Genomic DNA, 56,840 nt, shown 5'->3' with positions numbered 1-56,840 from the left:
GACGGTGACCGTCTTAAAGCGTGCTAATTCATAGGGCTGCACGGGCAACGGTTGCAATGCCGGCGCGTCTAGGTCGGCGAATGCGCTCGCACGACATCCGGGCAGTTTCTGGAACGGGCGCTCGTTCAGGTTCTTGAGCAACGGCCGAATGGCGTCGTCGACCGACTGGACCGAGGCGAATCGGTGATGACGCAGGCGCGCCATGATCCAACGCTCGACGACTTGGACCGCGACTTCTACCTTCGGTTTGTCCTGTGGGCGATACACGCGTGCAGGTAGAAACGAGGTGCCGTAATGCCGCGCGAAGTCCAGCACGGTGTCGCCAGCGCGAGGTTCATAGCGGTCGGGATCGGCGATCATTGCACGCGGGTTATCCGGCACGATCAGTTGCGGCACGCCGCCATAGAAGGTCAGTGCGCGCGCAATGCCACCCAGCCAGTCCTCCATCGTCTCGGCCGGCGTCGCGCAGGCGAACGTGTAGCTCGATGCGCCCATGGCGGCCACGAACACGTGAGCGCGTCGTCCGGTGGTCAGCGGCAAGGTGGGGCCGGCGAAGTCGACGAACAGCTTCTCGCCGGCGCGGTGGATCTGGCGCATCGAGCGCTTTAATCGCTTCGTGAACGCCTTGTAGTGCTCGCAGAACTGCGTGTACCTGTAGGTTTGCCGGTTGGCGAACTCGGCCTGGTATTCCTCCCACAGCAGCGTCAGCGTCACACCTTTGCGGCGCAGTTCCTGATGGATGCGCCCGTAATCGGGCTGGGCATAGGCCGCTGGCCCCGTGGGCTTGCCGAGCAGCCGCCGCTCGAGCTCGCCTTCGTCCATGTCGCAGGCACTTGCCCAGTCCAGCCCGGCGGCGCCCGCCAGTCCGACGTACTTCGTGACCACGCCTTTGGAAATGCCCAGCGACGCGGCGATCCGATCGTGCGAGAAGCCACCGTCGAATTTAAGTCGTAAAACGTCCTTGATCATGCGCATGTTCATCCGGTGCGCGGGCATGTTCTCTCCGGCCAAAGCCGGCGAGCATAGCCCGCGTGATTGATGTCATGCGCAACGCCAATCCTGCCCTCCGGTCCGCTCGGTCACGTTCCCGAAATGACCGGTCACGTTGCCGAAATCGTCGGTCACAATCCCGAAACGGCCGGTCACGTTCGTCCGAAATACGCAGTCATTGAAGCGACGGTCAGTCGAAAGCCTGCCGGATGAAGATGTGCCGCTTGGCGTAGTCAACGGAGAAATGGGCGTGCTCGCCAGGCATAAAGCCGAGGTGGCCGAGCAGCGCGTCGGTGACCTGCATCCAAGGGATGAACGGCTTGTTCGACCCGCTTGGCAGTTCCGCCGAGCCTTGCAGCGGCACTTGGAAAGTAATCGGCTCTTCGACTGCTGCCGAACGTGTTTTATGATTGGCCTTAGCCATGAACAACTCCTTGCTCGAGTTGGTTGTGGTCAGCGGGCGGAATGGGTTGCCGCCCATGCGGCCCGCGCTCTTACTGCATACCTTCCTTCCCTCTCCTATCGACTCGCGCCGGTGCGTGTGACCGGCAGACACGGAGACCTGAATCAGATCGGAGGCCGGCAAGATTCCCACCATATTTACCAAGACGCTGCGGTTAATGGTCTACCGAACTACAGCGACAACGATGCCACGGCGATCAGCCTACAGGGCCGGAATGCCGACGGTACTAGCCACGGAACGCGCCATTACCGTGCGAATCGGACTCAGGACAACGCGTCTCTTGCCGGCACATTAGGTATTGAAACGGTAGTAGCCTACAACTCATTGAAGGCCGCAGGACTCAGTTCCAAGGCAGCCAAGTGCGCGGTCCTGCGCGCGAGAGTCTATTTTTCTAGCATCAGCGCAAATGCCGGTTCTGGTACAACCACTCCATCGAAACGAATGAGGCTGAGATGAATACATCACTGAATGATCCTGTGTACAAGGTGATCTCCGAATTCCTTGACGCGCTGAACTCGATGGACGGAAGGACACTGGAGTCGAGGTTCGGGGTCACAGAGCCGATTCTCGACGAGATATGCGAGTCCCTCGATGACTACTTCGGACGGAAGCCCGACATCAGGCTCGCGCCCATCGAGGTGGCCTTTTCCGGCCAGAGAGGGGAGAAGCCATACGTTGATCTATTCGAGATGGACGACGGTCAATCGTGGGGGGCGGAATGCGTACTTTGGGTGAACGGGAAGGCCGAGGAGCCGATTTTGCACGTCGAATTGAGGGGAGCGAGCGATAAGCTGAATCTGCAATATAAGTACATTGGTTCGTAAAGAGTTACGCTCAAACGTCCAAATCGCGGAGAGCACCTCAGACATGAAGCTGATAACAATTCTAACCCTGGCTTTCTTGCTGGGTGGTGTGACTGCATTGGCCATGGCCCAGGAGAAGACGTCTGCTCCAGTTCAGATGAGCGTCTATACGCTAGATGAAGCTATCGCAAAAGGTGTGGTCAGCACGCGGATGAGTTTATTTAGTGTCACGGATCAGAAGCACGTTTTTGAAACGATTGCCGACCTCGATCCGGGCATGATCTATTCGGCCTATGTCGGCGTGTGGGGCACTATTCGCCAGCAGGACCTCAATTCAGCCGGGAAAATTGCCAGCAAACTCCATCAACTCGTGCCGCATACCATTTTGGGCGGCGGTGTCAACGAATCGATCTCTCTGTCCATTCCGCCTCAAACGCTAAATTGCGGTGGAGGGCTTGGCACAAAGAAGTTTACCCCCGCAGCCATGATCGATCCCAAACAGCGAGCCCTTGGCGACACCGCATGGCTTGATCTGGCTAACCCAACGGCACGGGATTACTACCTCTGCGTTGGGACGGAACTGATTGACAGAGGTTACACCTTGATCGGCTTCCCCGAACACGAAAACGTGATTGCCCATGCTTCGTCGAAACCCGAAGCGATTAAAAACTTCGTGTCGTTGCTACAGGCATTACGCAAGTATGGGGCAGAGAATGGCAGGACCATCTACTTTTCCGGTGATCCCGCGACGGACGCCACGGTGAAGGAGATCGACTTCTACTATGTTCCCGCGCGTTTCTACCACCTGACATTCGCTCAGAAATATCAAAACAAAATTTTACGTCCGGGGGTGGGCGTGGGTTACTCATATAGTTTGTCTCCGGCACGCGTTCGGGACGTGCTGGCGACCGCTCCCAAGCATGCCCGTGTCTTCTTCTACGTCGACAATTGGGACGCAAAGCAGGACGACCTGCGACGCTTCATGGAGCTCGACGGCAACAACCGGCGCTATCTGTTGACCGCCAGCGCGCAGACCGCGCACCAAAACGGCGCTTATTTCATACCTCCCATGCTTCACTGTGTTGATTGCATTCCCGCTGGGGTGATAGGCGACAAATGCGAAATACGAGCAGACGGAAAGACAGAATACGACGCCGTGGTGTGTGGGGACGTTCCAACGATCAAGAAGATGATGGCGGAACAGAGATAGGTCAATTTGATACCGGGCCGTGAGGGTCTGTGGAGCGGCCCCACGTATATGAGCATATCGAACATGTACAAAATATTATACAATGCAGAGTGAAAAGGAAATCCGCTGGGTCGGCTCGTCGTACGAAGACATCCTTGCCTTCCCGCCTGCCACTCGCCGAGAGGCGGGCTTCCAACTCGGGCGGATTCAGGTCGGGCTCGCCCCTGAAGACTGGAAGTCGTTTGACGAGGTGGGCTCGGGGGTGCGGGAGATCCGCGCCATCGTCCGGGAAAGGAAGGACCAGGCATGAACAAGGTTGACACACGTGTGCGCCACGTGACGAAGTCAGGCGCGAATCTCTTTGCCGAGCTAGGCTTCTCCGCCGACGAAGCCCGGCAATATCACGCCGAGTCCCAAGCACTGATCAACCAAACGTTGGCACTCAAAGAGCAGCTTATGGGCGAACTCGCTTCATGGATCGAAGCGCATCACCTAAAGCAAGTCCAAGCCGCCGAAATATTGCACGTTTCGCGGCCTCGTGTATCAGACGTGGTGAACAAGAAGACCAGTAAATTCACGATCGACACGCTGGTACACATGCTTGGGCGCGTAGGCAAACCTGTCAAAGTAGTCGTTGGTTGAGCAACCGCAACGAACAGCAGTGCTCGGCGAGCCGTCGACGCCAACGCCGATGCGATCGAAGGCTAGCAACTTGGCCCGAGAACGCAGCCGGTTTTCCAAAGCTGAAGGTGCATAGCCACAGGGGTCGCATAATGACGATCTTCGTGACCACGCCGCCGACAATAACAATAACGGTGAACAGTAGATCATGAGCCAACGTTCCGCGCCGCTCTGTCCAGAACTCGAAGCAATCCTGCGGACAGAGTTACGTCTCGGAAATATCGTGACAGACGGGCCGACGCGCGCCGACTGGCCTGCTAAGAATTCCGTCTTTGTCGCCCTGCGCGATGACCTACATCTTGCGCAGCTAACGCTTGCCCCTTCAGTCCAACATTCGGTGTGCCGTGATCCGCATTACGGTTGGCACGACGAATGCGTTTGCGAGCTGCATAAGCATATGTTGGTAGCTGGCGTGACCAAGCTATCGAGCAATTGACCGATCCTCCGCAGATGTCAGCGGCAGCACGCCGGCCCTTAGACAGGTTGGCACTATGACGAGCATCATGCGACCATCGCAGCCGGGGCTGCTTGTCACCCAGGACAAGATCGACTTCCCCCGCGGCATCGACACCCACGAATACCATTGGCTTCAAAGATTGAATTTTCAAGAATGAACGGCGACAAGTTGACTTCCGAAGAAGTAGTGACCATTCGACGAATCCTCCAGGATCCGAGCGCATTTTCCGGATGGCTCTATCTGCCTGCCTTGCCGTGGACGCTCGAAACCGAAGGCGCATTTGCGCCTTATACAAAGGATGACGACGAGGACAGCATCCCCGAGGCGGCAAAGCGCAACGATTGGACGGTAACGCTAGACAGCGACGCCATCGAAGACATTGTTGAAAACGCCAGTGATCAGGTGAGTGAGCCGACGATCGATCAGTTGTTCGAAGCGTTCGCTTTTTACTATGAGAACGATGCGTTCATCTTGCTCTGACTTGTAGGTCGAAAGGACTTCCTCTGCCGAGCCCCTCGTAAGCTACCCACCATGGACTTAGGCCTTACCGCGAAGGTCGTCGCTAGACTAGCCAACGCTTGTCAGTTGCCGCATCGGAGAGCGCTCGAGTTGCAGATCCACATGCATGTATGTCGTATCGCGAGATGCCTTGTGCCAATGCTTTGCGTGGGCGTGCTCGCGCGTCCTGCCTCGGGCCCAATGTCTGCGTTGCGCGGCGCCCGCCCTGCTTGAATGCGCCCTCGGAGAATCGGCGGTCGCCGTAGCCGGCGCCGTGACGCTGGGCGCCGATGCAAGCGCGCCTTGGCCCGTCGCAGCCGACGTAGAGCGGTTCAAGCTCGATTCACTCGGGTTATCCGCCGCTATCGCACCGTCGATCGATTTGGACGACCCGTCCTCGGATAAGGATGAGGTCGACGGCCAATCATAGCGATGCAGCAACGTGAGGCCACCGAAAAGCACAACGCAAGATGCGAGGATCAACCCCACTTTGCCCTTCCGGCCCCATTGTCGCCAACCTTCGTACGCAGACGCGGTTGACTGACGATACGGCTCGCTCTCAGGCAGGTCGGCTGGAGCGTCCGGCGAACCGGCTGGTGCGTCGAGATCGCCGTCGAAATCGGTCGCCTCAAATGACCGCATAGGCGGCTCGAAGCGCGCCGCCGGTACAGGATCGTGAGCGGAGGTAAAGGGAAGACCGTCAACCGACTCTAGCCGCGTCCCGCAGTGCGGGCAAAACGCAGCGCGCTGCAAAATTTGCCCATCGCAATGAGCGCAGACCATTGAAAGCTTCGAGTCGAGAGCGGCTTGATCGCCCATAGCCGTGCTCCTTAACGCACGGACGAAGCCGACGTTGCACCCCGCTTCGAATGAGCGCTCATAGAGGGGAGCGCGTTGAGCCGCTCAATTGCATAAAAGAACTCGATCATGACATCAGCCAAGCGCATCGAACGAGTGACCCACTATGGTTGAGCGGCCTCTATGCGTCAAGGGTTTGAGGCGGCGGTCCATTCAGCCAAATCGGCCACATGTTCGGCCTTTTTGGCCTAGGGAATGGTCAATCGTCGCAACCGACAAACAACGGTGGAAAAACATGAACAAGTTCGAGAAATACACAGGCGCCTGCTTTCCGAAATTACTCACGAGCTAAGTCGCACGAGCGCGCAAGGCGCCGATCCAATCCACCTCGGCCAACCTCGCGTACGCACGCTCGATTAAAGCCAAATCCTCAGGACGTGCGCTTGCGTGCATGCCCATTAGCGCCGGGACGGGTAGATCGATGGCGGCGCACTTCGGATAGTCGCGCGCCCGCAGCCCAGAAGGGATCGTCGTGAAAAACGCGGCGGTCGGCACGTCGAAGCCCGCACCCACATGCAACGCACTCGAATCCGAAGTCACGAGAAGCGTGGCATTGCGCACCCAAGCCAGAAAGGAAGCCGTGCTGCCGGAGCAACGCGAAACGTTGATGTAGCGTTCGTGCGCAATCGGAAAAAATCCCACCACCGGTAGCCCGAATTCCGCCCACAGCCGATTCACGATGTCAGGAAGGTACCTCGAAGGAATGCTTCTTACCGGCGTGCTAGCCGTTGGTGCGAGCAAGACATAAGGACGGTTCTTCCAGTCCTGCGCAAGCTCGGGCAGCGCCAATCGCGGGAGCCATGCGTTGCGCTTTTCTTGAGAAGGGATATCCGCGGGATCGAGGCCAAGCGCCCACAAGAAAAAATCGATCATCGGCATGGTCGAAAAATTCGGCCAAAACAGATGATTGCCGATATCGACTTTGGGCTCGTCGGACGGTAACGCGTCGAGCGACACGGGGAGTTCGACTACCTTGCCGAACAACGGCGCCGCGAGATGATAAAGCGCCTTGACGAATAGCGGCGTCCGGCTCGGCCGATAGATGGCGAACAATATGTCTGGATACCGGTGCTTGATCGCGGCCAGCGCAGTGAGACCGACAATCGAATCACCGAGCGTCACGCCCATCCCGTTGATGATATGCACGCGGGTGGCGCCGTCGTAGCGGACCGTTCCAACCGATGCATTGGCGTTTCGTATTCCTCCGAACGTAGACAGCGCACGATATCCGCCGATCGCCGTATCCGACTCCTCCAGATCGTACGATGCGGTGATCTGCCCTTCCGCCGACAGCAAAGACCCTGTATGCGTTAGAGAAGAGACGTCGTCCAATAGCGTCATGACACTACGTCCTGAAATACGCATCGATCAACGCATCGCGCAGTCCCGTTTTACGGACCGGCTTATGCAGGTGCTTCGTGAATAATGGCACGTCGGCGATAACCAACTGTTCACCGAAGTACGCGCTGATCGCGACGATCGGCACGTCGCGGTTAGGTCCATCTCCGGATCGTACCTTGCCCGCCATCTATACGCCATCTTCGCCGGGCATTTGCGCATCGAGCAAAACTGGGTCGTATCGAGACTCGCGCAGGGCCTCTAGCGCGAATCATGGCGCGTTGCATAATACCCCACGAATTTGGCGCTTATCGCCGTGCGCGTTGTCTCGCGAACGCGACACGGGATGGCTCGACGTTCGGATCCGGCGAGCTAGCTTGCACGCCGCCCGTCCGCTCGGGCTCCGTATAATTGCGGCATTACAAATTCACGAACGAGGGAAGCTAAATGAAAAACGTGATTCGCGTCGGCGATCCGACGAGCCACGGCGGCAAAGTGATCAGCGGCGCATCGAATTTCGAAGTCGACGGCATTCCGGTCGCCTGTGTCGGCGACAAATGCACGTGCCCCGAAAACGGCCATGACAATTGCACGATCGTCGAAGGCGACTCGCAATTCGTCGTGGACGGGCGCGCAGTCGCGTTCGACGGCCACAAGACGAGTTGCGGCGCGGTGCTGCAATCGACGGTACAAGGATTCGGCGCAAGCTGACCACCGCCTGCGCCTTTGCGCAACAGCCTTGCTACGAGACCGTTTGCACCGCGTCATCGAGCATGCGCCACAACGAGGCGGCCGTGAAATCGTCGATGACGTCATTGGCGCCGGCATCAAGCAGCGTCTGAGCCGGCAACGCCGTACGCATCCCGAACGTATAGATTTTCGCGGCGCTGGCGGCGCGAATCCCCGAAAGGGAATCTTCGAATGCAACGGCGCGCTGAGCGTCGCCGCCGAGTCGTTCGAGCCCAGTCAAATACGGCAAGGGATGAGGTTTGCCGTGCGCCAACTCGTCGGCGATGACGAGTGCATCGATACGATCGGCCAACCCCAGCCCGCCCAGCATCAGTTCCGCGTTCGCACGCGGCGCATTCGTCACGACGGCGATACCGACGCCCCGCGTGCGTGCCCAGTCGAAGAGTTCCAGCGTACCCGCCGTCGGTTCCAACCGACTCACAGATGCCCGAAACAGCGCCTCCTTGCGATCGGCCAACTGCTGGTGTCGGCTCTGCGGCACGTCGGGAAAGAACTCGCGCATGATGACGTCGTTCGTCGCGCCCATGATGCGCGACTGATACGTTTCGAGCGTGATGCTGCGCCCGAGCTCGCCGAGCAAAACCTGAAAGGCGCCGAAATGCAAATCGTCCGTGTTCACAAGCGTGCCGTCCAAATCGAACAGCAATGAAAAGTTGCGCGACATGCGATGTCCTTGTAATGAAGCGAGCGCCTAGTCCATCAACCGATGCAATTTGGCGTACTGCAAAAGCATGATCGTTTTGCCGTCCATGATCTCGCCGCGGTCCACTCGCGCGAGTGCCTCATCGAGCGTCATCTCGAGCACTTCGATTTCCTCGCCGTCCGATTCGACACCGCCGCCTTCGCCAACTTTATCTTTGCCGAAATACTCTCCGACAAAAAAGTACAGCCGCTCGGTAACCGAACCGGGGCTCATGAACGCCTCGAAGACCTTGCGCACGTTCTCGATGCGGTAGCCGGTTTCTTCTTCCGTTTCTTTGCGGATGCACGTTTCGGCATCGTCGCGATCGAGCAGCCCGGCGCACGTTTCGATGAGCATGCCGTCGTGTTCGTTCACGAATGCGGGAAGGCGGAATTGACGCGTCAAGACGACCGTCTTTTTTTCGGTGTTGTATAGCAGGATCGTCGCGCCGTTGCCGCGGTCATAGACTTCGCGCGTCAAGGTTTGCCATTTACCGTCTCTGCGCAAAAAATCGAAAGTATGTTTGCGCAGGATGTACCAGTTATCGGAAAGCAATTCAGTCGACGTGATACGCACGCGGCCGTCTTCACGCTCGCTCGTGGCCAAAGCTTCACTCCTTTATTGATGAAACATGCCATGCACCGGGCAAAACCGTGGTGATGGTATCAGGGAAGGACGGACGGCAGGATCGATTCCCGCCGTCCGCCAATTTACGCGATGGCGACGATTAATGCGGATAGCGGCCAAGCCCCGCGTCGGCCGACGGCGACGAGTACCGTTCCTTCTCCGCCATGGCGGCGGAGTCGCGTTCGCTGTCGATCGCACTGTCGGTCGCACCATCGGCCTCGCAAATGGCTTCGACGATCCGATAAGTGGCCAGCAGGCTGCGAAAGTCCGCCTCGAAGCGCGTGCGCGTACGGCAGGCCTCGAAGAATCGATGCAGCTCGCTCTCGTAGCCGCCGCGATCAGGGCCGAAATCGAGCGGGCTTTGCGCAGTACTTTCCGAATATGAACCGGGTTGAGCACCATGCACGGTGACGTTGCCGCGATCGTCGAGTTCGGCCATCGTCGATGTCGAACCGAATAGTTTCATTTGGAATTCGAAATGCGGAAGCGTCGTTCCCAAAAGCAAGCTTGCGATCGCACCCGACGAAAACGTGCATTCGGCTTCGACGATCAGCGCTTCTCCCGTGCGTTGCACGCGCGATTGAACATCGACGAGTTCGCCACCGCCGAATGTCACCGCCAGATCGATCGTTTGAAGCGCTTGCCCCAGCAGGAACGAACGCAATGCACGATCGCGCTCCGAAGATGCGCTATGCGGCTGATGCACATAGTGCGTCAATTGAATGCTCGATGTATCGCCGAACGCTTCGCTCATCGCCAGTTCAAGCAACTGCCGCACAGGTCGCGAAAACCGCAGGTTCATGCCGACGCCGGTTCTGACGCCGCACTGACGCGCCATGTCCACGAGCGAACGTAGCTCTCCCAATGTCGAGCAAGGCGGTCGCTCCACGAAGACGCCGATGCCGCGCTGCATCGCACGCATTGATATTTCGCGCTGCGCGTAGGGCTCACACGCGATGACCATCGCGTCCACGCTCATGCTGTCGAGCATCGACGAAACGCTATCGGTCGTTGCAATGTTGGGAATGAAGCGATGAATTTCGCATACGCGGGCCGCTTCGCTGTCGCATGCACCGACGATGTCGATGTCCGGTGTTTGCAGCAAGGCGGGAAGCAGGTTTTGCTGCATCTGCGCGCCGATGCCGACCAGGCCAACTTTGAGCACGCCCATCGTAGTCTCCGGAATGATTCGCGCGAGCGGACCGCGCTAGGTCCATCGAAGAGACTATCGGAATACGAATGGGTTGGAATCTACTAGATCTAGTAGTTATTCCGTCGTGCAAAATGAGAGTTTCGCGGCTACCGCGACTAGGCGACAGCGGCCGGAGGGACTAGTGCGCCCGCTCGTTGCAGCGCCGCGCGAGCGGCAACGAGCGATAGGCGAGCGGCGCGCGCATCGAACGCCAAGCGAATCATCGCCGGTAGCTGACCGGGCGAACGAGCCAGTTCGCGCAAAATCGGCGCGAGCGCCGTCGTTCCATCCTCGCGCAAGCCCGCCGTTGCCGCCGGCGGCAACGTGCGCCAGGCAGGATCGACGATCGCGCGGCATACGACGAACGGCAACCCGTTCGCGTCGGCTTGCTTGGCTGCGATATGCGACTCCATATCGACGGCAAGTGCTCCCGTCGACCTGTGCAATGCCGCTTTCTCCTGCTCGGATACGACGGGCGCCGCCACCGCGGCCATCGGGCCGGATTCGACGCGTGCCGTTCGGATCGAAGTATGCAGAGCGGTGGCGATACGATCGCGCCAAGCCGCATCGGTCGGCCGACGGCCTGCCGGCCCGTCGATCGCGTCGGCAACGACGAGCGCGCCGGGCAACATGCCAGGCGCCAAGCCGCCTGCCGTGCCGAAACTCATCACACCGGATGCACCGCGGGCCAAGGCCTGGGCCAACGCGCGTTCGAGCAAGTCGGCCCGGGCCGCATAAACCACTTCGACGCCAGGCCCCTGGGCGATGCGCGCTTCGAACGCCATCCCCGTGACGATGATGAGCGGCAATGCCGCGCCCGCCGTCATTACATGCCGACCGCGACGCGCACGCGAGCATCGCGCTTCAAATTGCGGTAACGCGCGAGCGCCCACAGCGGGAAGAACTTACGGTAGCCGTGATAGCGCAGGTAGAACACACGAGGGAAACCCGTGGCCGTGAAACGCGTTTCGTCCCACAAGCCATGCTCGCGCTGCGTAGCGACGAGGTACGCCACGCCACGCGCGACCGCCGGATGATCGACGGCGCCCGCAGCCATCAAACCCAGCAGCGCCCAGGCCGTCTGCGACGCCGTGCTCATCGCTTTCTCGTACCCGCGATAGTCGAGCTTGTAGCTTGCGCCGTCTTCGCCCCAGCCGCCATCCTCGTTCTGGATCGAGATCAGCCACTGCGCCGCGCGTTTGATACGTGCATCGTCATGAGCGATACCGGCCGCGTTCAGCGCGCACAGCGCCGTCCATGTCCCGTAGACGTAGTTCATGCCCCAGCGGCCATACCAGCTACCGTCGTCTTCCTGTTCGGCAAGCAGGTAATCGTATGCACGCCGAGCCGGTTCGCTGTTGCCGGGCAATTCGCCCAGTTGCGCCAGCATCGACAAGCAACGGCCGGAAACGTCGGCCGTCGGCGGATCGAGCAATGCGCCGTGATCCGAGAACGGGATGTTGTTCAGGTAGTACTGCGTGTTCTCCGGCTCGAACGCACCCCATCCGCCGTCGCTGCTTTGCATGCCGACGACCCATTCGCGTGCTCGCGCGATCGCCTCGCCATAAACGTTCGTGCCCGTCAGCGCAGCCGCGCGATCCATCGCCAACGCGACGACGGCCGTGTCGTCGACGTCGGGGTAATGCGGGTTCGCGTATTGGAACGCCCAGCCGCCTGGCCGCACGTCGGGACGACGCGAGATCCAATCGCCTCGCAAGTCGAGCACTTGCAACGGCCGCAGCCATTCCAAGCCGCGCACCGCCGCCTCTTGGGCCTTCGGCGCTTCGGTTTCGAGCAGCGCATGCGCGACGAGCGACGTGTCCCAAACCGGCGACAAGCACGGCTGGCAATAGGCTTCGTCGTCGGAAATCGCGAGCAGCTTTTCAACCGATGCCCGGGCGATCGCGCGGTTCGGGTAGTCGGGCCCGTAGCCGAGCGTGTCGTACATCATCACGGCGTTCGCCATCGCCGGGAAAATCGCCCCGAGACCGTCTTCGCCGTTCAGGCGCTCGTCGACAAACGCAACCGCGGCGCGGATCGCACGCTCGCGCGTCTTCTTCGGAAATAGGCCATCGACCGCACGCAGCACCGTATCGACGACGCGGAAAAAACCGAACCAGCCACGGCTCTGGTGTCCCGCGCGCGGCGGCAAGCCCGTGCGAGCCGGGTCACCAAGAAAGAGTTCGTCGATCCGCACGCCGCGCGGATTTTTCGCGAGGGGCCGGCGCGCATTGAGCACCAGCAACGGCACGATAACCGTGCGCGCCCAGTACGACACCTTCGAAAGATGAAACGGAAACCATTGCGGCAGCAGCGTGATTTCCACCGGCATCATCGGCACCGCATTCCAAGGCACCACGCCGAACAGTGCCAGCATGATCCGCGTGAAAACGTTGACGGCTTCCGCGCCGCCCGCACCGAGAATCGCCGTCCGCGCCCGTTGCATATGCTCGGCGTCTTCGCGCTCGCCCGCCATCTTCAATGCGAAGTACGCTTTCACGCTCGCGCTCACGTCCATCGCGCCGTCGGTAAACAGCGGCCAGCCGCCGTCGCTCAACTGAATCCGGCGCAGGTAGCGCACGATCTTGCGCTCGAGCTCGAGATTGGGCGTCTCGCCGAGGTAATGAACGAGCAGAATGTATTCGGCCGGAATCGTGGCATCCGCTTCCAGCTCGTACACCCAATGCCCGTCCGGACGCTGATCGGCGAGGATGGCGTCGGTCGCGCGCTCGATCGCGGCTTCGAGCGCGACCCGCGTTTGGGCAGCGTCGGCGTTGCTCGAGGCCGCCATGATGGCGGAAGGGGCGGTAACGTCGTTCATCGGCATCTCAATGGTGTTCGAGACGAAGCACGGCTTCGTCGTTCATCTTATAGGTCTGGTCTCGCCGGCTCGCAGTTGCGCGGCCGGCCGGCTAGCTAGCTAGCACAGTACGCGGCTTAGAAAAACGCGTAGCGGGCGACGATTCCAAGCAGCCGCAGGCGGGGCTTCGCGACGGGCGAACGCGGCAAATCGAAGCCGCGTTCGAGCGTGCGCTCGAGCAAGCAACGGTAAACGCCCGACATGATGCGCGGCGCCCGCACGGCTTTGCGCGGGGCGCTATCCATGATCGCGTCGGCTTGCGCGAAATGTTCGAGCGCTCTTTGCGCCAGCGTCGCACATACGCGCGGCAGCGAAGGATCGTCGGCGATCTCGATCGGGTTCGATACGGCAATGCCTTCGCGCGCCAGCAACTCGCGCGGCAAATAACAGCGGTTGATCGCGGCGTCTTCGTCGATGTCGCGCAAGATGTTCGTCAGTTGCAGCGCGCGGCCAAGGTGGTGAGACAGCTTGTGCCCTGCGTCCTCACTCATCCCGAATACTCTCACCGATAGGCGGCCGGCGGCGCTCGCGACGCGATCGCAGTAGAGATCGAGCGTGGCTTCGTCGGGCGCGCAAATGTCGGCGGCGGCATCCATGGCCATACCGTCGATCATCGCGTGGAAATCTTCGCGGCGCAGCCCGAACGCGCGAATCTGGCGCGCGAGCGGGATCAGCGCGCGACGCGGCTCGCCGTCGTAGCAGGCATCGATATCGGCGCGCCAACGCTCGAGCCCGGCGCTGCGCTCGGCGCGCGGCGCATCGCTGTCGGCGATATCGTCGACGGCGCGGCAAAACGCGTAGATCTGAAACATCGCCTCGCGCTGCGCGGCCGGCAAGATGCGCATGGCGAGATAGAACGAGCTGCTCGACGTGACGGCTGCGGCGTCGGGTGCTGCTTCGTCCGCGACGAGATTGGATACGGCCAAGGCGAACTCCGCTGTGGCGCCCTCGCGGGGCGAATGAGAATCGATGCTATTTGCGGCGCGCCGCTCGGGCGCGCTCGGGGCACGGGCCGCTTCTAAGCGGCGCGGCACACCGGCAAGGGAGCCGGAAACGGGCAAAAGTATACCAACGTTTCATTCGGTGCCACAGCGGCGCGCGCCGATGCGGGCGCACCGGCACCCCCGTCGGCGTCGATGAATGCGCTTTCAGGCTAGCGCGACGGACCGGTTGCGACCTTGTCGTTTCGCACTGTAAAGCGCGGCATCCGCTTCGTTGATAAGCACTTCGTAGCTCGGCAACCCTGGGCGCGCCGTCGCGCCGCCCACGCTCGCCGTCACGGGCACGCGCACGCCTTCGGCTTCGACGGGCGTGTCGCCGATCGTCATACGAATTTTTTCCGCGACGATCATCGCGTCGGCGAGCGGCGTGCAAGGCAAGAGCAGCGCGAATTCCTCGCCGCCGAACCGCCCGAACGTATCTTGGACTCGCACGGCGTCCGCCACGCGCTGCGCCATCACACGCAGCACGGTATCGCCCACGGCATGGCCGAAGCGGTCGTTGATGTCCTTGAAATGATCGAGGTCGAACAGCAGCACCGACAGCTCGCCGCCGTAACGCTGCCAGCGCAGGAATTCGTCGCGCAGCCGGTCTTCGAAGAAGCGCCGGTTCGCAATGCCCGTCAGGCCGTCGAGATTCGCGTATTCCTGAAGCTTTTCGACGGCTTCCTCGCGCTCGCGCTGCATCACGCTGACGTGGGTCACATCGGAAATGGTCACGCATACGGCCACCACTTCGCGGCCACGCGTTAGCGGCATAAAGGTGCAGTCTTGCTGCATGAAGTCGACGCCGCCCGTAATCGGCCGGTCATGATCGAACTTGAAAAGGTACGGGCGCTGCTCCCATGAGCTGAATGCGAAGCTGCCGAGTTGGAAGACGCTTTCGACCTTGCGCGTGAGCCAGACGCGCGGCAATTCGGGAAAGCTGTCGAAAATCGATTTGCCGACGACGGTTTCCGCCAATCGTCCGCTATGGTCCTGCATAAACCGGTTCCACATCAGGACGTTCATGTCTCGGTCGAGCACGAAAATCCCGAACCCGACGCGTTCGAGCACTAAATCGCTGAGAGATTGCTCCATCTCTTCGTTCATAGGCTGGACAACAACCCGTCAAGGGCTTCGTTCATCCGAAGAATCGAGTCTTCGGCCATCAACATGACGAGGTGCGCTCGGAACGTTTGGTCCTCCAGCGCGAAATTTACCTCGAGCAATAAGGCCACCTTCCAAGCGAGTACGTCGGTTTGGAAGACATCGTCGAGCGAAATCTGTTCGCCGAGCATGCCTGGCGGCGAAAAAATCGGCGTGCGATCGAGTTGATTGAGAATGCACGACACGCACGCGCCCGTCAGCACGTTCGCGACGTCGAACATCAACTCCGTTTGGCTCACGGTGTCGTAAGCCGAGTGCATGTAAGGATCGTTCACGAGCGCGCACAGATGGCCCACGCCGCTACTACGGCAAATAACGAGCGCCTCGCCTTTGATGTCGGAGCGAAACCCCTGCCGCACCGCGGTGACGCTTTCGTCGATGCCGGTCATTTCGCGCAGCGTCTGCGCCGCATCCTCGGCGCCGACCACGCGCACGCGCGGCACCGACAGTTCGATGAACGTATCGAGCAAGCGAGCCAAGCGCGTGGCCGCTTGCCCCATCGCCAAGTTGGCGATTTCCTGTAAGGCGTCGCGCTGCTCTTCGGTGAACACGTTCTCACGCATACAACCCGTACTCCTTCAGGATGGGCAATATTGCCTCTGGGGTCACGGGCTTGGCGACGAAGGCCACGGCACCGAGCGCGCGAACGCGCTCCTGCGCCAAAGGCTGCACGTCGGCGGACACGACGATCACGAAGGTGTTCAAGTCCTCGTGCTTCAAGGCTTCGAGCACCTGATAACCGGTCATGTCCGGCATCGTCAGGTCGAGAAACATCACCGAGGCCTTCCCCTCGCGGTAAAGTGCGAGGGCCTCGCGTCCGTTCGATGCGTATGCGATGTCGACGTCCCACTCGGCCGGCAAGGCTTTCGTCAGAACCTTACGAGCAAGCAGGGAATCATCGGCGATCACAATCGGCAAAGGCATGGCAAGAGCGTGACGAAAAACGAAAGCGGTCTATATCGCGTTAACGGCGGCTCGGGACGTTTTCTTTAACGGGAGCGGAGCGTGTCGACGGGCGGTGGCGAGCGCGAGCGGTAAAAGCCCACGCGAGCGCTCGCTACAGCGAGCGCATCATGTCGCATGAGAATGAAGCGAAATTCTCGGAGCAAACCAGCGGAAAATCAACTCTCCAATTTCACAAACGATCGTGCAAGCCCGTTCATTTCTTCGGTATGAAGAAAAAAAATTGACGACTTAACGACAATATGCGCAGATTTTTCTTTTGTGTACGTTTGCGCTTCGGATTTCGTCGCTGTTTTAGGGCGAACGTTCGGACGCGTCAAGAGGCGCATCTTCGAACGAAAAGGCCGGTCCCGGACCAACTCGCTTATGATGACTGCACGGCGGACTCGCCGATTGGACAACTACGGATATGACTCGACGGCTGGATGACTCCACGACGAATGCCTTGCCCGAGCAATGGCAAGACGATTCGGCGGCGCTGGGGATGCCAGAGCCCGATTTCGCGGTCCGGCGCCTCACGTTGATTGCGCTACTGGCCGCCGCGATCATCCTGCCTGCCGTGTACGCCGCGGTCGTCGTTTACTCGAACTTCCGGGCCCACGTGGCGTCAGCCACCGATGCCACCGTCCGAACGGTGAGGATTGCCGAGGAACATGCGCTCAAGGTGTTCGACTTGAACGAGACGCTCGATGCGCGTGTCGACGATCTCGTGCGCGGGCTCGATAACGACGCCATTCGCGGGCGCGAAGCCGAGATCCACAACAAACTGCAAAGTATCGGCGGCGGATATCCGCAAGTCGCCTCCGTATCGATCTTCGGCCCCGAAGGTCTCCTATTGGCTAACAGCCGATATTATCCGGCGCCGCATGCCTCGATCGCCGCTCGCGACGACTTCGTCGGCATCCGCGGCGGACACATCCTCGAGCATGTTTCGAAGGTCATGATCTGGCACGCGGGCAGCGGCGAAGCGGTCTTCAACACGGGCATCGCACGTCGCGGGGCCAACGGGGCGTTCGCCGGACTCGTTTCCGTGGCACTTCGACGCTCGTACTTCCAATCGTTCTATCGCGACTTGCTGGGCAATGAGCAAGGTGCGATGACGGTGATGCTGACGCGTACCGACGGGGCCGTGCTGGCATCGTATCCGCCGCGCTCCGAGCAGGCCGTGGTTTCGCCGCGGTTCGCCGCCGAATTGGCGGCCGGCGGCCGCTCGGGCGTACTTCGGCTCCCGAGCCCCGCCGGTGCGCAAGCGGCGCACCAAGGGCAGATCGTCGCTTATCGCCAAGTCGGCAGCTACCCCGTGTACGTATCGTGCGCGTATAGCGAGTCGGCGATCTGGTCCGCCTGGTATCGCCGCGCCCTGCTGTTCGCCGCCTCCGTGCTCACGCCGTCGATCGTCCTTTGGTTCGTGCTCGCCTTTTCGCTCAAACGGCTAGCCGCGGAAAAGCAGGCCTGGGAACGGTGGCAAGCCGAGGCTTCGATGCGACGTTCGATCGAATCGGCTTACCGCCAGTCGCGCAAGATGGAGGCACTGGGCAATCTTGTCGGCACGGTCGCACACGACTTCAACAATTTGCTCACGATCATCGCGACGAACGTTCAAATCGCCCGCCGGCGCGGCGTCTCGAGTATCGATCGCGAACTCGGAGCCATCGAGCGTGCGTTGAAAAGCGGTCAATCGCTGACGCGCCAACTGCTCGGCGTCGCGCGTAAGCAGCCGTTGCGAAGCGAAACGATCGATCTGTCGCGATGGATGTCGGCCAGCCGGGAGCTGTTGCGCACGTCGCTCGGCGCCAACGCCGCCCTTGTCATCGATATCGGCCGCGAGGTTTGGCCGATCGAGGTCGATAGCGCGGAGCTCGAACTCGCGCTCATCAACGTCGCGGTCAACGCGCGCGATGCGATGCCCAACGGCGGGCGCTTCACGGTACGCGCGACGAACGTTCGGCTCGAGCCCGAAGGCGGTTTCGCGCTAACCGGGGAATTCGTTCAGATCTCCTTGGAAGATACGGGAGCGGGAATGCCGGCCGACGTGCTCGCCCATGCGTTCGAGCCGCTGTTCACGACCAAACCCAAAGGAATGGGCACCGGTTTGGGGCTGCCCCAGGTTTTTGCGTTTTGCGACCGCTCCGGCGGACTCGCAACCATCGACAGCGCACCGGGCAGCGGCACCACGGTACGCCTTTATTTGCCGCGCGCCCACGACCTGCCCGCGGCGGTCGCGCCGCACCAGCAGCAGCCGGCGGAAGCTTCGCCCTCGGGCGGCCTCCACGTACTGCTAGTGGAGGACAACGACGAAGTCGCGGCCGGAACTGAAGCGCTATTGCGCATGATGGGGCATCGCGTGACCTGCGCATTCAATGCCGATGCTGCGTTGAAGTTGATCGAGGAAGCGCTGGCGCAGCCGACCGATCCGTTCGACGTTCTGATTTCGGACATTCACATGCCGGGCACCGCCAACGGCATCGATCTGGCCGAAGCTGCCCAAGCGCTCGCCGACCCGCTTCCCGTGATCTTGATTACGGGCTATGCGCAGGAACTCGAGCGGGCACGGAATGTCAACGTGCGCGTGCTGTCAAAACCTTTCGATATCGGCTTGTTGGAATCCATGCTTCAGACGATTCGGCGCGAGCGCGAAGACCGCACTCACGCGCACGGCAAGGCGACTTGAGCGGCGCGGCGCGAGTTTTGCGTCCCGTATCGCAACAGGCATCGAGGAGGTCATCATGCAGCATACGGTCATTGCGTTTTTCGATACCTACCCGCAGGCCGAAGCGGCCCGGGACGCGCTCTTCGCGGCGGGGCTCGCGCCGGCGGATGTGACCCTTAAAGCGAAATGCGAGCCGACTTACGCCACCGATGCCACGCCGGCCTACGAGCAGACCACGGCAGCAAACGAGGGGTTGCTGGCCAGCATCGAGCGCTTTTTTGAATCGTTGTTCGAAAGCGAGCCTCGCGAACGGGAACGAGCGCACTACGCCGAAGCGGTTCGCCGCGGGGCTGTGATGGTCTGCGTCGACGCGGCAACGGACGCGCTGGCGCAACTCACGCGGACTACGCTCGAAGCCATGGGCCCGCTCGATGTGGAAGAGCGTGCATCGACGTGGAGCCCGCCCGCCGACGAGGCGACTCGATCGCATTCGCCCCTCGAGGAGCTGGGGCTCAGATCCAGCGTCCCTACACCCCCTGCCGCGCACCGCACCGTTTATACGTACGCGCGGGACAGCGCGACCCCACCTGCGACCTCGGAGGCAGCGGCGGAACGTGCCGCAACGGAGGCGGCTGCCACGGCCGTCGCAGCGGGTTCCGCTCCCGGAATGGGCGCCGTCTTTACGGCGGGACATGTCGCGGCAACTCCGGCTCCAGCGCCGGAAACCGTGCCGCCGCCGCGCCCGAGTATCGTCCCCGACGAATTTCTCCAAGATGAAGAAAGCTATCGCGGCGACGGTCCGGATTCGACGGCGAAGTGAGCGATTACTTCTCGGCGTGATGCCGCTGCACCCACGCTTCGAAGCGTTGCACGAAAGTCGTTAGGAACTTGCGCGTATCTTCATTCGCGATTGCGCCGGAGCCGTCGAAAAACGAATCGGTGTGCTTCAAGAAGATCTCGGGCTGACCGAGCGTGGGCACATCGAGATAAGCGAGAACGTTGCGCAAGTGTTGTTGAGCGAGCGCCGTTCCGCCGGCTCCGATCGAAATCCCGCAGACCGCGGCCGGCTTATCCTTCCACGAGTTCGTCCCCCAGGGCCGCGAAGCCCAATCGAGCGCGTTCTTCAGCACGCCCGGCATCGAGCGGTTGTATTCGGGCGTCACGAAGAGCAGGCCGTCCGCGGCTTCGATCTTCGCTTTCAATTGCTTGGCCACATCGGGGAAGTTCGAGTCGTAGTCTTGGCTATAGAGCGGCAACGTGCCGATGTCGAGAAACGAAAACTCGAACTGATCGCTCGCGAGTTTGGTCAGGGCATGGGCCAGTTGCTTATTGAATGATTCGCGGCGCAAGCTGCCGACGACGACTTCGATTTTGTATGCCATGGTTCTTGCTCCTGTGAGTGAGAACGACGCTCCGAAACGCATATCTTGGGCTCGGCCCTCCATCATAGCGGTCGGTGCTTGCCCTTGCCGGCTCGTTTTTCCGTCATCCCACTAAACCCCCTGTGGGCCGTGGGTTCCCGCCACACTTTCCACAAAGTTTTCCACAGAAACTGTGGATAACTCGTCAATATCCCCGCCCGTTACGAATCGACACATGTGTGTCGATTTTATGACCTCATCCTGTTGGCGCTTTTGACCGGATGCAGGCCGGCACTCGCCCCTACAGCCTTCACCGCTGCTCTTGACGGCGCGCTTATCACCTCGGTTTTCGCCAGGAACATAAAGACGCGCCACGGCATGCATCGCCAACGCCGTTGAAAACGACGGCAAGAGCAATGGCCGCGCCTGCGCAGACGAAGCGACGAAGAGCATGGACAAAGGTGCGTTTAAGGCCGAGGCGAAGGGCATCTGTTCGCAACACGGCGGCTCGCCCGCGCCCGGTCCGTAGCCAAGCGCGCTTTCGACAGGAGACAGCCGCGCAATGGGTGCGGCTGCCGGCCGACAGGCGGCGCGAACGTGAGCGGCCTGAATGACATCGACAGCATTGACCGACGCGGGATTGGGACTGCAAGGATCCCATGCGCGACGTGAGACCTTCGAAGTACGCTGCCAAGCGATCGAGGATGTCGAGGCGGACGCGGTAACCGCGCAGATGAAAGGGGCCGCCGTGCAAGAGCCGTTTGCCCAACCGGGAGCCGACGCCGGTTCGTTGCTGACACAACGACTCGGTCATCGACTCGTTCCGGCTATCGAGAAGCGTTCATAAAGACCGTCTCCCCTTTGCTGTGTCGGCTCGACGCAATCGCAGTCGCACTACAACCGTTATTTTTGCTCGCGGTCGGCTTCTATCTAATCCCGAGTGCTTCTCGTTTGCTGGATTGACGAAATTGCGCAGTTCGAACAATACGCTTTATTTGTTTTCCAACGAATTATTACGATCCGGTTTGCCCCAATCATTGCAGCCGTCATGGGTGCGGGCGGTGAATCGATTTTCCCGATGTCGTTGCTGCTGAGCTGGCAAGGACGGCTCTCGGTCGCGAGCTTGTTCGTCGTCAATCTTGTCGCGGTAGAGTCATATCCGCGCCTAGAAGCAGTGATGATTAAGGACCACGTACCGTAACCGTAGGCGGTGTTGCTCGCCTGTCTGTTCCTCTACGGCGTTGGACGTTGGTCTCTTCGAGCGCTTGTCCAACGAACGCCGATGAACACCGCGCAACAGAAACACGCTTGATGAGAGGCGAGGTGCGCGTTGCGTCTATTCTTAGGCGACCGGGAGTGCTCCGTATTGGTGTCGTCTGCTTCGACCGAAGCCCACGACACCGAAAGCCAACGCTAAACGAGCTTCGTCGAGCGCAATGCACGCGCTCTTCCCGTGAAGTGTTTCTGGCCGAAGCCGGCTCGTTCGCTCACGCGAACAACACTTCGACATTTTCAGGAGGACGCGCGATGACCGCACGGCCATTGCGAACGACGATCGGTCGCTGCAACAGAATCGGATGCGAGGCCAAGGCTTCGTAGAGCTGTTCGTCACCGACAGCCGAATCGGCTAAGCCAAGATCTTTATACGGTGCTTCATTGTCGCGGATCATGTCGCGCACGGAGCCGCCAAGCATCTGGTGAAGTGCCTTCAAGTCCTCCACGGATAGCGGCTCTTTGAGATATTCCACAATCTTCACTTCTTCGCCAGACTGTGTGAGTCGGCTATCGACGAGCTCACATGCGCCGCGCGATTTCGAACAACGGGGGTTGTGGTAGATAGTGATCATAGTCGTAACGCCTTTACGAGAAGAACGCTATTTTAGGCCCGAGGCAAAGCGGAGTGGCGTCCACGCACAGGATATGTCCCGAGGGCTGCCGTGATGGCTTAGCGTTATCGGCATTGGCGGTGGATCGCCTCCTTAAACGACGGAGGTTAGTCTGGCGACCGGACATTTGAATCTGGCTTTGACACACGTCCGGGGGCATGTTTATGCGCATAAAGAGGATGGACGCAGCGCCGATGCAAAGCGTCGCGGCAGCCGTCGTATGACGGCGGTCCGTTGCATCTATCCTCTCAGTTCGACTTTTGCCCGCTGTGAACGGCGTGCGCTGCTGCCGCACGCATCGCAGACGTGAACCGATTGGCAGCACGCCCGCAAGAGGATCGATATGCGAGGGGCAAACAATCGAGCAGCGGCTCGCCTCCCTCTGGAAGCGCCTCAACGGAAAGAATCGTAGCCACGATAGGCGATCGCGTTCTGCCAGCTCCTACGGGATTCGTTCTTTGTCAGCAGCATCCTTCGCAGCGGCTCGCTTGGTCGCGGATCGATCGTGCTGGCACCGATCGGTTTCACACACCGCCGTCATGTCGGTAGCTAGCAACTCAAGCCTCACTTGATGATCAGCGCCGTCGCCCCAAAGGATCATTCGATCCGACAAGCCAATCGCCCCCTCTCTATGCGCTCACCTCCGCGCACCCTTCGCGACCCCTCTTTATGCGCATAAAGCCCTGGCCGAATGGCTAATTCGTGGTGTCATCGCGACGAAATTATTGAAAATAAAAATATACAAGGTAAAATTCTGCGATCTGTTAAGGAGCGAAAAATTGGCAGCAGAAATCGTCGCGGTAACTCAACAGAAGGGCGGGGTAGGTAAAAGCACGATCGCCATGCATCTCGGCGCGGCTTTTCATGAAAAAGGCAAGCGCGTCCTGGTCGTCGACGCCGATGGTCAAAATACGCTGGTGCATTGGGCCAGCGCGTCCGCCGATGGCGATACGGGCATTCCTTTCCCGGTTGTGAACCTCTCGGAAGCGGGTGGGCAAATCCATCGCGAGATCAAGAAGTTCATCGGCGACTACGATGTCATCGTCGTCGACTGCCCGCCCTCCATCACCGAAAAGGTGTCGGGCGTCGTGCTTCTGGCCGCTTCGATCGCTGTCATTCCCACTTCGTCATCCCCGGCGGACTACTGGTCGAGTGTCGGCTTGGTAAAGCTCGTCCAGCAAGCACAGGTGATGAACGAAGACCTCCGTGCCGTCTTTTTGCTGAATAAGACCGAAGAGAAGCGAATGCTCACGCGCGAATTGAAGCGCGCGCTGGAAGACCTCGGCTTCCCGCTACTTAAGACCCAAATTCCCACGCGCGAAGCCTACAAGCAGGCGATGGCGCTTGGGCAGACCGTATTGCAAATGAATGACCGCGGCGCGAAGCTGGCCGCCGCGGAGATCCGCGCTTGCGCGGAGGAACTCGCGTCCATGCTCCCCTGACTTTATGCGCATAAAGGACCCAGAATGAAACCCTCCCAATTCGCCAAAGGCTTCCAAGCGCGCCCCGACACAACGAGCAGCGAGAAGCGCACAGCCCTCGACCGACTTAATGCGATCGATGACCTCGTAAAGAACGACGGTGCACCTTCGACGAAGACCACGACGAAGCGAGCCGAAGCGCCGCTTCGCGCAGTGCCTACCGCCGCAGAGCCCATCAATACGAATGAATCGGTCGAATATCGCGCTTGGCGCGCAACGAACGGCTATCAGCCCGGCCAGGTTATCGAACTCGAACTGAAGGCGATTAAACCGAGCCCGTTCAACCCTCGCCATTTTTATCTGAAAACATCGATTGCCGAATTGGCGGTCAATCTGGCGAAGCAAGGGCAGCAGCAGGCGATTCACGTCATTCCCGACTATGCCAACGCTGGAATGTACTTCGTCAGCGACGGTGGTCGACGCGTCCGCGCTCTAAAAGAGGCGAACAAGGAAACCGTCAAAGCCGTCGTCGTCGATCTCCCGATCGGCATTGAGAGCTACAAGCTCGGCTACGATCTCAACGTTCAGCGCGATTCACAAACGGTTTTCGACAACGCCGTTGTCTGGCGCAGATTCTTGGACGAGCAACACTTCCAGAGCCAAAAGGAGCTCGCGGAGCACCTTGGACTCGACGAATCGACGGTCGCCGTCGCGCTCTCGCTCGCGAAGCTGCCCGAGACGGTGATGCAGGAGATGGTCGCGCGTCCGGATCGGTTCGGCTCCAACATGGCTTACCAGGTGGGCCGCTATTATTCGGCGCGTGGCGTCGACTCGACGTTGCGCTTGATCAATCGCATCGTGTCGGACGACCTCAGCACGCGCCAAGTCGCCGATATCGTAAAAGGCAGAGCGAATCCCGAGGAAAACGTCAAACCGGCCACGCGCCAGCGCTACGCCCAACGGATGGAAATCAAACTCGATGGTATGGCGGTCGGCGATCTGAAATCGTACGGCGACGACCGGCTCGAGCTTCGGTTGCGAGGGCTCTCCCGTGACAAGCGGGATGAGATCCTGCGGCAAATCGAACAGATGCTGCAATCGAGTTAAGCCTGACGCAACGCATCCGCCGCGCGATAGCGCGGCGGCGTAGCGGCAAAGCGGCTCTCCGCCAAAAACAAAGAGCGCGATGCGCGAATAACCAAGTGGGTTGAGTCCAGCAGAACGAACGAGCCCGCCGCACGGTGCTCGACCGCCCCGGAAACAAAAGGCACGCTATTAGAAATCGATTGCTCGGCGATCGCCTTGCAAGCGCTCGGGCCTGACTTACGCCGCCCGCGAGTGGCTCAAAGTAAAGGCCAACAAATCGCCGTCGGTCGGATCGCCCCAAGTCTTGCGCGCGAGCCAATCGAAAAACGCCGTTTCACCGAGCTTCGAACCCAAGCCACGGCGACGCCAATCCTCACGCAGGTGGGACCCCAGTTGCGGAAGCATGTCCTCTTCGAACGATTGCCGCGCCACTTCCTGTTCCGACTCACCTTGCTCTTCGTAGAGCACGCGCGCCTCTTTACGGCGGTAAGCCGCATATTCGTCCAGCAGCCGCGCTTTCAACTCATCGGCTGGAACCGCAGCCGAAATCGCCTTGCCGGCGCTGCCGGCAGGCTGATCGATGAGGTCGACCGGCGGTGCATAGCCCTTCTTCAGCGCGTCCTTGAAGAGCGCCGGCGCGCTACGAACGGGCGGTAGCGACGTGCTGCGCATACGCTGTTCCGTCATCTGGAGCGCAGCTCGAATTCGATTCTCTTCGCTGTCGGCGTAGAGCGTCTGCGCTTCCTTCAGCGGGATGCCGATCTTCACCATGCGGTCGATCAGCGTACTGTCGAAAACGTTCGGATGCTCGTCGAGCGCGAGCATCGGCTGTTTGCGCTCCGTCACGCGGAACTGGATTTCGGCGACGCGCCTGCCTTCGCGGTGCTCGATCAGCTCCACGAAAATATTCGTCACCGCATTCACTTCGGCGATGGCCGGACGCAGATAATCGCGCTTGAAATATTTGTACTCGCGCTTGGCTTCGTCGCCAGCTTCGGTATCCGGCGTGCCCGAGAGAATTGGACGCCACCAACCCCACGACTCGCGCATCGTTAGATGGCTCGGATTGGTCAGGTAGCGTACGCAGATCTCGTATAGCGCCAGGCCGGCGCTGCTTCGCAATTGACTCTGGAATTGCAAGCTCAGCCGTGCGTATTGCACCGGATCGAGCAGCTTCTTCTTGATCTTCGGTGCGAAGGAGAACTCCACCCAGACGCGGCGGGTAGCGGGATCTTCTAGGATTTCCGCATCGGCGATCAGCGTCGAGATCCCCCACTTGCGGCCGGGCTTTTGGCTCGACGTACCCTGGCTCCATTCCACCTGAACGGAAACCATCCGCCGCAAATGCTCCTTCACGAGCGCGGTATCGTTCGAATCGAAAGCGGAGTTAGCGACGATGTCGGACAGGAGCGCACGATAAGTGTCGCCCGATTCGTCCGCCTGTTGGGCGACAGCCAGCAGCACGTTGAACAGCTTTCGCGTGAGCAGCGTGATCTTGCCGCTTTTTGGCTGAATGGCGATCGCTTCGACGGCCTTTCGCAATTCGGCGGAGCTTGGACTTACCACATCGGTTTTCTTCGCGCGCTTCGTTGCCATGCGTCGGTCGGGAAAGAAAATTTCCGACAGGATACAGAGTGCGGTGATAGGCGTCTACAACGACGCTCTCACCCTTCGCGGTGAAATCCGTCAGAATGCAGCACCTCACCTCGATCAGCTCCCGCAAAGGCTCACCAAACCGGAAGTTGAGGCTTGAAGCGCTCCTTTACCGCGCATAGTGTTCGTCGCCGGACGTCGACGATTACCGGCGCACAAGCGTGCTCAACGCGTCCCGTATCGGCTCACCATAAAAATGTCGCTATTTAGCGACGAGAATTCGACCGTGATATCGCGTCAAGTCCCGGACCTCGCGTCGACCTCAGTCGCCCTACGATCGAAGTGTCCAATACGGGTAGCGCAGATCCCAATCGACCTTCCGACACAACGCTTTTCCGGTTCCGAATTTCAATCAGCCCCAGGGTAAGGGAACCGGCGCCTTTCTGCCCCCCGCTCGAGCCCGTAAGGCCGTCCTTCCTCAACCAGACGACGCGAAACGGTCTCGCGCCAGATCGAGCGCGCTCCATTTGCTACAACACCCGGCTTCGGAATATCGACATCCACCGGCACGAAAGCGACGCAATCCCGTATCGGCTCACCTTTGAGAAGCTGGAGAGCCACGAATACCGCGGGCTCCGCCGATTACAGATTTTTGGGCACCGCATTCTGCTCCCGAAAACCTTCACCTGAACGCCATAGTTCACGCGGCCGGAGATGATCGAGCCGCCGAGATCATCGCTCCCGCAAATGCTCACCTCATCGAAGCGTTCCGAACATTTCTCAAATAGATCCAGTACTTAGCGCTGTCGCTCCCGGCCTGCTCTCGCCGGTACTCAGTCCCGTATCCCCTCACCTTATGAGCAATCTCGGCAACGAATTTGAGTTCCAGCACTCGCGGCCTTGCCCCCGAAAACGCTCACCTTTGCAGCAAACAGGCTCTTGAACGAGGGCTCACCAATGCGGAGGAGCCTAGCTTTTAGCGGAAGTGGAGACTAACTTCGCAAGCGCGCTTCGAATTCGGCATCGAATCGGGTCCTGGAAACGCTCACCTAATGACGGATGAAGCTATGTTGGTGCTAGCGGCCGACAGCAGCGTGACTTAGATCCTGAAAAGCCTCACCTTATCGATCGAAATGACGTCGGCGAGGCATCGCCGGGCGCACAGGCCTCGACTTTTCTCGCTTTCAGCTCCCGAGAAGGCTCACCTATAGGCTTTTCCGGCAGAATTTCCATGCGCTTTTCCCGAAAAGCCTCACCCTGGGTTCGCTTTTTCTCCCGCAACGCCTCACCAAAGCAGATTTGGGCCCCCGTTCGACCCCAAAAACAGCCGTTTGAACACCTCCTGCAAGTGCTCACCGTTGGTAAACCAGGTGCTGAAGTGCCCCTCCGCGCCCACGCGGGCTTCACCGCCCATTGCTCCCGAAATCACTCACCTTTGCACACTTCATGCTTTCGCCCGGGTCCTGAATCCCCTCACATCCTTTCCCGATACTTCTCACGGGTATTCCCGAACCCCTTCACGCGCGGATCCCGTCAAAGCTCACTTCATCTCCCGCAAAGCTTCACCCAATCGGGCTGAAACCCTTACCCAGCAAGGATGAGGCGTGGCGTTAACGTTTTTAACTAAGGTTCAAGGGTGTTTACTTAACTACTCTCAACCTCAACCCCCGAGCGTCTCGCAAAATGCGAGGTACAAAACCAGCTCCACCTCGTGAAACAACGCTCGGTTGAGCAGAAAAGCGTATAAGTCTCTGTAAAACAAAAACTTAGCTTGCATTCCTCGCTTTGTTTCACGAAATTCCGAGGAGGCATGACAGCCGGTAGTCGCTTTGGCTGTCATCTATGGGAAGTTCTGACACGGCCTCAGCCTCGAGGATCAAAATGTATCATTCAATACGTAATCCGTTATTATTGACACATTCTGACGACTGACCAGACGGACATGACCCTTGACGAGCAGCGTGAAGCCATTAGAAGAGAACTCGAATCGTTACGCCAGAGCGGTGTGCATCGTCGCGAGCTTTCGTTGCATGCCTGCAAGCGGCTATTTTTCGATCTCGGCATTCGGCCGTCGGCGGCCGCCGTCCGCGAACTGACGCAGACCGGCAGCGCGAGCGATATCCCTAAAGACATCGACCATTTCTGGGAGCGGATTCGAGACGCCTCGCGCGTTAAGATCGGCGCCGGCGCTATTCCGCAAGGCTTGGAGGAAAAAGCCGGCGAACTATTGGGCGCGCTCTTCGAACATGCCCTCGCAGAAGCAAAACTAACGCTCGAGGGCGAACGCCAGCAGCTTTTCGATGCACTGGAGCAGACGAAAAGTACCGTTCGCGAAGCAGAAATCCGTCAGGACGTCGCCAACGAGGCCCTGCGGCGCAGTGAGGCTCGCGCGCAGGAAGCGCTTGAACGCGTTCGGTTGCTCGAATCGCAAATCAGCTTGTCCGCGGCCAAACGCACAAGTAGCGAAGATACATTGCAGGCGACGGTCGTTCGTTTAGAAACCGAACGTGCGCGCCTAGAGCAACAAGTCGATACGGAGCGGACGACCAATGCTTCCTTGCGTGAGCGCATCGACGCCCTGCATCAGGAATTGCGTCAAAGTACCGAGCATTACGCCGCTCAAATCAAGGATGCGATCTCGGAGGCGGAGCGTCGCGTCAAGCCTATGCTCGTCGAACTCGATTCGTTACGTACGATGGCCGCGACCTATCAGGCCGGCATACGCGACGCAAGCCGCAAAGAATTCGATTTCATTCAACAGCTTAGCGCAGCAAAAGGAAGAGGCGACCGACTCGAGGCCCAGGTTCGCGAGCAGTCCGACGAGATCGATGCTTTGACGCGCGAACTTGCGGCGTCACAGGAACGCGGAACGTTTTCGCCCGAACTGGCCGGGCTCTTACGCGGTTGGGCCGAAACGGGGAGACTTCTCGACGCCGATTTCGCGGCGCTCGGCACGACGGCCGACGCACTCGCGCACATTCCCGCCCATTGTCCGAAGTGCGCCGAAGGCGAACCGGAACTTGCGAAAGCCGACGATGGCTTCGAACTGCTATGTCCGGAATGCGATCATTCGTCGGGTATCAAACGATCGCGACTCGAAGCGGTGACGCGATTCTTGGATACGGCACGCACCGATGAGTCCGATCTAAGTGCTTGATTTACCGTCGATCAGGCTTTTGACGGCCAAAAGGTGAGAAGTTTCGGGACCCGAGAGGTGAGCCCTTTCAGGGTCCCGGCAGCCGGCGTTACGCGCCCCAAGGCCGTCTCACCGTGTCTTTGCGATGCGCTTTGTCGTGCGACTGCGCGAGTTGTGCGTCCTCGTACGCCGCTACGGCGAACGCGAACGCCATAGGCAGCGCGTTCGATTTACCGAACGTCGCCGGATCGTCGGTTTCGGGGTAGGTCATGTCTTCCGGGCGCTTGAATAGATCCAGCACCTCGGCTTCATGCCGACTCGCGAAACCGAGATCCGCTAAGGCTTCCGCTTCGATCGCGTGCAGCAGCCGCCACGTCAGCGGTACGCCTTGCACGACGTAGCGTCCCGCAATATGACGGACGATGTGTTCGAGGTCGCGCGCCGCGGCCTGAAAGCGCAGCGCGGCAAGATCTTTTTCTTTCATGGCCGCTCTCTGGATATCGAGATACTGTGGAAATATACAGTATTCGAGCGGGGCGGCCAAACCTCATTGCCTGTTCAGGGTCTAGCCATGGATGACCACGAGCAGCGCTTTCGCGTCAGCCTTGCCGGCATTGCGGATTGCATGAGGGACGTCGGCTTGGTAGCGCGCCGTGTCGGCTAATTTGAGCCGCTTCGACTCCCCAGCGGCTTCGATTTCGATCGAACCGGCCAGCACCGTGAGATGCTCGCGCGTACCGGGCTCGTGTGCGTTCGATACGAGTGCGCCGCCCGGCTGCAACGTCAGCTCGTACCATTCGAATTTGCCCGCGAGCTCGATGGGGCCCCAGACCCGCAATTGATATTTCGCTTCGTGCCCGTCGAGCGTGGGGATCTCATGGGGGCCGGAAACGGCAATGGTTTCCGGCGCGCGCTGGGCCGCGAAAAGCTGATCGAGGCTGACACCCAGGGCATTCGTGAGCCGCCAGGCAACGGCGATCGTCGGATTGGCTTTGTCCCGCTCGATTTCGGAGAGCATCGATTTCGAGACGCCGGCGGCCCGCGACAAGTCGTCGAGCGTCAACTTCCGCTCCATACGGAGCCGCTGAATTTGCTCGCCGACGCGTGGCGGGGCCGAAGCCGCGACGGAGGGCGCTTGGGCCGGCGATGATGCGGCGCGCCGATTGGCGGAACTTGCCATTTCGTTTTCGATCGCTTAAAGTCGTTCGCTATATCGAACTTGTGTTCGGAAAATTGGAATTGTTCGGCAAAACCGAACGACCGACTATAACAGCAATAGACGGCCGCATTGCCCGCCATCCGGCGCAAGCGGCATCTTTCCCGTCAGGAGCGAACCGATGCGCGACTCATTTCTCGGCCACTTGCGCGGCACGATCGATCAGATCCGAGCCGATGGCTTCTACAAAACCGAACGCGTGATCGCAAGCCCGCAATCGGCCGACGTCCATTTGGCCAGTGGCGAAGACGTCTTGAACTTTTGCGCCAACAACTATCTGGGGCTCGCGAACGATCCGCGTCTGGTCGCAGCCGCGAAAGACGGGCTCGACAAAGACGGCTTCGGGATGGCTTCGGTCCGTTTCATTTGCGGAACGCAAACGGTGCATAAGGAACTGGAGTCGGCCTTGTCCGCCTTCCTCGGCACCGAGGATTGCATCTTGTATTCGAGCTGTTTCGACGCCAACGGAGGCTTGTTCGAAACGCTGACCGACGAAACCGACGCGATCATCAGCGACGAGCTCAATCACGCAAGCATCATCGACGGCATTCGCTTGTCGAAAGCGAAGCGCTATCGATACAAGAACAACGATCTTGCCGATCTCGAAGCGAAGCTGCGCGAAGCCGATGCGGCCGGCGCCCGCTTCAAGCTGATCGCCACCGACGGCGTGTTTTCGATGGACGGCATCATCGCCAACCTCGCCGGCATCTGCGATCTGGCCGATCGCTACGGCGCCATCGTCATGGTCGACGATTCGCATGCGGTGGGTTTCATTGGCGAGCACGGTCGCGGTACGCCCGAGTTCTGCGGTGTACAAGGCCGGGTCGACATCATCACCGGCACACTCGGCAAAGCGCTCGGCGGAGCGTCGGGCGGATACGTTGCCGCGCGGCGCGAGGTCGTCGAACTTCTGCGGCAACGTTCGCGGCCCTACTTGTTTTCCAACACGTTGACGCCGAGTATCGCGGCGGCCTCGCTCGAGGTGCTCGCACTGCTCGCGAGCGACGAAGGCGCTGAACTGCGCCGGCGCGTCCGCGCCAACGGTGAGCATTTTCGGGAGGCAATGAGCGCGGCCGGATTTACGCTCGTGCCGGGGCAGCACCCGATCATTCCCGTCATGCTTGGCGATGCGTCGGTTGCCTCGGGCATGGCCGACGCCTTGCTGAAGGAAGGCGTCTACGTCATCGGTTTCTCCTATCCCGTCGTGCCCAAAGGCCGCGCCCGCATCCGTACGCAGATGAGCGCCGCTCACACTTCCGAGCAAGTCGATCGCGCCGTCGATGCTTTCAAGCGCGTCGGCCGTTCGCTCGGCATCGTTTAAGGAGCGATAATAATGAAAGCACTCGCGAAACTCGAACGCGCGCCCGGACTGACGCTCACGCAAGTGAACAAGCCCGAGGTGGGCCACAACGATGTGATGATTCGCATCAAGCGCACTGCGATCTGCGGTACCGACATTCACATTTGGAAGTGGGACGACTGGGCGCAAAAGACGATTCCCGTGCCGATGCACGTGGGGCATGAGTACGTCGGCGAAATCGTCGAGATGGGGCAGGAAGTGCGCGGCTTTGCCATCGGCGATCGCGTGTCGGGCGAAGGTCATATCACCTGTGGTTTTTGCCGCAACTGTCGCGCGGGGCGGCGTCATTTGTGTCGCAACACGATCGGCGTCGGCGTGAACCGAGAAGGCGCGTTCGCCGAGTATCTCGTCATTCCCGCCTTCAACGCCTTCAAGATTCCCGACGAAATTTCGGACGATCTCGCCGCGATTTTCGATCCGTTCGGCAACGCGACGCATACTGCCCTGTCGTTCAACTTGGTCGGCGAAGACGTATTGATCACGGGCGCGGGCCCGATCGGCATCATGGCCGTGGCGATCGCGCGGCACGTCGGCGCGCGCAACATCGTGATTACCGATGTCAATGAATACCGGTTAGGTCTCGCGCGCAAGATGGGCGCCACGCGGGCCGTGAACATCGGGAAGGAATCGCTGCGCGAGGTCATGAGCGAGCTGCACATGACGGAAGGCTTCGACGTGGGCCTCGAAATGTCGGGCGTGCCGAGCGCGTTCACGGGCATGCTCGAAGCGATGAACCACGGCGGCAAGATCGCGCTGCTTGGTATCCCGCCGGCGCAGACGGCCATCGATTGGAATCAAGTGATCTTCAAAGGCCTCGAAATCAAGGGCATTTACGGGCGCGAGATGTTCGAGACTTGGTACAAGATGGTGGCCATGCTGCAAAGCGGCCTCGATCTTTCACCGATCCTCACGCACCGTTTCGCCGTCGACGATTATCAGGAAGCCTTTGCGACGATGCTCTCGGGGGAAAGCGGTAAGGTCATTCTGGATTGGACGGTGTAACCGGCGCGGACCGTTCGAACTCGGCTTCGACGCGCACCTGCACGTCGTTGCCGACCGCGGGATACCAGGTCGCCAAACCGAACTGGGCACGGCTGAACGCGCCGTGCGCCGAGAATCCAAGCGTGTCCGCGTGAGTGAGCGGATTGCGTCCATACCCGTTGAACGTGACATCGAGCGTGACCGGACGCGTCACCGTCCGAATCGTCAACTCTCCTTCCAGCTTGCCCTGCGCCGGCCCGGTCCGAACGAGATGCTTGCCGACGAAACGAATCGTCGGAAATGTCGCCGCGTCGAACATGTCGGCGCCCGTCACCATCTTGTTCAGCAAGGGCACCTTCGTATCGACGCTGTTCGCGTCGATCGCCACATCGACAGTACTGGCTTCGAGGCCACCGCTCTTCCATTGAAGCGTGCCGCGCGCGCGATCGAACCGCATAACGAAGCGTGAGTATTTCAAGTGCTCGACATCGAACGTGATGCTCCAATGATCGGCATCCATCACGTACTCGCCGACAGGCACGCGAGCTTCCTCCACCGATACCGTATGCGACACCACCTGCAACGGCGTGCAGGCGGACATCGTTAGCGCGCCCATCGTCAACGCGGCGACGCTTAGCAGTGTGCGCACCTGCGCGGGATGGAATATCAGCCGGCGCTTGATCATCGTTGCCCTCGTCATCTTCATCTTCTTCGCTCGAAATCGTCGAGCCGGACGGCCTGCGCGTTCGGCTCCCGGAAAACCTCACCTCGGGGCGTTAGCTTATATCCACGCACTGCATTGACAAAGGAGAATGATCGTTCTACTCTTGCCGTCATGCAAACATCAACGCAAGAACTCCCTCCTGCTATGAGCGAAGCCGATCCGAAAACACTGCCCGGTCCACGCGAGCGACTCCTCGATGCAGCCGAGGCGCTGATCTATTCAGGCGGCATTCATGCCACGGGGGTGGACGCGATCGTTCGCGCCTCGCAGGCAACGCGCAAGAGCTTTTATTCCTACTTCGAATCGAAAGACGCGCTCGTCGCCGCAGCGCTCGAACGCCGGCATCTGCGATGGATGGCGTGGTTCGAGCAAGGTACGCGGCTGACGGGAAAGACCCCACGCGCACAACTGCTCGGCATGTTCGACGTGTTGCGCGAATGGTTCGCCTCGCCCGGCTTTCACGGATGCGCGTTTCTCAATGCGTCCGGTGAGATCGCTTCGCCCGCCGATCCGATACGGCTCGTTGCCCGCGAACACAAGGCGGCACTGCTGCGTTTTATCGAAACGTGCTTCGCGGCGTTCGCCGACGAACACGGGATCGATTCGCGGCAGGCCGTGGCGCTCGCTCGGCAATGGCTCGTGCTCGTCGATGGTGCTATCGGCGTTGCGCTCGTGAGCGGATCGGCCGACGCGGCAAGCGACGCGCAGACGGTCGCTCGGCAATTGCTCGATCACGCGGCGTCGATGCCGCAACCGCGCGCTCAAAAAGCGAAGCGCGCAACAACCTAGGAGAAGCGTATGTCGGATAGTAGTCCTAACGAAATGCGGCCGCCGTTGCCGCCCTTCACGCTCGAAAGCGCCAAGCAGAAAGTCCGTGCGGCCGAGGACGGGTGGAACTCGCGGGATCCCGGGCGCGTAGCATTGGCGTACACGCCCCAAAGCGTGTGGCGAAACCGCGCCGAATTCGTGACGGGACGCGAGCAGATCGTCGCCTTCTTGACGCGCAAATGGGCCAAGGAACTCGAATACCGGCTCATCAAAGAACTATGGGCGCACGACGGGAATCGCATTGCCGTTCGCTTCGCGTACGAGTGGCGCGACGACTCGGGCAACTGGTTTCGCTCGTTCGGCAACGAGAACTGGGAGTTCGACGAACGAGGCTTGATGGCGCGCCGCTTCGCATGCATCAACGACCTGCCGATTCGCGAAAGCGAACGTTTATATCACTGGCCCCTCGGCCGACGCCCCGACGACCATCCCGAGTTGTCCGACTTGGGCCTCTAAGCGCCGGACGTATCCGCGGCGTTTGCGGTTTGAGTTTTGCTTGTGTCCCGCGCCGCGTACTCGGCGCGCCCGACTAGGGCTTCTAATCATCACGTCGTCAGATTGCTGTAGTAGAGTGCCCGACGAACGGATCGAAGCTAAACAAAGCTAAAGAACGGACGACAAACAACAACCGCGCCGGCGGCAGCCGGCAAACGGAGAGGACATGCGTTTCAGGACGGCGGCTGCGCGCAGCATCGGCGTGCGCGCGGCAAAGGCGGTATCGACCGTCGTGCTCGGCACGATGGTATCCATGTTTGGGTCCACGCAAGCGCGAGCTGCCGATTGGTGCGGTGGCGGGATATGGGTCGACGCCATGCTCGCGTCGCATCACATTCATCCGAAGCAATCGTTCGAGGACGTCAATCCGGGGTTGGGCGTCGAATGCTGGCTCAACGGTCAATGGGCCGTAACCGCGGGCGGGTTCCGTAATTCGCTTTCTCATCCGTCGTGGTACGGCGGCGGTCTTTGGGCGCCCGAATTCGCGCATTGGGGCTTCGTCCGGTTGGCCGTCATGGGCGGTCTCATCTCCGGATATAACTACGGCCGCTATGGTTTCGGTCACGATCATTCGATCGGACCCGTGGCCGCACCCATTGTGATGGTCACCTATAAGCGTGTGGGGATGAACTTCATTCTCGTCCCGCCGATTCCTTCCGACAATCTGCCGTTCACCGTCGGGTTTCAGTTGAAGGTCGGGTTCTAATCGATCCCGAAAAAGCTCACCGTCGGCAGCCAGCCGCCGGCGCATCGATCGGCTCATTGGCCTTGCCGGCTGGTGCTGCTGTGCGCCGGCAGTCTGACGACGAGCGCCCGCGTTCGGGAGCATCGCTCCCGAAAATGCTCACCTCCTTACTTCATTGAATCTTCTCGCGGCTCGATGGGCGAGCTAAGGTGAGGCTTTTCGGGATGCCGAAAACGAGCCGGAGAACATCGCATAGTCGGTTGAACGGATGCGACTTTTAGCCGGTGAAACGGCTTACCTCGCTGCGGAGTGGACCCTTTGAGGTGAGTGTTTTCGGGAGGCGGAGTGGCTGGCGAACACGCGCGGTCGAACCCCAGATGGCCACCCGAGTCCAGTTAAGTTAAGGATCCCCCCATTCGCGGAAGGTGAGAGTTTTCGGGATCTGACGACGCCCTTGCCATTCTTCTCGCGACGCGTTATGCCGCGAAACGCCAAGAGGTGAGCGTTTTCGGGAGCCTCTCGTGCGAAGAGGTGCAGCGCGTGGGCGCCATGATGACCTGTGAGCCAAAGGCATTTTTAGCGCATCGGCATGTCGTTGCTTCACCCGATGTGCAAAAAGGAAAGGCTTTTACATGTCGTCCACGGACGTCCGCAGACTGCCGCGCGGTCCCCGTTTAGCGAGCGGCGCGAAGTGAAGTCGTTCCAATGCACGGCCTGGCAAGACGTGAGCCTGAAGAGGGTCGCGTAGAACACGGTGCAAGACCACCGTCGACATGGGCCTCGCGTCGTGGCATGCAGTGTGCTTATTTTTCCGATCGAGCATTCGTGTCGCCGCTTTTGAATGCGAACGTAAGGAGCAGGTGCGCCCATGAACTCGCCAACGCGCTGCGGTGAATTGCTCCCTTGCGATCGGTTTAAGTTTCCCATGTTTCGCGCACATAGCGATCTTTGCAGCGGGCGAATGGGTCGCGGCGCGATTCCCCAACCTCCCGGTTACGACTCGACGCGCAAGTCCGATAGCCGACGAACGGCGTTGGCTTTTGCGTGCCTTGCGCATATCTTTGCTGAATCGGAATAGGGAACCCTATGAGCGACGCATCTGGCATGTTGCCCAATAAAGACACCAACGATTTCTTGTCCGGAGGCGGAGCGCTCGGAAAGCTCATCCGTGGCCATGACTGGCGCGCGACGTCGCTGGGCGAACCGGCGTATTGGCCTCAGAACCTGCGGCTCGCATTGCGCATCATCCTCAATTCGCGTCAGCCGATGTGGATCGGCTGGGGGCCGTCGCTGATCTTTTTCTATAACGACGCCTATCAGTCGATTATTGGCGGGAAGCATCCGTGGGCGCTCGGGCGCCCGACCGCCGAGGTATGGAGCGAGATCTGGGACGACATCGGCGGGATGCTCGAACTCGCCATGAGCGGCCGCGAGGCGATTTACGTCGAGGCGCAGCCCCTCATCATGGAGCGCAACGGCTATCGCGAGGAAACGTACTACACGTTCTCGTACAGCCCCATTCCGAATGACGACGGCAGCATCGGCGGAATCATTTGCGCGAACACGGACGATACGCAGCGCGCGATCGGCGAGCGCCAGCTTGCGCTTTTACGCGATCTTGCCGCGGGCGCAGCCGACGCGCGGACCTGGCAAGAGGCAAGCGAATGCAGCGTTCGCGCGCTTGAACGCGACGCCCGCGATCTGCCTTTTGCACTTCTTTATCTCTCGTCACCCGGCGCCGAGGAACTCGAACTCATCGCGCTATCCGGGATCGAGGCGGCGCACGAAGCGGCGCCGGCGCGCTTGTCGCTCAAGCGCGCCGCACCATGGCCCATCCACGAAGCGTTGCGCACGCACCAACCCGTTCTCGTACCTGATCTTCAAGAACGTATTGCCGAGCCGTTGCCTACGGGGCCGTGGCACGAGCCACCCAGGCAGGGCGTCGTCATGCCGATTGCGCCCTCGGGCGAGAGCGGTCGTGCGGGCGCGCTCGTCGTCGGGTTGAATCCGTTCCGCTTATTCGACGAGCACTATCGAGGCTTTTTAAGCCTCGTCGTCGGCCAAATCGGCGCGGCTTTGGGACACGCGCAGGCTTATGAGGACGAGCGTCGCCGCGCCCAAGCGTTAGCGGAAATCGACCGCGCGAAAACCGCGTTCTTTTCGAACGTCAGCCACGAATTCCGCACGCCGCTGACGTTGATGCTCGGGCCGATCGAAGATGCGCTCGGCGACACGAGCGATGCGGCACTCGCGGCAGCGCAACGGCAACGTCTCGTGACCGCGCATCGCAACGGTTTGCGTCTGCTCAAGCTCGTCAATTCGTTGCTCGATTTTTCCCGCATCGAAGCCGGGAGAGTCGTCGCAACGTTCGAACCGGTCGACCTCGCCAAACTGACGGCCGAGCTTGCATCGAACTTCGAGTCGGCAACCGAACGCGCTCGACTCTCGCTGTCGATCAAGTGCGAACCGTTACCGCAGCCCGTCTATGTCGACCGGGATATGTGGGAGAAGATCGTACTGAATTTGATGTCGAACGCGTTCAAGTTCACGTTCGAAGGCGAGATCGGCGTGGCCACACGTCTGTCCGCGGACTCAGCCGGCGCCGAAATCATCGTGCGCGATTCGGGCGTGGGCATTCCCGCCTGCGAATTGCCGCGGTTGTTCGAGCGCTTTCATCGTGTCGAGGGACAACGCAGTCGCTCGTTCGAAGGATCGGGTATCGGGCTCGCGTTGGTTCAGGAACTGGTCAAGCTTCACGGCGGCACGATTGCGGTGACGAGCGAAGTGGGGCGCGGTACGACGTTCTCCCTGCGACTGCCGTTCGGCTATGCTCACCTGCCCGCCGAGCGAGTCAGTTCGGCCCGGACACCGTCGCAGCGTTCGACGCGTGCCGATGCCTATGTGGAAGAAGCGCTTCGCTGGCTGCCGCTCGATCATGAAATCGACGGCGGGCGCGAGGACGACGTATCGATCCAGCGCGCTGACGAGATGCCGGAGTGGTCGTTCGGCAGCGGGACGGTCGGCGCGCGCGTGCTCGTGGTGGACGATAACGCCGATATGCGCGACTACATCGGCCGCATGTTGAGGGCGCGTTGGGAGGTGGAGACGGTACCCGACGGCCAAGCCGCGCTGGACGCCATTCGTAGGCGCAAGCCCGACCTCATTTTGAGCGACGTCATGATGCCGGTGCTGGATGGGTTCGGTTTATTGCGCGAAATCCGCGGCGATGCCCAATTGCGCGATTTGCCGTTCGTCATGTTGTCCGCGCGTGCGGGCGAAGAGGCGCGCGTCGAAGGGCTCGAATCGGGCGCCGACGACTATCTCATCAAGCCGTTCTCGGCGCGCGAGCTCATGGCGCGCGTGAATGCGAACTTGGAAATGGCGCGTCTGCGGCGCGACGCGACAAGCGAGCTGCTCGAAAGCGAAGCGCGCTTCAGAAACATGGCCAACCACGCGCCCGTGATGATGTGGGTGAGCGATCCCACGGGATCGCTGATTTACTTGAACCGCCTCTGGTGCGAATTCACGGGCCAAGCCCTGGACAATGCACTGGGAGCCGGTGCATGGGACGCACTGCATCCCGAAGATCGTAAGCAGTACGAAGCTTCTTTCGCGACCGCGAACGAACGTAGCGAGCCGTTTAGCGCGGAGTGCCGCGTGCGCCGCTCGGACGGCGTCTATCGTTGGGCGCTCAGTGCGGCGGCCCCGCGCTTCGGCGACGACGGTGCGTTTCTCGGCTACATCGGCTCGATCATCGACATCACGCATCGCAAGGAAGCCGAACGAATCCTGCAAGAAGCGAACGTAGTGCTCGAGCGGCGCGTGGCCGCTGCGATCGCAGAGCGCGTGCATACCGAAGCGCAACTGAGGCAGGCGCAAAAGATGGAGGCGATCGGCAAGCTCACCGGCGGCGTGGCGCACGATTTCAACAACGTCTTGCAAGTGATCGCGGGCAATCTACAGTTACTGAGCCGAGACGTAGCGGGCAATCTGCGGGCCGAACAGCGCTTGCAAACGGCGATCGCGGCGACCTCGCGCGGCTCGCGCCTCGCCTCTCAGCTGCTGGCTTTCGGTCGTAGGCAGCCGCTCTCCCCGAAGAGCGTGAATCTCGGCCGGCTGATTCGCGGCATCGACGATATGTTGCGGCGTTCGTTGGGCGAAGGCGTGGAGATCGAGACGGTCGTCATGGGCGGCCTTTGGAATACGTTCGTCGATACGGTCCAAGTCGAGAACGCGCTGCTCAATCTTGCGATCAACGCGCGCGACGCAATGCAAGCGCAAGGCAAGCTCACGATCGAAGCGGGGAATGCCTTTCTCGACGACACCTACGTCGCGCGTTACGGCGACGTGGCGGCGGGCCAATATGTCATGGTCGCCGTCACCGATACCGGATGCGGAATCCCGACGGAACTGCTCGAACGCGTATTCGAACCGTTTTATACGACTAAGCCCGAGGGTCAAGGCACTGGCCTCGGCTTGAGCATGGTGTACGGGTTCGTCAAGCAGTCGGGCGGGCATATCAAGATTTACAGCGAGGTGGGACACGGGACGACGGTGCGCATTTATCTGCCGCGCGCACAGCAGCCCGAAGACGTTGAAACCGATCTGGAAACGGGCGCGATTACGGGAGGTAGCGAGACGGTGCTTGTCGTCGAGGACGATGAAGACGTGCGCGGTACCGTCGTCGACTTGCTGTCCGAGCTTGGCTACCGCGTACTAAGGGCTAAAGACGCGCAAAGTGCGTTGGCCATCGTCGAGAGCGGCGTGCCGATCGATTTGCTATTTACCGACGTAGTGATGCCCGGGCCGCTAGGCAGTCCGGAACTGGCTCGCCGGGCACGCGAGCGTCTGCCCAAGGTCGCCGTTCTCTTTACCTCCGGATATACGGATAACGCGATCGTGCACGGCGGCCGGCTTGACGAAGGCGTCGACTTGCTCAGCAAACCGTATAGCCGCGAGGCTATGGCGCGCAAGATTCGCTACGTTCTGCGCAACCAAGCGCGCGCTCAAACGGCCCCGGTCGAAACGCCGATCCTACCCGCGCCCTCACACGAAGTCGCGCCGGACGCGTCGCAATTGGCCGCGCGCGTGCTGCTCGTCGACGACGACGCGATGGTTCGGTTCACGACGGCCGACATGCTGAGCTACCTCGGCCATACCGTCACGGAAGCGGGCGATGCGACCGATGCATTGCGGTTGCTCAGTGAGCATGCGTTCGACGTTATCGTCACCGATATCTCGTTGCCGGATTTATCGGGCGATGAACTCGCCATGCGTGCGCTGGCGTTGCAGCCCGGGTTGCGTGTGATATTCGCAACGGGCTACGACGCGTTGCCCGAGGACAGCGATCATCAAGCGCTTGCGGGCGCGATGCTGTTGCGCAAGCCCTATAACAAGGAGCGAATCGAGGAAGCGATGAATGCCGCAATGGCTGCACGGCTGGCTGCGGGCGCTTCGCGCTCGGCGGTCCAAGAGCGCCTCGCACCGGCTGTGGCCTCGAACGATGCGAAGCGTATGCCGTCGGTTTGAAACACGCTAAACGACCGGAGGGTGAGAAGTTTCGGGAGGCCTAGTCCGGATCGCGACCCAGGCCGGTAACGTCCCGAAAACACTCACCTTTACCGGAGTCGAGTGCAGTTAGGTGAGTATTTTCGGGAGCATGCAACTCGATCGGCTTTCTGCTGCGGTTGCAAGGGCAAGTAGGATTAATCGGACTTTGTTGTGGAAATTATTCAATGCATGCGTGAAAAACAATTATGAGAGAAATATCACAATGTCGGTGATCGTACGTTAATGTCGCGCGAAGGCGCCGACAATGCCGGGGCACTCTTTGCACCGAGACGGCAGACCGAACGATGTGCAAACGCGGAAAGCCGCGGACCGGGACGATCGCGTTCGTGAAGCCGCTCAAACGTGTGAGGAAAGCTGCGCTGCACCAACGTGGCGCCGGGCAAGCGCGTACCCAGCGGCGGTTGGAACGTTCCGTGCACGTGAATGCGTACCCGGGCTTTTTGCAGTTTTGCTTTTTGTCGATTTTGTATCGATAATTCAAGCCGACACCGCTTGACCACGACCGTGCGCTGCCTTCCTTGGTACGCGCCCGTGGACGGCTGCAACCTTTCGACTACGAGTCGAGTATGATTCGGCTCGGGTCAACTGGGGGATTTAGCGCCCCCCGCATCAACCATAACCGGAATCATCGATGGAACAGCTTGAAGGCGAAGCTCGCGAACGGCTGATTCGCTGGCTGCGACGCCGCATGGACGAATACGGCATTACCGTGGAAGCCGTTGCCGAATCGATTTCCGCCGATAAGCAGGCGGAGCGTCCGATTCTTTATCGCGACGCGATGGGCAACACGTGGGACGGGTACGGGGATCCGCCCGATTGGCTGCGCCGAGCCGTGGCGGCTGGCCAGCAAATGGACTTTTTTCGCTGCGAAAGCTGACGCGCCGGCATCGCGTCAGTCATCTTGGGATGCCGGCGCGGCTGCCTGATCGGCCGGCCAATGATTTTCATACACGCATTCGCCGATCGGCATTCGCTTCGCCCATTGCTCGAGTTCAAGCATCGGTTTCGGATAGAAGCCCTCCACGTGCCCTAGGCAAAGAATGGCAACGGGTTTCGCGCCGGGCGGCATCCGCATCAGTGTGCGCACTTCGTCGACGTCGAATAGAGAAACCCATCCCATGCCGAGACCTTCGGCACGTGCGGCAAGCCACATGTTTTGAATGGCGCAAGCAACCGATGCCAGATCCATTTCAGGCATCGTGCGACGGCCGAAGACGTGCCGTTCGCGGCCGTCCATGAGCGCCATCACCAGCAACTCGCCGCACTCGAGCATGCCTTCGACCTTGAGTCGCATGAATTCATCATGACGTTCGCCGAGCGCATCGGCCGTGCGCACACGCTCACGTTCGACCGCGCCGTGCAATGCGCTGCGCAGCGCCGGATCGGTGATGCGCGAGATGCGCCAGGGCTGCATGAAGCCGACGCTCGGCGCGTGGTGCGCGGCGTCGATCAGGCGAGCGAGCACTTGCGCGTCAACCGGGCCGCGCACGAAATGCCGCATATCGCGGCGTTCGTAGATCGCGCGATAGACCGCCGCGCGTTCGTCATCATTGAATTGCATCGCCATGGATGGAAGCGGTTTCGAGCGCCGCGTGGGTCGCAATACGCGCAGTGTAAAGCGCTCCACCGCGTCGCGCACGACAAATGCAATTGCGCTGTGTCGCTCGAATTCCAAAATGCGGTCTGGCGAGTCGTTGCAGCGAGTCTGCGCCATCCGAACCTGTCTGCTCTTAAACACGAGCGCCCATCGTTGCGACGCTCCTGTTCGCCAAGCGGAAATGTTTCGATGGCTAGCGGCGAGTTAGCGTTCGCGGCGACGCGAGCCGTGAGGTTCTTGATCGCCGATGGGCCGCTACCCAGACGGTCGAGGCACCCTTCGAGCAGCTTTTATTGCGATAGCGTTTAGTCGATATGTTGCTCGATGCGCCCCTTAAGACTCGGATAATGCTCGAGTCGCGAGGCTTGAGACTCGAGCATCGAGTCGGTTTGTTTCTCCATTGCATAAGCGTTCCTCAACCGGTCGATCCGGTGTTCTTTAGGGGCCGTCACCGCTTTTCCTAGACCTTGTTTGCGCGCGAGGGGGCGACCGGGGCAGGCGGCATACCGAATGCGCAACGAGCATTCCCGGGCGTCCGCGCTCCGCGCGCGGGAATGCTCGTTGCGGCTTTTGTCGCGAAGGTCGCGAACGACGTCGCGGCCGAGAACCGAATGGAGGACTGCCATGTCGCATGCGAAGCCGAGCAATTCCGCCCCGAGCAATCCGCGCCAACAGCAACAGAGCAAGCCCATGGGCCAGCAGCAGCAAAACCAGCAGAAGATGCCGCGCCAGCAAGGGGGGCAGCGGCAGCCGTGACGGCTATTTGTGCAGCGGGTGACGTAGCGACGCCACGTCGTCATCGCCGGTGCTCGCTCGGGCAGGCGCCGTCGCTGGCGCGAAGGCGCCCGACGGCTGCCGTGCCGGCAAGCTCTTCAAATAATGGGCGATCGCGAGTAGGTCCGGATCCGACAGGTACTGCGCGCTGTTTCCGATCTGCGCCACCATGGTGCCGTTAGCGTGCCTCGTCTTCAGGAAGCGCGCGATATCGGCCTCGCCCATGCGACCGAGACCCGACCCCGCGTCGCCCGTTAGATTCGGCGCGAACCTATGATCGTTCACACCGCCCGTCAAAAAGCGCGTGGCGGATTCGTCGTAGCCGCGCTCTTGGTATCCCCAACCGCGCGGCGTATGACAGGCCCCGCAGTGTCCGAGCGACTGGACGAGATAGGCGCCGCGCGTCCATTGAGCATCGGCCGGCGAGCGCGACTTGAACCCGCCGTGCGGCATGAACACCCATTGCCATCCGATGAGCATCCAACGCTGATTGAACGGAAAGGCCACGTCGTTCGGCTCGGTCGGCTTTGCGACCGGCGCGACGCGCTGCATGATGTAAGCGTAGAGCGCACGTAGATCGTCGTCGGACATCTTCGAGAACTCGGGGTAAGGCATTGCCGGATAGAGCGCTTTGCCGCCCGGGGCAACGCCGTGTCGAACGGCGCGATCGAAGTCGTTGTAGGAGTAGCGGCCGATGCCGAATTGCGGATCGGGCGTAATGTTGCTGGTTTTGACGGTGCCGAACGGCGAGCCCATACGGAGCCCGCCCGCGAACGGCGCTCCCCCTTGCGGCGCCGTGTGGCAGCCGGAGCAATCGGCTGCCTTCGCGACATACTCGCCGCGCGCGAGCGTGGCGGCGTCGGCAGGTTTCACAACGGGTTCGCTAATAGGCGCGCCATGGCGCGGGTTGCCCATCGCGATCGCGAGGACGGCTGGCAGCGTCAGCATGAGCAAATCCGTTGCCGTGCGCGGAGGCTTTTTCATTTCGTTGGCTTCCCCGATGTAAGGCGTTGCCGCATGCCGAGTGCCGGCCAATCGTTTGAAGCGTAGGCACAAGATAGATGACCGCATAGATCGGCAGCCAACTCAATACGACGAAATACCGATACGGTGCGTTTTCGCTCATGTCGACGAAGCACTCGTCCTCGACCGCACCGACAAAGAACAAGACCGTAAGCACAGCCGTAACGATGGTGTCGGCGACGAGACGAGCAGTAGGTTGGCCGAGCTTTCGGCTTGGATGCCGGCGGGCGCAAGAGACCTGTGCTCGCCGAAAGCGGCGGCGAGGACGGTCGTGACAGCGCTCATGACCGGCACGGCCCTTGCGGGGTCATGCGCGCCGCCGAATTTCCGTGAGCGGCCGAAGCAAGCGGGCGATGGTTCCATGCGACGGTTTCGTTCCTTGAAGCGGACGCGATGCTGACAGCAGGTTGCATTCCCGATTTTAGGGCGACGAGCCCATTCGGCAGGCGCTACGGAAAGCGCGAAACGCTGCCACACTTCACCTATACCTAGTAGATGCGAGCAGGGAAAAAAGGGCCCACTCGGTTTTTGCCGCAAAGCCCGCCGTCGCCGGTCGGCGCCGCTCTTCTCCGTCTTAGAACGAGGCTTGCCTATGAACGACACGCCGGTGTCTCAGCGTGAACGCAACTGGAGTGCGCGGACGAGCATGCAGTTGCGCGAAGCATTGACCGGCGATCGGCGCGGCGTCCGGCTTTTGCTGCCGTTCGCCGGCCCTGCCGTCGTCGTCTCGGTGGCTTACATCGACCCGGGCAATCTGGCGACGAACCTCCAAGCGGGCGCCGCCTACGGCTATGCGTTGTTGTGGGCGGTCCTGTTCGCGAACTGTGCCGCGATGCTGTTTCAAGCCGTCTCGGCGCGGGTCGGTGTCGCGACGGGCATGAGCCTAGGCAAACTGTGCGCACTTAGACTTCCGCGCCCCGTCGTGTGGGCGATTTGGGGCGTCAGCGAAATCGCGGCGATGGCCACCGATTTGGCCGAATTTCTCGGCGGTGCCATCGGGTTTTCGCTGCTCGCGCGAATTCCTTTACTCGTCGGGATGACAATCACGGCTGCACTGACGTGGGCGTTGCTCTCGTTGCAGCGGCGCGGCTATCGCCCGATCGAGCTCGCGATCGGTGCGTTCGTGGGTTTGATCGCCGTCGCCTATATTGCTCAGCTCGCTTTCGTGACCGTGCCGTGGGGGCCTGTGCTGCACGGCATGTTCGTGCCGACGGTGCCCGATGGCGGGGCACTCCTCGTCTGTGCGGGAATCGTGGGCGCGACGATCATGCCGCACGCGCTGTTCTTGCATTCGGGATTGAGCGGCGGGCGCATCAAGCCGCGTAACGAACAAGAGCGAGCGCAACTCGTTCGCTACGCTAACGCCGAAACGATTATCGCTTTGACTGTCGCCGGGCTCGTCAATATGGGGATGGTCATCATGGCCTGCGGCGCGTTTCATTCCGGCCATCGCGAGGTGACGGAGATCGGCACGGCCTATCGCACGCTGACGCCGCTCTTCGGCTCCATGGCCGCCGGTCTTTTTTTGACCGCGCTGATGGCGTCCGGTTTGTCCAGTTCCGTCGTCGGCACCATGGCCGGGCAAATGATCATGCAGGATCTGCTTGGCGTGTCGCTGCCGCTTTGGTTGCGGCGTCTCGTGACGATGGCGCCGAGCTTCGTCGTCGTCGCGTGCGGCTTGGGCGTCACGCGCTCGCTCGTGCTCAGTCAGGTCGTGCTTAGCTTCGCCGTGCCTGTGCCGATGCTCGCGTTAATCGGATTCGCGAGTACCCGCGACGTCATGGGCGAACACCGGCTGGGCGGCGCACTCCTGATCCTTGCGATCGTCATCTTCGTTGCCGTCGTCGCGATGAACGCCATGCTGCTCGTGCGAACCTGGCCGTTTTCGTGAAATGGGATTCGCGCGTTACACGTCGGGGGTAGCCTCCACCGTCGTAAAGGTGAGCCTTTGCGGGGGCTCGCCTTGGTGAGATCGCCGGCCCTTGCAGGACTCACGTTGACGACCGGTTTGAATGTCGAACATGCCTGCTAGGTTGCGGCAAACCCCCCTTTTCCCCGATGAATAAGCCATCTCGAGCCGATCGGGAGTGAGTCGATCAGCCGCTCGATCCTCACGTTCACGTGTCGATGCCGGTGAAAGGTGAGGACTTTCGGGAGCGCTCTGTTCCAACATGTGGGCAACCGGGGCAGCCTTGGTGTCTTATGCGGGATTCATGCGATCATCAATGGTTCCGACGCGGCTTCGCCCGTCATCGCCATTGCGACTACTGCCGGCCTGCGAGCCGGCTTAATTGGAGAATTCGACGATGCAGATCACGGGAGACATGCTGATCGGCGGCGGCTCGGTGCGCGGTAACGCCGGGACGTTGCGCGCGTTCGACCCCGCCCGTAACGCCGAGATGGAGCCGACCTTCGGTGCGGGCGATGCCGCCGACGTCGATCGCGCCTGCCGGCTGGCGCAGGCCGCGTTCGATCCGTTTCGCCAAGCGCCGCTCGAGACGCGTGCACGGCTGTTGGAGGCCATCGGCGAACGTATTATCGCGCTCGGCGATGCGCTCATCGAACGCGGACACGCCGAATCGGCGCTTCCCAAGGCGCGTCTGGAAGGCGAACGCGCGCGTACGGTCGGCCAACTCAAGCTGTTCGCACAACTGGTGCGCGATGGCCGCTGGCTCGGCGCGACGCTCGATTCGGCCATGCCCGAGCGCAAACCGCTGCCGCGTTCCGATCTGCGTTTGCAAAAGATTCCGGTCGGCCCTGTCGCCGTGTTCGGCGCGAGCAATTTCCCCCTCGCGTTTTCCGTCGCCGGCGGCGATACGGCGTCCGCCTTGGCCGCGGGTTGTCCCGTCGTCGTCAAGGCGCACCCCGCGCACCTTGGCACATCCGAACTCGTGGGCCGCGCGATTCAAGAGGCCGTGGCCGAGTGCGGTTTGCCGGCCGGCGTTTTCGCGCTCGTGATCGGCGCCGGTAACGCGGTGGGTGAAGCGCTCGTCGCTCACCCCGCGATCAAGGCCGTCGGCTTCACGGGTTCGCGCGGCGGCGGCATCGCGCTGATGAATATCGCCGCGCGCCGTCGCGAGCCGATTCCCGTCTATGCGGAAATGAGCAGCATCAACCCGTGTTTCGTGTTGCCCGGTGCGTTGGCCGCGCGTGCAGAAGCAATCGCGACCGGGTTCGTCGACTCGTTGACGCTAGGTGTCGGCCAGTTCTGCACGAATCCGGGACTCGTCGTCGTGCTGGACGGCCCGCATCGGCAAGCTTTCGTCGATGCCGCGTCCAAGGCGCTCGAGAAGAAGGGCGCGCAGACAATGTTGACCGCGGGCATCGCCAGCGCCTATCGCGACGGCGTGGGCAAGCGGGCCGGCGTGGAAGGCGTGACGCAGGTTGGACAAGGGTCGAGCACCGATGCGCAGCACTCGGCCTTGCCCGCGCTGTTCGCGACGACGCAATCGCGCTTTCTGTCTGCGCCGCCGCTCGAAGACGAGATCTTCGGCCCGACTTCGCTCATCGTGACGTGCGCAAGCGTCGACGAAATGGTCGAGTTGGCCGAGCATATCGAAGGTCAACTCACGGCAACGCTGCACCTGGAGCAAGAGGACGTCGAACTCGCGCGCCAGCTTATGCCCACGCTCGAGCGCAAAGCCGGCCGTATTTTGGCGAACGGGTTTTCCACGGGGGTCGAGGTGTCGCATGCGATGGTGCATGGCGGGCCGTTCCCCGCTACGTCGGATCCGCGTTCGACGTCGGTGGGCTCGCTCGCGATCGAGCGCTTCTTGCGCCCGGTCTGCTACCAGGATCTGCCGGCGCAATTGCTGCCGGAAGCGGTGCAAGACGACAATCCGTTGAACCTTTGGCGTCTGCGCGACGGCTCGTTCGAGCGTCGCTAAGCAACGGCTAGTTCGCACCCGACCGAAGACGATGCTTACCGTCTTCGGTCGACGCGTGCATTCCTGGCTTCTCAGCCGCCCACGCGGTACACGCGCCCCGTTTGCGCGCCTTCCACGCTGCGGCAGTATGCAAGCGCGGCACGCTGCGCGCTGACCGCCTCGAAGCCGCGAAAGTAGGGGCCGTAGGCCTCTAACGATTCTTCCAATACGGTAGGGCTGACCACGTTGATGCGCAAACCGCGCGGCAACTCTATCGCCGCCCCGCGAACGAAGCCTTCGAGTGCGAAGTTGACTGTGGTGGCGTTGATGCCTTCGCGAATCGGCTCGTCGGCCAAGATGCCGCTCGTCAGCGTGAACGATCCGCCGTCGTTGACGTGATGCTGGGCCGCCAACACCACGTTGATTTGGCCCATGAGCTTATCGCGCAGTCCGATCCAAAACTGGTCCGCCGTCATTTCGTGAAACGGGCCGAAGTGGACCTTGCCGATCGTCGTGACGACTGCGTCCACACGCCCGATTTCATGGAACAGACGCTCGACGTTCGCTAGATTCGTCGCATCGACGTGATACTCGCCGTGCGACGCCCCGACGGTGATCACCTCGTGACGTTGCTTCAATTGAGCACATACGGCTTGGCCGAGCGTGCCGCTCGCCCCGATGACGACGATTTTCATTCCGGCTCCTTGGCAAATACACATGCGCGGCGGATGCGCCGTATCGGTGCATTATGGGCGCGTCTCGGATCGGACGCGCAGCGGTAGCGCGAGCAACACGGCCGCGATCAATTTGGCCGCGAGTTCGAGGGAGGTCACCGCTGCGCCGAGCGGGAAGGCGAGCCATTCGAGCGGCAATAGCGGCGATACGAGGGCGGCCGACACGAGGCATAGTACGACCGTCAGCCAGCGCGCCCACGCGTGGCGTAGCGCAACGAACGAATAGAGCACGCCGACGATTACCCGGGCCGTCAAGGCAGCCGCGAGCGAAGACGACATGGGGGCGTCGCTCTGCGCCGGTATCGATGCGAATTGCGCAAGCGGCAGTTCGAACCATGCAAGCGCGTAGCTCACCCCTAGGCAGGCCAGCGCGATCGAGAATCGCCGTGCGGAGGCGGACTCGAGCGGCGCACGGCGCGCGCGCAGAGCCTGGCTTACGCGCCGCATCGGGGCGTCGGGTAACGGATGGCTCGCGTTCATGGTCTGCTCGCTAGTAGGTGGGCACGATTCGTCGCTTGGCACCGGGTCGACGTCGAGCGTGCACACTCGTTCCGACATCCTAGCGCAGCCGCTAACAACTGCAAGCGCGCTGAGTGGGCCGGCGCACGGTTGCCCGGCACGGCGCGTCCGCGCGAGCCTTACCTCGGAGATGCAAATCCCGTTCCGGCTTCGGCGGGGCTTGGCCTCGCGGCCCGTCAACTTCGACCCGCTAAAAAACGGCGATTTTTTCCATAGAAGCGGCGTTCCCTACAGAGTATGATTCGAATCCTGCGAGCCGGCGCCCGTGGTGAAAACGCAGTCAGGCGCTCTTCTCTCGCGGCTGCGCGACGCATCGCACGACGTCGCAGCAAGCGTATTCAGGGAGGCTGGTGACTCATGCATCACCCCGACGCCGCATTCACGCATCGCGGATACTTGCTCAATTGCGCGCCCGCACGGGCAGGAGACGGCACCTTTCAGCCGTACGTCGTCATTTCGCGCTCCAGCGACGGCGAGCTCGTTGCGAACCGCTTTTTTCCTAGCGATCTTCGTTTTGACGAGGAGGCGGCGGCCATCGCGCATGCGCGCGATTGGGCGGTACGATGGATCGATGCGAGTAGCTTGACCGTGTAGAGCGCGCTTGCGCTCGCGTCGCGTGAAAGCCCCGGCGGACAAGATTGCACGAAACGCGGTAATCTCCCCGGATCTCCGACACTCGAAGCCGCATCGCCGCTTATTTCATCACCATGTCGAATCCGCTTTCCCGCCACTGGGGCCTCGACCAAATCGTGGCCGACCTGCGCGCCTCGCGCGAGGAATTGCATCGAACGCGCCATCCGCGCGGCATTCGAGCGCTGCCTTCGCGCGACGCGATCGTCGGCATCGTCGAAGGCCTGCGCGCCGTCATGTTTCCGACGCACTACGGTGCGCCCGATTTGACCGATGAAAGCGTCGACTACTACGTCGGGCACACGCTCGAAAGCACCCTGCGGCTGTTATGCGAGCAAGTGCGCCGTGCGCTGCGCTTTTTGCCCGAGCATGCGGACACGCCGGAGCCCGTGCTCGAAACACGCGCGTTCGAGATCGCGCGGGAGCTTGGCTCGCAATTGCCGAGCATTCGCGCGACGCTCGTGAGCGATATTCAAGCGGCGCACGTCGGCGATCCGGCGGCGCAGCACATCACCGAGATCTTGCTGTGCTACCCGGGCGTGCTGGCCATCATGCACCACCGCCTTGCGCACGCTTTGCATCGGCTCGGCGTACCGTTGCTCGCGCGTTTCATCAATGAAATCGCGCACTCGGCAACGGGCATCGACATTCACCCGGGCGCGCAGATCGGCCCCAGCTTCTTTATCGACCACGGTACCGGCGTCGTGATCGGCGAGACCGCGATCATCGGCGAGCGCGTTCGGCTTTACCAAGCGGTGACGCTCGGCGCGAAGAGCTTTCCGGCCGATGCCGACGGCACGCTCGTCAAAGGACATGCTCGCCATCCGATCGTCGAGGACGACGTCGTCATCTATGCCGGTGCGACGATTTTAGGCCGAGTGACGATCGGCCGCGGTGCAGTCATTGGCGGCAACGTTTGGCTCACGCATAGCGTTGCGGCGGGCGCGAGCGTGTCGCAGGGCAACGTGCGCGAAGGCGCCCGTGGGGACGACCCCGAGGCGCGGGGACGCGCACGGCGATGAGCCGAGCCGACGTCGTCATGTATCGATGCGCCGTTGCCGGCGTACAGGCGACGGCTGCGGATACTGCGCGAACGTTCGCGCGACACTCGCACGACACGTTCGGCGTGGGCCTCGTGCTGCGCGGGGCGCAAAGATCGGCGAGCGGGCGGGGCCCCGTGCAAGCGCGGGCCGGCGACATCATTACCGTCAATCCGGGCGAGGTCCATGACGGTAGTCCTTTCGACGACCGGGGCCGGGCGTGGCGGATGCTCTATTTGGAGCCCGCGCTCGTGTATGACGTTGCGAGCGAGCTCGGTGCGACGATGCCGTCGTCGGTAGAACTCGAGCAACCCGTGTTGCAGGACGCGGCGTTCGCCGTGCGCTTCGAGCGCGGCTTCTCGGCGGCTACGAGCGGCGTTGCCGCTTCGAATCGGCTAGCGTGCGACGAGGCGCTTTTCATGTTGATCGCCGAATTCGTTCGCCGCCATACGACCGTGCGGTTGCGCGGGTCGAGCCAGGGTCAGGCATCGGCCGACACTGCGAACGCTTGTATTCGGCGGGCGAAAGCGCGTATCGACGACGATCCGTGCCAACCCCTCACGCTTGAGAGCCTGGCGGCCGACGCGGGGTTGAGCCGGTTCCAGTTGCTGCGTGGCTTTGCGCGCGATACAGGACTGCCGCCGCACGCTTATCTGATTCAGCGGCGCATCGCGCTGGCTAGACGCCTTATCGAGCAGGGCTTGCCGTTGGCGGAAGCGGCCGCCGGAGCCGGGTTCGCCGATCAAAGCCATATGACGCGCGCATTCTCGCGTGCCTTCGGCATCACGCCGGCGCAGTACGCCGGCGCCGTGCGCTAATCGAATCGGCGGTTCCGGTCCGCTTATGACCGGGCATTCGCCGTAGCGCGTTGCAATTTCGTTCAAGACCCCTCGCCGCGACCTATCTAAGCTGCCTCGCATCCTTTTCCTTCGGAGCGACAAGATGGGTTCGCGTTTGACCGGCTATTTCTTCTGTGCGCTCGCCATGATCGGTGTGGGCAGCACCGTGGTGGCGAGCAAATTGATCGCGCACGGACTCCCGCCGTTCGCTGCGACCGCGCTGCGTTTCGCAATCGCGTTTCCGCTGTTCGTGTTGATCATGAAACTAACGGGCGAAGTATGGCCGCGTGTGAGCCGGCGCGAGGCATGGCTGCTCGTGCTGCAATCGGGTTCCGGTAGCGTGGGCTACACCGTGTTGCTGCTGAGCGGTATGCGCCTGACGTCGGCTACCGATGCCGGCGTCATCGCGGGCACGCTTCCGGCGGTGGCGGCGCTGGTCGCCATCGTGGCGTTGCGCGAACGGCCGGGCGCGCTCACGCTCGGCGCCGTTGCATTGGCCACGGCGGGCGTGCTCGTATGCACGGTTCACGCGGGCGATCCTTCGACGCGCGGTGCGCCGGGCGCATCGGCGTCGACCTTGGTCGGCGATGCCTTCGTTCTGTTGGCCGTCGTATGCGAAGCGCTATTCATCCTGCTCAACAAGCGCCTGAAAACGCCGGTCTCGCCATTGCAGATGTCGACGCTGATGTCGGGTATCGGGCTCGCTTTGTCGCTCGTACCGGCGCTGCTCGAGCGGCCTTGGACCTTGCGCTACGATGGTCCTGCCCTTGCGGGTGTCGTCTATTACGCGCTCGTACCGACCGTCGCCGGGTTCATGCTCTGGTTCGCCGGGGCGGCGCGAATTGCCGGTGCGCAAGCCAGCGCGTTGACCGCATTCGTCCCGATTTCGGCCGCGGCGTTTGCGGCGATCGTTCTTCATGAAGCGATCGGCGCCGCGCAATGGTGGGCGATCGGGTGCGTGCTGGGCGCCGTGCTGCTGATTGCGTGCGACGGTGCGCGTGCGAATGCACGAAAAACCGAGTCGCGCCGAGCGGCGCGCGTGCGAATCGGTTAGGAGTGCAAAGCGTTAGACCATCGTCGCGCGGCTCAAACGTTCGGGATGCTCATTCCGTCCGCGTTGCCGACGATGGCTAAGAACTCGCGCCGAGTGGAAGGATCGTCGCGGAACGAGCCGAGCATTCGCGAAGTCACCATTTGTACGCCGGGCTTATGCACGCCGCGCGTCGTGATGCACTGGTGGGCTGCTTCGAGGATGACGCCGACGCCCTTCGGTTGCAGAATATCGTTTAGCGTGTCGGCGATCTGCACCGTCATTTTCTCTTGGATTTGCAGACGCTTCGCGAAGGCATCGACGAGACGCGCGAGCTTGGAGATGCCCACGACGCGGTGATTGGGCAGATAAGCGACGTGCGCGCGGCCGATGATCGGCACCATGTGATGCTCGCAGTAGCTCTCGAAACGAATGTCTTTCAGCACGACCATCTCGTCGTAGCCTTCGACCTCCGAAAACGTGCGGGCGAGGATTTCGCGCGGATCGAGCGCATAGCCCTCGAAAAACTCCTCGTAGGCGCGTACGACGCGGGCAGGCGTATCGAGCAAGCCCTCGCGCGCAGGGTCGTCGCCGGCCCAGCGCAACAGCACGCGCACGGCTTGCTCCGCTTCATCGCGGCTTGGGCGCGAGGACGACGCGTCGACCCGTTTGCCGCGGCCGCTCGCCTGGCTTGCCTTTTTTCCTCGGGAACCTTCCTTCATCGCTGACTCCTCGTTCTTTTCGCCTGCACGGCTTGCGTAATGAGGGACATTGTTTCACGATTTTCGGGTTTTGCGCCCACCGCTGCCGACGCTGTAGCACAATAGCGCTCAGCCGTCCCACCACTTACGATTGCCGAGGAAACGCCGCTATGCCTTTCGTCGTCATCAACGGGATACGTTTTCACTACCGCATCGACGGTGCCGAGGGTAGCGATGCGCCTTGGCTCGTGCTGGCGAACGCGCTCGGTGCGGACTTGACGATGTGGTCGCCGCAGATCGCAGCCTTCGCGTCGCGCTTTCGCGTGCTGCGTTTCGATACGAGGGGGCTCGGCTGTTCCGATGCCCCGGCCGGCCCCTATACCGCCGACGATTGGTGCGCCGACGTGCTCGGTTTGCTCGATGCGTTTTCGATCGAACGCGCGCATTTCTGCGGGCTATCGATGAGCGGACTGATCGGTATTGCTTTGGCGGCGCGACATGGAGAGCGGATCGATCGCCTCGTCTTGGCGCATACGGCGGCTCGGATCGGTACGGCGGAGGTCTGGCGCTCGCGCGCGCATCAAGCCCGCGAGCAAGGCACGCGCTCGCTCGCCGATGCGACGTTGCAGCGTTGGTTCAGCAGCGCCTTCACGGCGCGCGAGCCGCTCGTGCATGCGGCGATTCGCGACGCGTTCGTTCACATGGACGGCAACGGATATGCAAGCAATTGCGAGGCCATCGGGGCGACGGATTTGCGTGCGGAAGCACAAACGATTCGAGCCCCGACGCTCGTCATAACCGGCCGAACCGACCCGTCTGTTGCCCCCGATGATAGCCGCGCCCTTGCGCAATCGATCGCGGGCGCGCGTTTCGTCGAATTGGACGCGCAGCACTTGTCGAACGTCGAGCGGGCGGAGGAATTTACGCGCACCGTGCTCGAATTCCTGTCGGCACCGACTGCGTCCTGAATGTCGGCGCGGCTCGGTGCCGAGCTATTCCTCGGCATCGTGCTCGGCGACAAACCGCAGCAAATACGCGCGCAGAGCGGCTTCGAGCGCGCGGTGATCGGCGACGCTTTTCGAACCGGCTTCGGATTCCTCGCCGAATAGACTGGTCGGCGCGTCGCAGACACCGACTTCAAATCCCTCGCGCAGCAGGCGAATTTCATGCGTGGCTTCAATATATTCGGCCACCCAATGGATACCTTCGATATGAACTCCTGTGCGAACGGGTGCGGTCATCGCGAGCCTCCTTGGAACCAGAGTGAGTGCTTCGGCTAGCGGGGGAGGGGCACTTGCATGCCCGCCTCCCGCCTTATGCCAAAAAGCCACTTTGGAAAAAGAGTACGCCACTCGCGCGCCGAGCGCACGCGCTATTACGCCGCGCGAACGTCGTTAGTGGCTGATCGCCTCGAGCGAACGCCCCTTCGTGGACGGGCCGATCAGCATCATGCAGATGCCGACCACCATCGATGCCCCGATGAAGACGGCTACGCCCGATACCCCGTACTTGTGCAGCAAGACGCCGATGGCAAGGCCGGCGAACGCAACGGCGAGGCGGCTCCACGAATAGACGAAGCCTACGGCCCGCGCGCGCACCCGAGTGGGGAACAGCTCCGCTTGATAGCCGTGATAGGCGTACGACATGACGTTCGAGGCGAGCGTGAAGAGCACGCCGAGCAGAATCAGCAGGCCGGGCGCAGACGCTTGCGAAAACAGCGCGATCACGATGCCCATGATGAGCAGACCCCCGCAAATCTGCGTTTTGCGTTCGATCTTGTCGGCGAAAAGCGTCCCGATCAGCGGGCCGAACGGATTCGCTATGGCGATGATGAATGCGTATTGAAGGCTTGTCGTGACATGCACGCCGCGGCTGATGAGCAGCGTCGGCACCCATGCGGCGAAGCCGTAGAAACCGATTGCTTGCGCCATGTTGAAGACCGAGAGCAACAAGGTGCGCTTCAGATAGAGCGGCCCGAAAATTTCGCTGAACGAGCCGCGCCCTTCGGTTTCGGTGCCGACCGGCTGAGGCGGCGGCAACTTGATGCCCTTTTCGGCTTCGACGCGGCGTTCGATGTCGGCGACGATGCGCTCGGCTTCGTCCACGCGCCCTTGCCGTGCGAGCCAGCGCGGGCTTTCAGGGACGTTGCGACGAATGATCCAGACAAATGCCGCCCCCAGCGTGCCGATCAATATCACGACGCGCCAGTATTCGAGCCCGAACGGATGCGTATCTTTCAGGATGAACGCAAGGAAAGCGACGAGCGGTACGACGCAGAACGTGATGAATTGATTGACCGCGTAAGCGCGGCCGCGCTCCCCGCTCGGGATGAGCTCCGAGATGTACGAGTCGATCGTCACGAGTTCGACGCCGATACCGATGCCCGCGATGAGACGCCAGATGTTGATGGCTTGGCCCGAGTGCTGGAACGCCATGATCGCCGTGCAGACGACGTACCAAATCAACGACCAGGTGAAAATGAAGCGGCGCCCGAAGCGGTCGGCGACGAAGCCGAAGACGAGCGTGCCGAGCCAAAGACCCGCGAACGTCGAAAAGACGAATGTGCCGAAGCCCGCGACCGCGATCGGCGCGAGCG

At 61.2% G+C, this 56,840-nt stretch carries 53 protein-coding genes and 3 pseudogenes (2 of these 56 cut by a window edge); 29 read left to right on the top strand and 27 right to left on the bottom strand.

Translation table 11 applies throughout. The features are described 5' to 3' along the window. Window positions 1-996, bottom strand: partial view of an IS21 family transposase gene (gene istA / locus AB1286_RS31940; protein ID WP_430367183.1) — the 5' portion only. 528 nt of this gene lie to the left of the window's left edge; only the first 996 of its 1,524 coding nucleotides appear in the window; it begins with the start codon at window positions 994-996; its stop codon lies beyond the left edge, outside the window. A 184-nt stretch (window positions 997-1,180) separates the two neighbouring features. Further along, window positions 1,181-1,414: a hypothetical protein gene (locus AB1286_RS31935; protein WP_430367182.1), complete on the bottom strand. Its 234-nt coding sequence runs from the start codon at window positions 1,412-1,414 to the stop codon at window positions 1,181-1,183. 491 nt (window positions 1,415-1,905) lie between these two features. On the opposite strand from AB1286_RS31935, the gene AB1286_RS31930 reads away from it, so the two are divergent. The 5 genes from AB1286_RS31930 (at window position 1,906) to AB1286_RS31910 (ending at window position 5,063) form a co-directional block, all read left to right on the top strand. Then, window positions 1,906-2,277, top strand: a complete 372-nt coding sequence (locus AB1286_RS31930) for a hypothetical protein (protein ID WP_430367181.1) — start codon at window positions 1,906-1,908, stop codon at window positions 2,275-2,277. Window positions 2,278-2,320: 43 nt separating this feature from the next. Then, the gene (locus AB1286_RS31925; RefSeq protein ID WP_430367180.1) at window positions 2,321-3,466 is read left to right on the top strand and encodes a hypothetical protein; all 1,146 of its coding nucleotides are present in this window, start codon (window positions 2,321-2,323) and stop codon (window positions 3,464-3,466) included. A gap of 82 nt (window positions 3,467-3,548) precedes the next feature. Further along, the gene (locus AB1286_RS31920; protein WP_430367179.1) at window positions 3,549-3,755 is read left to right on the top strand and encodes a hypothetical protein; all 207 of its coding nucleotides are present in this window, start codon (window positions 3,549-3,551) and stop codon (window positions 3,753-3,755) included. Continuing rightward, entirely contained in the window at window positions 3,752-4,087 is a 336-nt protein-coding gene (locus AB1286_RS31915) for a helix-turn-helix domain-containing protein (RefSeq protein ID WP_430367178.1), read from the top strand. Before AB1286_RS31920 ends, AB1286_RS31915 begins: the two co-directional genes overlap by 4 nt. 649 nt (window positions 4,088-4,736) lie before the next feature. After that, window positions 4,737-5,063, top strand: coding sequence for a DUF7716 domain-containing protein (locus tag AB1286_RS31910; RefSeq protein ID WP_430367177.1), 327 nt, complete (start codon window positions 4,737-4,739; stop codon window positions 5,061-5,063). Between the two features lie 1,164 nt (window positions 5,064-6,227). Here AB1286_RS31910 and AB1286_RS31905 read toward each other — a convergent pair. Together AB1286_RS31905 and AB1286_RS31900 are read right to left on the bottom strand one after the other, a co-directional pair. Further along, window positions 6,228-7,280: a glycosyltransferase family 9 protein gene (locus AB1286_RS31905; protein WP_430367176.1), complete on the bottom strand. Its 1,053-nt coding sequence runs from the start codon at window positions 7,278-7,280 to the stop codon at window positions 6,228-6,230. Between the two features lie 4 nt (window positions 7,281-7,284). Continuing rightward, entirely contained in the window at window positions 7,285-7,467 is a 183-nt protein-coding gene (locus AB1286_RS31900; RefSeq protein ID WP_430367175.1) for a hypothetical protein, read from the bottom strand. Between the two features lie 257 nt (window positions 7,468-7,724). Between AB1286_RS31900 and AB1286_RS31895 the strand changes: the two genes are divergently transcribed. Next, on the top strand, window positions 7,725-7,988 hold the full coding sequence (locus AB1286_RS31895) for a PAAR domain-containing protein (protein WP_430367174.1): 264 nt from the start codon (window positions 7,725-7,727) through the stop codon (window positions 7,986-7,988). Window positions 7,989-8,019: 31 nt separating this feature from the next. Here AB1286_RS31895 and AB1286_RS31890 read toward each other — a convergent pair whose 3' ends face one another. The 9 genes from AB1286_RS31890 to AB1286_RS31850 form a co-directional block, all read right to left on the bottom strand. Continuing rightward, window positions 8,020-8,691 carry an HAD family hydrolase gene (locus tag AB1286_RS31890; protein WP_430367173.1) on the bottom strand — a complete coding sequence of 224 codons (672 nt, stop codon included), beginning with the start codon at window positions 8,689-8,691 and terminating at the stop codon, window positions 8,020-8,022. A 27-nt stretch (window positions 8,692-8,718) separates the two neighbouring features. Next, a complete protein-coding gene (nudK, locus tag AB1286_RS31885; protein ID WP_430367172.1) occupies window positions 8,719-9,315 on the bottom strand; it encodes a GDP-mannose pyrophosphatase NudK in 597 nt (198 codons plus the stop codon). Window positions 9,316-9,436: 121 nt separating this feature from the next. Continuing rightward, window positions 9,437-10,507 carry a Gfo/Idh/MocA family protein gene (locus tag AB1286_RS31880; protein ID WP_430367171.1) on the bottom strand — a complete coding sequence of 357 codons (1,071 nt, stop codon included), beginning with the start codon at window positions 10,505-10,507 and terminating at the stop codon, window positions 9,437-9,439. A gap of 137 nt (window positions 10,508-10,644) precedes the next feature. Then, window positions 10,645-11,355 carry a phosphorylase gene (locus AB1286_RS31875; RefSeq protein WP_430367170.1) on the bottom strand — a complete coding sequence of 237 codons (711 nt, stop codon included), beginning with the start codon at window positions 11,353-11,355 and terminating at the stop codon, window positions 10,645-10,647. After that, the gene (gene shc, locus AB1286_RS31870) at window positions 11,355-13,319 is read right to left on the bottom strand and encodes a squalene--hopene cyclase (protein ID WP_430367383.1); all 1,965 of its coding nucleotides are present in this window, start codon (window positions 13,317-13,319) and stop codon (window positions 11,355-11,357) included. The genes AB1286_RS31875 and shc overlap by 1 nt, the downstream gene beginning before the upstream one ends. Before the next feature lie 146 nt (window positions 13,320-13,465). Then, window positions 13,466-14,314, bottom strand: coding sequence for a presqualene diphosphate synthase HpnD (hpnD, locus tag AB1286_RS31865; RefSeq protein WP_430367169.1), 849 nt, complete (start codon window positions 14,312-14,314; stop codon window positions 13,466-13,468). 222 nt (window positions 14,315-14,536) lie between these two features. Continuing rightward, window positions 14,537-15,478, bottom strand: a complete 942-nt coding sequence (locus tag AB1286_RS31860) for a sensor domain-containing diguanylate cyclase (RefSeq protein ID WP_430367168.1) — start codon at window positions 15,476-15,478, stop codon at window positions 14,537-14,539. After that, complete coding sequence (locus AB1286_RS31855) at window positions 15,475-16,098, bottom strand: chemotaxis protein CheC (RefSeq protein WP_430367167.1); 624 nt, start codon at window positions 16,096-16,098, stop codon at window positions 15,475-15,477. The genes AB1286_RS31860 and AB1286_RS31855 overlap by 4 nt, the downstream gene beginning before the upstream one ends. Then, window positions 16,091-16,459 (bottom strand): response regulator, encoded by a 369-nt coding sequence (locus AB1286_RS31850; protein WP_430367166.1) that lies wholly within the window; start codon window positions 16,457-16,459, stop codon window positions 16,091-16,093. The genes AB1286_RS31855 and AB1286_RS31850 overlap by 8 nt, the downstream gene beginning before the upstream one ends. Window positions 16,460-16,907: 448 nt before the next feature. On the opposite strand from AB1286_RS31850, the gene AB1286_RS31845 reads away from it, so the two are divergent. Beyond that, entirely contained in the window at window positions 16,908-19,169 is a 2,262-nt protein-coding gene (locus tag AB1286_RS31845) for an ATP-binding protein (protein ID WP_430367165.1), read from the top strand. A gap of 55 nt (window positions 19,170-19,224) precedes the next feature. Beyond that, window positions 19,225-19,968, top strand: coding sequence for a hypothetical protein (locus AB1286_RS31840; protein ID WP_430367164.1), 744 nt, complete (start codon window positions 19,225-19,227; stop codon window positions 19,966-19,968). Between the two features lie 4 nt (window positions 19,969-19,972). Here AB1286_RS31840 and AB1286_RS31835 read toward each other — a convergent pair whose 3' ends face one another. Then, entirely contained in the window at window positions 19,973-20,530 is a 558-nt protein-coding gene (locus tag AB1286_RS31835; protein ID WP_430367163.1) for an NADPH-dependent FMN reductase, read from the bottom strand. A gap of 589 nt (window positions 20,531-21,119) precedes the next feature. On the opposite strand from AB1286_RS31835, the gene AB1286_RS31830 reads away from it, so the two are divergent. Together AB1286_RS31830 and AB1286_RS31825 are read left to right on the top strand one after the other, a co-directional pair. Then, a complete protein-coding gene (locus tag AB1286_RS31830; RefSeq protein WP_430367162.1) occupies window positions 21,120-21,356 on the top strand; it encodes a hypothetical protein in 237 nt (78 codons plus the stop codon). A gap of 93 nt (window positions 21,357-21,449) precedes the next feature. Next, window positions 21,450-21,710 (top strand): hypothetical protein, encoded by a 261-nt coding sequence (locus AB1286_RS31825; RefSeq protein ID WP_430367161.1) that lies wholly within the window; start codon window positions 21,450-21,452, stop codon window positions 21,708-21,710. 286 nt (window positions 21,711-21,996) lie between these two features. Here AB1286_RS31825 and arsC read toward each other — a convergent pair whose 3' ends face one another. Next, complete coding sequence (arsC, locus tag AB1286_RS31820) at window positions 21,997-22,356, bottom strand: arsenate reductase (glutaredoxin) (RefSeq protein WP_430367160.1); 360 nt, start codon at window positions 22,354-22,356, stop codon at window positions 21,997-21,999. 818 nt (window positions 22,357-23,174) lie between these two features. Here arsC and parA point away from each other — a divergent pair. From parA to AB1286_RS31805, 3 genes and pseudogenes are all read left to right on the top strand, one after another. Further along, window positions 23,175-23,837: a ParA family partition ATPase gene (gene parA, locus AB1286_RS31815; RefSeq protein WP_430367159.1), complete on the top strand. Its 663-nt coding sequence runs from the start codon at window positions 23,175-23,177 to the stop codon at window positions 23,835-23,837. A gap of 24 nt (window positions 23,838-23,861) precedes the next feature. Continuing rightward, window positions 23,862-23,973, top strand: a pseudogene (locus AB1286_RS31810) (ParB/RepB/Spo0J family partition protein); the annotation flags it as partial. A gap of 89 nt (window positions 23,974-24,062) precedes the next feature. Next, window positions 24,063-24,923, top strand: a pseudogene (locus tag AB1286_RS31805) (ParB/RepB/Spo0J family partition protein); the annotation flags it as partial. Between the two features lie 216 nt (window positions 24,924-25,139). Here the strand turns inward: AB1286_RS31805 and AB1286_RS31800 are convergent. Next, a complete protein-coding gene (locus AB1286_RS31800) occupies window positions 25,140-26,498 on the bottom strand; it encodes a replication initiation protein (RefSeq protein ID WP_430367158.1) in 1,359 nt (452 codons plus the stop codon). Between the two features lie 1,939 nt (window positions 26,499-28,437). Here AB1286_RS31800 and AB1286_RS31795 point away from each other — a divergent pair. Next, complete coding sequence (locus tag AB1286_RS31795; protein WP_430367157.1) at window positions 28,438-29,652, top strand: DNA-binding protein; 1,215 nt, start codon at window positions 28,438-28,440, stop codon at window positions 29,650-29,652. An 88-nt stretch (window positions 29,653-29,740) separates the two neighbouring features. On the opposite strand, the gene AB1286_RS31790 is transcribed toward AB1286_RS31795, so the two are convergent. Further along, window positions 29,741-30,115, bottom strand: a complete 375-nt coding sequence (locus AB1286_RS31790; RefSeq protein WP_430367156.1) for a DUF2471 family protein — start codon at window positions 30,113-30,115, stop codon at window positions 29,741-29,743. Window positions 30,116-30,196: 81 nt separating this feature from the next. Next, a complete protein-coding gene (locus AB1286_RS31785) occupies window positions 30,197-30,811 on the bottom strand; it encodes a helix-turn-helix domain-containing protein (RefSeq protein WP_430367155.1) in 615 nt (204 codons plus the stop codon). 157 nt (window positions 30,812-30,968) lie between these two features. Here AB1286_RS31785 and AB1286_RS31780 point away from each other — a divergent pair, with 157 nt between their 5' ends. Both AB1286_RS31780 and tdh read left to right on the top strand, forming a co-directional pair. After that, window positions 30,969-32,168 carry a glycine C-acetyltransferase gene (locus AB1286_RS31780; protein WP_430367154.1) on the top strand — a complete coding sequence of 400 codons (1,200 nt, stop codon included), beginning with the start codon at window positions 30,969-30,971 and terminating at the stop codon, window positions 32,166-32,168. 12 nt (window positions 32,169-32,180) lie between these two features. Then, window positions 32,181-33,209 (top strand): L-threonine 3-dehydrogenase, encoded by a 1,029-nt coding sequence (gene tdh / locus AB1286_RS31775; protein WP_430367153.1) that lies wholly within the window; start codon window positions 32,181-32,183, stop codon window positions 33,207-33,209. Here the strand turns inward: tdh and AB1286_RS31770 are convergent. Beyond that, window positions 33,187-33,804, bottom strand: a complete 618-nt coding sequence (locus AB1286_RS31770; protein WP_430367382.1) for a YceI family protein — start codon at window positions 33,802-33,804, stop codon at window positions 33,187-33,189. The genes tdh and AB1286_RS31770 overlap by 23 nt on opposite strands. A gap of 252 nt (window positions 33,805-34,056) precedes the next feature. Here AB1286_RS31770 and AB1286_RS31765 point away from each other — a divergent pair, with 252 nt between their 5' ends. The 5 genes from AB1286_RS31765 (at window position 34,057) to AB1286_RS31745 (ending at window position 42,368) form a co-directional block, all read left to right on the top strand. Further along, window positions 34,057-34,701, top strand: a complete 645-nt coding sequence (locus tag AB1286_RS31765) for a TetR/AcrR family transcriptional regulator (RefSeq protein ID WP_430367152.1) — start codon at window positions 34,057-34,059, stop codon at window positions 34,699-34,701. 9 nt (window positions 34,702-34,710) lie between these two features. Beyond that, entirely contained in the window at window positions 34,711-35,196 is a 486-nt protein-coding gene (locus AB1286_RS31760) for a DUF1348 family protein (protein WP_430367151.1), read from the top strand. 283 nt (window positions 35,197-35,479) lie between these two features. Continuing rightward, on the top strand, window positions 35,480-35,941 hold the full coding sequence (locus AB1286_RS31755; protein ID WP_430367381.1) for a hypothetical protein: 462 nt from the start codon (window positions 35,480-35,482) through the stop codon (window positions 35,939-35,941). A 1,065-nt stretch (window positions 35,942-37,006) separates the two neighbouring features. Beyond that, entirely contained in the window at window positions 37,007-41,449 is a 4,443-nt protein-coding gene (locus AB1286_RS31750) for a response regulator (RefSeq protein WP_430367150.1), read from the top strand. A 673-nt stretch (window positions 41,450-42,122) separates the two neighbouring features. Further along, window positions 42,123-42,368 (top strand): H-NS family nucleoid-associated regulatory protein, encoded by a 246-nt coding sequence (locus AB1286_RS31745; RefSeq protein ID WP_206957474.1) that lies wholly within the window; start codon window positions 42,123-42,125, stop codon window positions 42,366-42,368. Between the two features lie 15 nt (window positions 42,369-42,383). Here the strand turns inward: AB1286_RS31745 and bluB are convergent, their stop codons facing one another. Then, a complete protein-coding gene (gene bluB, locus AB1286_RS31740; protein WP_430367380.1) occupies window positions 42,384-43,058 on the bottom strand; it encodes a 5,6-dimethylbenzimidazole synthase in 675 nt (224 codons plus the stop codon). Between the two features lie 335 nt (window positions 43,059-43,393). Further along, on the bottom strand, window positions 43,394-43,714 hold the full coding sequence (locus AB1286_RS31735; RefSeq protein WP_430367149.1) for a DUF892 family protein: 321 nt from the start codon (window positions 43,712-43,714) through the stop codon (window positions 43,394-43,396). Here AB1286_RS31735 and AB1286_RS31730 point away from each other — a divergent pair. Continuing rightward, window positions 43,713-43,844, top strand: a complete 132-nt coding sequence (locus tag AB1286_RS31730; RefSeq protein WP_430367148.1) for a hypothetical protein — start codon at window positions 43,713-43,715, stop codon at window positions 43,842-43,844. The two genes, AB1286_RS31735 and AB1286_RS31730, sit on opposite strands and share 2 nt — an antisense overlap. Window positions 43,845-43,877: 33 nt before the next feature. Here the strand turns inward: AB1286_RS31730 and AB1286_RS31725 are convergent. Beyond that, a pseudogene (locus tag AB1286_RS31725) lies at window positions 43,878-44,777 on the bottom strand (cytochrome c); the annotation flags it as partial. Between the two features lie 700 nt (window positions 44,778-45,477). Between AB1286_RS31725 and AB1286_RS31720 the strand changes: the two are divergent. Then, a complete protein-coding gene (locus AB1286_RS31720; RefSeq protein WP_430367147.1) occupies window positions 45,478-46,776 on the top strand; it encodes an Nramp family divalent metal transporter in 1,299 nt (432 codons plus the stop codon). A 415-nt stretch (window positions 46,777-47,191) separates the two neighbouring features. Then, on the top strand, window positions 47,192-48,772 hold the full coding sequence (locus tag AB1286_RS31715; RefSeq protein WP_430367146.1) for an aldehyde dehydrogenase (NADP(+)): 1,581 nt from the start codon (window positions 47,192-47,194) through the stop codon (window positions 48,770-48,772). Window positions 48,773-48,843: 71 nt separating this feature from the next. Here AB1286_RS31715 and AB1286_RS31710 read toward each other — a convergent pair whose 3' ends face one another. Continuing rightward, window positions 48,844-49,446: a short chain dehydrogenase gene (locus AB1286_RS31710; protein ID WP_430367145.1), complete on the bottom strand. Its 603-nt coding sequence runs from the start codon at window positions 49,444-49,446 to the stop codon at window positions 48,844-48,846. Window positions 49,447-49,497: 51 nt separating this feature from the next. Then, window positions 49,498-49,965 carry a hypothetical protein gene (locus tag AB1286_RS31705; RefSeq protein ID WP_430367144.1) on the bottom strand — a complete coding sequence of 156 codons (468 nt, stop codon included), beginning with the start codon at window positions 49,963-49,965 and terminating at the stop codon, window positions 49,498-49,500. A gap of 396 nt (window positions 49,966-50,361) precedes the next feature. Here AB1286_RS31705 and AB1286_RS31700 point away from each other — a divergent pair, with 396 nt between their 5' ends. The 4 genes from AB1286_RS31700 (at window position 50,362) to AB1286_RS31685 (ending at window position 53,567) form a co-directional block, all read left to right on the top strand. After that, window positions 50,362-50,598 carry a hypothetical protein gene (locus AB1286_RS31700; RefSeq protein ID WP_430367143.1) on the top strand — a complete coding sequence of 79 codons (237 nt, stop codon included), beginning with the start codon at window positions 50,362-50,364 and terminating at the stop codon, window positions 50,596-50,598. A 113-nt stretch (window positions 50,599-50,711) separates the two neighbouring features. Further along, window positions 50,712-51,656: a serine O-acetyltransferase EpsC gene (gene epsC / locus AB1286_RS31695; protein WP_430367142.1), complete on the top strand. Its 945-nt coding sequence runs from the start codon at window positions 50,712-50,714 to the stop codon at window positions 51,654-51,656. Next, the gene (locus AB1286_RS31690) at window positions 51,653-52,492 is read left to right on the top strand and encodes an AraC family transcriptional regulator (protein ID WP_430367141.1); all 840 of its coding nucleotides are present in this window, start codon (window positions 51,653-51,655) and stop codon (window positions 52,490-52,492) included. Before epsC ends, AB1286_RS31690 begins: the two co-directional genes overlap by 4 nt. Window positions 52,493-52,616: 124 nt before the next feature. Further along, window positions 52,617-53,567, top strand: coding sequence for a DMT family transporter (locus tag AB1286_RS31685; protein ID WP_430367140.1), 951 nt, complete (start codon window positions 52,617-52,619; stop codon window positions 53,565-53,567). Window positions 53,568-53,599: 32 nt separating this feature from the next. On the opposite strand, the gene folE is transcribed toward AB1286_RS31685, so the two are convergent. Then, window positions 53,600-54,265, bottom strand: a complete 666-nt coding sequence (gene folE, locus AB1286_RS31680; RefSeq protein WP_430367139.1) for a GTP cyclohydrolase I FolE — start codon at window positions 54,263-54,265, stop codon at window positions 53,600-53,602. A gap of 149 nt (window positions 54,266-54,414) precedes the next feature. Here folE and pcaD point away from each other — a divergent pair, with 149 nt between their 5' ends. Beyond that, the gene (pcaD, locus tag AB1286_RS31675; protein WP_430367138.1) at window positions 54,415-55,212 is read left to right on the top strand and encodes a 3-oxoadipate enol-lactonase; all 798 of its coding nucleotides are present in this window, start codon (window positions 54,415-54,417) and stop codon (window positions 55,210-55,212) included. 24 nt (window positions 55,213-55,236) lie between these two features. Here pcaD and AB1286_RS31670 read toward each other — a convergent pair whose 3' ends face one another. Both AB1286_RS31670 and AB1286_RS31665 read right to left on the bottom strand, forming a co-directional pair. Then, a complete protein-coding gene (locus AB1286_RS31670; RefSeq protein WP_430367137.1) occupies window positions 55,237-55,485 on the bottom strand; it encodes a hypothetical protein in 249 nt (82 codons plus the stop codon). A 153-nt stretch (window positions 55,486-55,638) separates the two neighbouring features. Beyond that, window positions 55,639-56,840, bottom strand: the 3' portion of a protein-coding gene (locus tag AB1286_RS31665; RefSeq protein WP_430367379.1) for an MFS transporter. It continues 124 nt past the right edge of the window; the window shows 1,202 of its 1,326 coding nt (coding positions 125-1,326); its start codon lies off the right edge, out of view; it ends in the stop codon at window positions 55,639-55,641.

The organism is Trinickia sp. NRRL B-1857, assembly GCF_050470685.1.
Taxonomy (GTDB): Bacteria; Pseudomonadota; Gammaproteobacteria; order Burkholderiales; family Burkholderiaceae; genus Trinickia.
Note: the sequence above shows the minus strand (reverse complement) of the source record. Positions and strands in the feature narration are given on the sequence as shown.

Bases quoted from the DNA above. Each gene is read 5' to 3' on its own strand.
- AB1286_RS31935 (WP_430367182.1), bottom strand. From the start codon at position 1,414: ATGGCTAAGGCCAATCATAAAACACGTTCGGCAGCAGTCGAAGAGCCG.
- AB1286_RS31930 (WP_430367181.1), top strand. From the start codon at position 1,906: ATGAATACATCACTGAATGATCCTGTGTACAAGGTGATCTCCGAATTC.
- AB1286_RS31925 (WP_430367180.1), top strand. From the start codon at position 2,321: ATGAAGCTGATAACAATTCTAACCCTGGCTTTCTTGCTGGGTGGTGTG.
- AB1286_RS31920 (WP_430367179.1), top strand. From the start codon at position 3,549: ATGCAGAGTGAAAAGGAAATCCGCTGGGTCGGCTCGTCGTACGAAGAC.
- AB1286_RS31915 (WP_430367178.1), top strand. From the start codon at position 3,752: ATGAACAAGGTTGACACACGTGTGCGCCACGTGACGAAGTCAGGCGCG.
- AB1286_RS31910 (WP_430367177.1), top strand. From the start codon at position 4,737: ATGAACGGCGACAAGTTGACTTCCGAAGAAGTAGTGACCATTCGACGA.
- AB1286_RS31905 (WP_430367176.1), bottom strand. From the start codon at position 7,280: ATGACGCTATTGGACGACGTCTCTTCTCTAACGCATACAGGGTCTTTG.
- AB1286_RS31900 (WP_430367175.1), bottom strand. From the start codon at position 7,467: ATGGCGGGCAAGGTACGATCCGGAGATGGACCTAACCGCGACGTGCCG.
- AB1286_RS31895 (WP_430367174.1), top strand. From the start codon at position 7,725: ATGAAAAACGTGATTCGCGTCGGCGATCCGACGAGCCACGGCGGCAAA.
- AB1286_RS31890 (WP_430367173.1), bottom strand. From the start codon at position 8,691: ATGTCGCGCAACTTTTCATTGCTGTTCGATTTGGACGGCACGCTTGTG.
- AB1286_RS31880 (WP_430367171.1), bottom strand. From the start codon at position 10,507: ATGGGCGTGCTCAAAGTTGGCCTGGTCGGCATCGGCGCGCAGATGCAG.
- AB1286_RS31875 (WP_430367170.1), bottom strand. From the start codon at position 11,355: ATGACGGCGGGCGCGGCATTGCCGCTCATCATCGTCACGGGGATGGCG.
- shc (WP_430367383.1), bottom strand. From the start codon at position 13,319: ATGGCGGCCTCGAGCAACGCCGACGCTGCCCAAACGCGGGTCGCGCTC.
- AB1286_RS31860 (WP_430367168.1), bottom strand. From the start codon at position 15,478: ATGAACGAAGAGATGGAGCAATCTCTCAGCGATTTAGTGCTCGAACGC.
- AB1286_RS31855 (WP_430367167.1), bottom strand. From the start codon at position 16,098: ATGCGTGAGAACGTGTTCACCGAAGAGCAGCGCGACGCCTTACAGGAA.
- AB1286_RS31850 (WP_430367166.1), bottom strand. From the start codon at position 16,459: ATGCCTTTGCCGATTGTGATCGCCGATGATTCCCTGCTTGCTCGTAAG.
- AB1286_RS31845 (WP_430367165.1), top strand. From the start codon at position 16,908: ATGACTCGACGGCTGGATGACTCCACGACGAATGCCTTGCCCGAGCAA.
- AB1286_RS31840 (WP_430367164.1), top strand. From the start codon at position 19,225: ATGCAGCATACGGTCATTGCGTTTTTCGATACCTACCCGCAGGCCGAA.
- AB1286_RS31835 (WP_430367163.1), bottom strand. From the start codon at position 20,530: ATGGCATACAAAATCGAAGTCGTCGTCGGCAGCTTGCGCCGCGAATCA.
- AB1286_RS31830 (WP_430367162.1), top strand. From the start codon at position 21,120: ATGACATCGACAGCATTGACCGACGCGGGATTGGGACTGCAAGGATCC.
- arsC (WP_430367160.1), bottom strand. From the start codon at position 22,356: ATGATCACTATCTACCACAACCCCCGTTGTTCGAAATCGCGCGGCGCA.
- AB1286_RS31800 (WP_430367158.1), bottom strand. From the start codon at position 26,498: ATGGCAACGAAGCGCGCGAAGAAAACCGATGTGGTAAGTCCAAGCTCC.
- AB1286_RS31795 (WP_430367157.1), top strand. From the start codon at position 28,438: ATGACCCTTGACGAGCAGCGTGAAGCCATTAGAAGAGAACTCGAATCG.
- AB1286_RS31790 (WP_430367156.1), bottom strand. From the start codon at position 30,115: ATGAAAGAAAAAGATCTTGCCGCGCTGCGCTTTCAGGCCGCGGCGCGC.
- AB1286_RS31785 (WP_430367155.1), bottom strand. From the start codon at position 30,811: ATGGCAAGTTCCGCCAATCGGCGCGCCGCATCATCGCCGGCCCAAGCG.
- AB1286_RS31780 (WP_430367154.1), top strand. From the start codon at position 30,969: ATGCGCGACTCATTTCTCGGCCACTTGCGCGGCACGATCGATCAGATC.
- tdh (WP_430367153.1), top strand. From the start codon at position 32,181: ATGAAAGCACTCGCGAAACTCGAACGCGCGCCCGGACTGACGCTCACG.
- AB1286_RS31770 (WP_430367382.1), bottom strand. From the start codon at position 33,804: ATGGGCGCGCTAACGATGTCCGCCTGCACGCCGTTGCAGGTGGTGTCG.
- AB1286_RS31765 (WP_430367152.1), top strand. From the start codon at position 34,057: ATGAGCGAAGCCGATCCGAAAACACTGCCCGGTCCACGCGAGCGACTC.
- AB1286_RS31760 (WP_430367151.1), top strand. From the start codon at position 34,711: ATGTCGGATAGTAGTCCTAACGAAATGCGGCCGCCGTTGCCGCCCTTC.
- AB1286_RS31755 (WP_430367381.1), top strand. From the start codon at position 35,480: ATGGTATCCATGTTTGGGTCCACGCAAGCGCGAGCTGCCGATTGGTGC.
- AB1286_RS31750 (WP_430367150.1), top strand. From the start codon at position 37,007: ATGAGCGACGCATCTGGCATGTTGCCCAATAAAGACACCAACGATTTC.
- AB1286_RS31745 (WP_206957474.1), top strand. From the start codon at position 42,123: ATGGAACAGCTTGAAGGCGAAGCTCGCGAACGGCTGATTCGCTGGCTG.
- bluB (WP_430367380.1), bottom strand. From the start codon at position 43,058: ATGGCGATGCAATTCAATGATGACGAACGCGCGGCGGTCTATCGCGCG.
- AB1286_RS31730 (WP_430367148.1), top strand. From the start codon at position 43,713: ATGTCGCATGCGAAGCCGAGCAATTCCGCCCCGAGCAATCCGCGCCAA.
- AB1286_RS31735 (WP_430367149.1), bottom strand. From the start codon at position 43,714: ATGGCAGTCCTCCATTCGGTTCTCGGCCGCGACGTCGTTCGCGACCTT.
- AB1286_RS31720 (WP_430367147.1), top strand. From the start codon at position 45,478: ATGAACGACACGCCGGTGTCTCAGCGTGAACGCAACTGGAGTGCGCGG.
- AB1286_RS31715 (WP_430367146.1), top strand. From the start codon at position 47,192: ATGCAGATCACGGGAGACATGCTGATCGGCGGCGGCTCGGTGCGCGGT.
- AB1286_RS31710 (WP_430367145.1), bottom strand. From the start codon at position 49,446: ATGAAAATCGTCGTCATCGGGGCGAGCGGCACGCTCGGCCAAGCCGTA.
- AB1286_RS31705 (WP_430367144.1), bottom strand. From the start codon at position 49,965: ATGAACGCGAGCCATCCGTTACCCGACGCCCCGATGCGGCGCGTAAGC.
- AB1286_RS31700 (WP_430367143.1), top strand. From the start codon at position 50,362: ATGCATCACCCCGACGCCGCATTCACGCATCGCGGATACTTGCTCAAT.
- epsC (WP_430367142.1), top strand. From the start codon at position 50,712: ATGTCGAATCCGCTTTCCCGCCACTGGGGCCTCGACCAAATCGTGGCC.
- AB1286_RS31690 (WP_430367141.1), top strand. From the start codon at position 51,653: ATGAGCCGAGCCGACGTCGTCATGTATCGATGCGCCGTTGCCGGCGTA.
- AB1286_RS31685 (WP_430367140.1), top strand. From the start codon at position 52,617: ATGGGTTCGCGTTTGACCGGCTATTTCTTCTGTGCGCTCGCCATGATC.
- folE (WP_430367139.1), bottom strand. From the start codon at position 54,265: ATGAAGGAAGGTTCCCGAGGAAAAAAGGCAAGCCAGGCGAGCGGCCGC.
- pcaD (WP_430367138.1), top strand. From the start codon at position 54,415: ATGCCTTTCGTCGTCATCAACGGGATACGTTTTCACTACCGCATCGAC.
- AB1286_RS31670 (WP_430367137.1), bottom strand. From the start codon at position 55,485: ATGACCGCACCCGTTCGCACAGGAGTTCATATCGAAGGTATCCATTGG.